This is a genomic window from Rahnella sp. ATs2 (genome assembly GCF_051851855.1).
GTDB lineage: Bacteria > Pseudomonadota > Gammaproteobacteria > Enterobacterales > Enterobacteriaceae > Rahnella > Rahnella variigena.
Window position 1 is genome coordinate 57672 of sequence record NZ_JBLYPL010000001.1, and the last position, 57327, is coordinate 114998.

At 53.4% G+C, this 57327-nt stretch carries 55 protein-coding genes (2 of these 55 running past the window's edge); 26 read left to right on the plus strand and 29 right to left on the minus strand.

The window, feature by feature from the left end:
* Positions 1–429: the 3' portion of a hypothetical protein gene (locus ACJY2G_RS00245; RefSeq protein WP_430319855.1), read on the plus strand. It extends 111 nt beyond the left edge of the window; 429 of the gene's 540 nt are visible here — the last part of the coding sequence; the start codon falls outside the window, past its left edge; its stop codon occupies positions 427–429.
* A gap of 55 nt (positions 430–484) precedes the next feature.
* On the opposite strand, the gene ACJY2G_RS00250 is transcribed toward ACJY2G_RS00245, so the two are convergent.
* Together ACJY2G_RS00250 and ACJY2G_RS00255 are read right to left on the minus strand one after the other, a co-directional pair.
* Positions 485–976 carry a hypothetical protein gene (locus ACJY2G_RS00250; RefSeq protein WP_430319856.1) on the minus strand — a complete coding sequence of 164 codons (492 nt, stop codon included), beginning with the start codon at positions 974–976 and terminating at the stop codon, positions 485–487.
* Positions 977–1031: 55 nt separating this feature from the next.
* Positions 1032–1934 (minus strand): LysR family transcriptional regulator, encoded by a 903-nt coding sequence (locus tag ACJY2G_RS00255; protein WP_430319857.1) that lies wholly within the window; start codon positions 1932–1934, stop codon positions 1032–1034.
* A 120-nt stretch (positions 1935–2054) separates the two neighbouring features.
* Here ACJY2G_RS00255 and ACJY2G_RS00260 point away from each other — a divergent pair, with 120 nt between their 5' ends.
* From ACJY2G_RS00260 to ACJY2G_RS00270, 3 genes are all read left to right on the plus strand, one after another.
* Positions 2055–2795 carry an SDR family oxidoreductase gene (locus tag ACJY2G_RS00260; RefSeq protein WP_430319858.1) on the plus strand — a complete coding sequence of 247 codons (741 nt, stop codon included), beginning with the start codon at positions 2055–2057 and terminating at the stop codon, positions 2793–2795.
* A gap of 116 nt (positions 2796–2911) precedes the next feature.
* Entirely contained in the window at positions 2912–3166 is a 255-nt protein-coding gene (locus ACJY2G_RS00265; protein WP_244220168.1) for an AbrB/MazE/SpoVT family DNA-binding domain-containing protein, read from the plus strand.
* Positions 3166–3510 (plus strand): type II toxin-antitoxin system PemK/MazF family toxin, encoded by a 345-nt coding sequence (locus tag ACJY2G_RS00270; protein WP_129638057.1) that lies wholly within the window; start codon positions 3166–3168, stop codon positions 3508–3510. Before ACJY2G_RS00265 ends, ACJY2G_RS00270 begins: the two co-directional genes overlap by 1 nt.
* A gap of 7 nt (positions 3511–3517) precedes the next feature.
* Here ACJY2G_RS00270 and ACJY2G_RS00275 read toward each other — a convergent pair whose 3' ends face one another.
* Positions 3518–4417, minus strand: coding sequence for a DMT family transporter (locus ACJY2G_RS00275; RefSeq protein ID WP_430319859.1), 900 nt, complete (start codon positions 4415–4417; stop codon positions 3518–3520).
* Between the two features lie 188 nt (positions 4418–4605).
* Between ACJY2G_RS00275 and ACJY2G_RS00280 the strand changes: the two genes are divergently transcribed.
* From ACJY2G_RS00280 to ACJY2G_RS00290, 3 genes are all read left to right on the plus strand, one after another.
* A complete protein-coding gene (locus ACJY2G_RS00280; RefSeq protein WP_430319860.1) occupies positions 4606–5484 on the plus strand; it encodes a helix-turn-helix transcriptional regulator in 879 nt (292 codons plus the stop codon).
* Between the two features lie 85 nt (positions 5485–5569).
* The gene (locus tag ACJY2G_RS00285) at positions 5570–6103 is read left to right on the plus strand and encodes a GNAT family N-acetyltransferase (protein WP_430319861.1); all 534 of its coding nucleotides are present in this window, start codon (positions 5570–5572) and stop codon (positions 6101–6103) included.
* Between the two features lie 34 nt (positions 6104–6137).
* Positions 6138–6761 (plus strand): glutathione S-transferase family protein, encoded by a 624-nt coding sequence (locus ACJY2G_RS00290; RefSeq protein WP_217174874.1) that lies wholly within the window; start codon positions 6138–6140, stop codon positions 6759–6761.
* Between the two features lie 226 nt (positions 6762–6987).
* Here ACJY2G_RS00290 and ACJY2G_RS00295 read toward each other — a convergent pair whose 3' ends face one another.
* On the minus strand, positions 6988–8103 hold the full coding sequence (locus tag ACJY2G_RS00295; protein WP_430319862.1) for an SDR family oxidoreductase: 1116 nt from the start codon (positions 8101–8103) through the stop codon (positions 6988–6990).
* A 453-nt stretch (positions 8104–8556) separates the two neighbouring features.
* Here ACJY2G_RS00295 and ACJY2G_RS00300 point away from each other — a divergent pair, with 453 nt between their 5' ends.
* A complete protein-coding gene (locus ACJY2G_RS00300) occupies positions 8557–9414 on the plus strand; it encodes a PA4780 family RIO1-like protein kinase (RefSeq protein ID WP_120162194.1) in 858 nt (285 codons plus the stop codon).
* A gap of 3 nt (positions 9415–9417) precedes the next feature.
* Here ACJY2G_RS00300 and ACJY2G_RS00305 read toward each other — a convergent pair whose 3' ends face one another.
* A complete protein-coding gene (locus ACJY2G_RS00305; protein WP_430319863.1) occupies positions 9418–10158 on the minus strand; it encodes a molybdate ABC transporter substrate-binding protein in 741 nt (246 codons plus the stop codon).
* 47 nt (positions 10159–10205) lie between these two features.
* On the minus strand, positions 10206–11294 hold the full coding sequence (locus ACJY2G_RS00310) for an ABC transporter substrate-binding protein (RefSeq protein ID WP_430319864.1): 1089 nt from the start codon (positions 11292–11294) through the stop codon (positions 10206–10208).
* Positions 11295–11451: 157 nt separating this feature from the next.
* On the opposite strand from ACJY2G_RS00310, the gene ACJY2G_RS00315 reads away from it, so the two are divergent.
* Positions 11452–12258 carry an inositol monophosphatase family protein gene (locus tag ACJY2G_RS00315; protein WP_430319865.1) on the plus strand — a complete coding sequence of 269 codons (807 nt, stop codon included), beginning with the start codon at positions 11452–11454 and terminating at the stop codon, positions 12256–12258.
* A 77-nt stretch (positions 12259–12335) separates the two neighbouring features.
* Here the strand turns inward: ACJY2G_RS00315 and ACJY2G_RS00320 are convergent, their stop codons facing one another.
* On the minus strand, positions 12336–14432 hold the full coding sequence (locus ACJY2G_RS00320; protein ID WP_120162189.1) for a putative bifunctional diguanylate cyclase/phosphodiesterase: 2097 nt from the start codon (positions 14430–14432) through the stop codon (positions 12336–12338).
* Positions 14433–14698: 266 nt separating this feature from the next.
* Between ACJY2G_RS00320 and ACJY2G_RS00325 the strand changes: the two genes are divergently transcribed.
* The 3 genes from ACJY2G_RS00325 (at position 14699) to ACJY2G_RS00335 (ending at position 19238) form a co-directional block, all read left to right on the plus strand.
* A complete protein-coding gene (locus tag ACJY2G_RS00325; RefSeq protein WP_113876701.1) occupies positions 14699–15367 on the plus strand; it encodes a glutathione S-transferase family protein in 669 nt (222 codons plus the stop codon).
* A gap of 535 nt (positions 15368–15902) precedes the next feature.
* Complete coding sequence (locus ACJY2G_RS00330) at positions 15903–17270, plus strand: NCS2 family permease (protein ID WP_430319866.1); 1368 nt, start codon at positions 15903–15905, stop codon at positions 17268–17270.
* A 318-nt stretch (positions 17271–17588) separates the two neighbouring features.
* A complete protein-coding gene (locus ACJY2G_RS00335; protein ID WP_113876704.1) occupies positions 17589–19238 on the plus strand; it encodes a Na+/H+ antiporter in 1650 nt (549 codons plus the stop codon).
* A 79-nt stretch (positions 19239–19317) separates the two neighbouring features.
* Here ACJY2G_RS00335 and ACJY2G_RS00340 read toward each other — a convergent pair whose 3' ends face one another.
* Positions 19318–20196 carry a LysR family transcriptional regulator gene (locus ACJY2G_RS00340; RefSeq protein ID WP_112291302.1) on the minus strand — a complete coding sequence of 293 codons (879 nt, stop codon included), beginning with the start codon at positions 20194–20196 and terminating at the stop codon, positions 19318–19320.
* Positions 20197–20339: 143 nt separating this feature from the next.
* On the opposite strand from ACJY2G_RS00340, the gene ACJY2G_RS00345 reads away from it, so the two are divergent.
* On the plus strand, positions 20340–20462 hold the full coding sequence (locus tag ACJY2G_RS00345) for a hypothetical protein (RefSeq protein WP_439291021.1): 123 nt from the start codon (positions 20340–20342) through the stop codon (positions 20460–20462).
* Positions 20455–21144 (plus strand): LrgB family protein, encoded by a 690-nt coding sequence (locus ACJY2G_RS00350; RefSeq protein ID WP_113876706.1) that lies wholly within the window; start codon positions 20455–20457, stop codon positions 21142–21144. Before ACJY2G_RS00345 ends, ACJY2G_RS00350 begins: the two co-directional genes overlap by 8 nt.
* 186 nt (positions 21145–21330) lie before the next feature.
* On the opposite strand, the gene ACJY2G_RS00355 is transcribed toward ACJY2G_RS00350, so the two are convergent.
* The 19 genes from ACJY2G_RS00355 to msrP form a co-directional block, all read right to left on the minus strand.
* Positions 21331–22092, minus strand: a complete 762-nt coding sequence (locus ACJY2G_RS00355) for an amino acid ABC transporter ATP-binding protein (protein WP_120162185.1) — start codon at positions 22090–22092, stop codon at positions 21331–21333.
* Between the two features lie 8 nt (positions 22093–22100).
* Positions 22101–23210 (minus strand): amino acid ABC transporter permease, encoded by a 1110-nt coding sequence (locus tag ACJY2G_RS00360; protein ID WP_430319867.1) that lies wholly within the window; start codon positions 23208–23210, stop codon positions 22101–22103.
* 9 nt (positions 23211–23219) lie between these two features.
* On the minus strand, positions 23220–24398 hold the full coding sequence (locus ACJY2G_RS00365; protein WP_120162213.1) for an amino acid ABC transporter permease: 1179 nt from the start codon (positions 24396–24398) through the stop codon (positions 23220–23222).
* Between the two features lie 208 nt (positions 24399–24606).
* Positions 24607–25632, minus strand: a complete 1026-nt coding sequence (locus tag ACJY2G_RS00370; protein WP_112290395.1) for an amino acid ABC transporter substrate-binding protein — start codon at positions 25630–25632, stop codon at positions 24607–24609.
* 372 nt (positions 25633–26004) lie between these two features.
* Complete coding sequence (locus tag ACJY2G_RS00375; protein WP_159282277.1) at positions 26005–26691, minus strand: CTP synthase C-terminal region-related (seleno)protein; 687 nt, start codon at positions 26689–26691, stop codon at positions 26005–26007.
* Between the two features lie 145 nt (positions 26692–26836).
* Positions 26837–27022 (minus strand): hypothetical protein, encoded by a 186-nt coding sequence (locus ACJY2G_RS00380; RefSeq protein WP_430319868.1) that lies wholly within the window; start codon positions 27020–27022, stop codon positions 26837–26839.
* 99 nt (positions 27023–27121) lie between these two features.
* Complete coding sequence (gene lpxP, locus ACJY2G_RS00385; protein ID WP_113876711.1) at positions 27122–28042, minus strand: kdo(2)-lipid IV(A) palmitoleoyltransferase; 921 nt, start codon at positions 28040–28042, stop codon at positions 27122–27124.
* Positions 28043–28459: 417 nt separating this feature from the next.
* Positions 28460–28888 (minus strand): DoxX family protein, encoded by a 429-nt coding sequence (locus tag ACJY2G_RS00390; protein ID WP_112290400.1) that lies wholly within the window; start codon positions 28886–28888, stop codon positions 28460–28462.
* A 221-nt stretch (positions 28889–29109) separates the two neighbouring features.
* On the minus strand, positions 29110–29406 hold the full coding sequence (gene fis / locus ACJY2G_RS00395) for a DNA-binding transcriptional regulator Fis (RefSeq protein WP_004097144.1): 297 nt from the start codon (positions 29404–29406) through the stop codon (positions 29110–29112).
* Between the two features lie 21 nt (positions 29407–29427).
* On the minus strand, positions 29428–30393 hold the full coding sequence (dusB, locus tag ACJY2G_RS00400) for a tRNA dihydrouridine synthase DusB (RefSeq protein ID WP_112290402.1): 966 nt from the start codon (positions 30391–30393) through the stop codon (positions 29428–29430).
* Positions 30394–30781: 388 nt separating this feature from the next.
* A complete protein-coding gene (locus ACJY2G_RS00405) occupies positions 30782–31519 on the minus strand; it encodes a carbonic anhydrase (protein ID WP_208644583.1) in 738 nt (245 codons plus the stop codon).
* Between the two features lie 147 nt (positions 31520–31666).
* Entirely contained in the window at positions 31667–32551 is an 885-nt protein-coding gene (gene prmA / locus ACJY2G_RS00410; protein ID WP_430319869.1) for a 50S ribosomal protein L11 methyltransferase, read from the minus strand.
* Positions 32552–32594: 43 nt separating this feature from the next.
* Entirely contained in the window at positions 32595–34040 is a 1446-nt protein-coding gene (gene panF, locus ACJY2G_RS00415) for a sodium/pantothenate symporter (RefSeq protein ID WP_120162182.1), read from the minus strand.
* Positions 34030–34272: a YhdT family protein gene (locus ACJY2G_RS00420; protein WP_430319870.1), complete on the minus strand. Its 243-nt coding sequence runs from the start codon at positions 34270–34272 to the stop codon at positions 34030–34032. Before ACJY2G_RS00420 ends, panF begins: the two co-directional genes overlap by 11 nt.
* A gap of 74 nt (positions 34273–34346) precedes the next feature.
* Positions 34347–35696, minus strand: coding sequence for an acetyl-CoA carboxylase biotin carboxylase subunit (gene accC / locus ACJY2G_RS00425; RefSeq protein WP_112290409.1), 1350 nt, complete (start codon positions 35694–35696; stop codon positions 34347–34349).
* Positions 35697–35707: 11 nt separating this feature from the next.
* Entirely contained in the window at positions 35708–36172 is a 465-nt protein-coding gene (gene accB, locus ACJY2G_RS00430) for an acetyl-CoA carboxylase biotin carboxyl carrier protein (RefSeq protein WP_013577296.1), read from the minus strand.
* Between the two features lie 32 nt (positions 36173–36204).
* A complete protein-coding gene (gene aroQ / locus ACJY2G_RS00435; protein ID WP_013577295.1) occupies positions 36205–36657 on the minus strand; it encodes a type II 3-dehydroquinate dehydratase in 453 nt (150 codons plus the stop codon).
* A 241-nt stretch (positions 36658–36898) separates the two neighbouring features.
* A complete protein-coding gene (gene msrQ / locus ACJY2G_RS00440) occupies positions 36899–37501 on the minus strand; it encodes a protein-methionine-sulfoxide reductase heme-binding subunit MsrQ (RefSeq protein ID WP_112290411.1) in 603 nt (200 codons plus the stop codon).
* Positions 37502–37520: 19 nt separating this feature from the next.
* Entirely contained in the window at positions 37521–38522 is a 1002-nt protein-coding gene (gene msrP, locus ACJY2G_RS00445; RefSeq protein WP_120162180.1) for a protein-methionine-sulfoxide reductase catalytic subunit MsrP, read from the minus strand.
* Between the two features lie 388 nt (positions 38523–38910).
* Between msrP and csrD the strand changes: the two genes are divergently transcribed.
* The 8 genes from csrD to tldD all read left to right on the plus strand — a co-directional run bounded on the left by csrD (position 38911) and on the right by tldD (position 51595).
* Complete coding sequence (gene csrD / locus ACJY2G_RS00450; RefSeq protein WP_430319871.1) at positions 38911–40845, plus strand: RNase E specificity factor CsrD; 1935 nt, start codon at positions 38911–38913, stop codon at positions 40843–40845.
* Positions 40846–41200: 355 nt separating this feature from the next.
* Entirely contained in the window at positions 41201–42244 is a 1044-nt protein-coding gene (mreB, locus tag ACJY2G_RS00455) for a rod shape-determining protein MreB (RefSeq protein ID WP_013577291.1), read from the plus strand.
* 275 nt (positions 42245–42519) lie between these two features.
* Positions 42520–43527: a rod shape-determining protein MreC gene (gene mreC / locus ACJY2G_RS00460; protein WP_112290416.1), complete on the plus strand. Its 1008-nt coding sequence runs from the start codon at positions 42520–42522 to the stop codon at positions 43525–43527.
* Positions 43524–44012, plus strand: a complete 489-nt coding sequence (gene mreD, locus ACJY2G_RS00465; protein WP_112290418.1) for a rod shape-determining protein MreD — start codon at positions 43524–43526, stop codon at positions 44010–44012. The genes mreC and mreD overlap by 4 nt, the downstream gene beginning before the upstream one ends.
* 7 nt (positions 44013–44019) lie before the next feature.
* Positions 44020–44613 (plus strand): Maf family protein, encoded by a 594-nt coding sequence (locus ACJY2G_RS00470; RefSeq protein WP_112290419.1) that lies wholly within the window; start codon positions 44020–44022, stop codon positions 44611–44613.
* Positions 44603–46072 (plus strand): ribonuclease G, encoded by a 1470-nt coding sequence (gene rng / locus ACJY2G_RS00475; protein WP_112290421.1) that lies wholly within the window; start codon positions 44603–44605, stop codon positions 46070–46072. The genes ACJY2G_RS00470 and rng overlap by 11 nt, the downstream gene beginning before the upstream one ends.
* A 98-nt stretch (positions 46073–46170) precedes the next feature.
* Entirely contained in the window at positions 46171–50007 is a 3837-nt protein-coding gene (gene yhdP, locus ACJY2G_RS00480) for an AsmA2 domain-containing protein YhdP (protein WP_430319872.1), read from the plus strand.
* Between the two features lie 142 nt (positions 50008–50149).
* Positions 50150–51595: a metalloprotease TldD gene (tldD, locus tag ACJY2G_RS00485; protein WP_120162177.1), complete on the plus strand. Its 1446-nt coding sequence runs from the start codon at positions 50150–50152 to the stop codon at positions 51593–51595.
* A 58-nt stretch (positions 51596–51653) separates the two neighbouring features.
* Here tldD and aaeR read toward each other — a convergent pair whose 3' ends face one another.
* Positions 51654–52592: an HTH-type transcriptional activator AaeR gene (gene aaeR / locus ACJY2G_RS00490; protein ID WP_120162176.1), complete on the minus strand. Its 939-nt coding sequence runs from the start codon at positions 52590–52592 to the stop codon at positions 51654–51656.
* A 274-nt stretch (positions 52593–52866) separates the two neighbouring features.
* Between aaeR and aaeX the strand changes: the two genes are divergently transcribed.
* Genes aaeX through aaeB form a run of 3 tightly spaced genes read left to right on the plus strand, consistent with a single transcriptional unit; the run spans position 52867 to position 55982 of the window.
* Entirely contained in the window at positions 52867–53070 is a 204-nt protein-coding gene (gene aaeX, locus ACJY2G_RS00495; protein ID WP_112290425.1) for a p-hydroxybenzoic acid efflux pump operon protein AaeX, read from the plus strand.
* A 7-nt stretch (positions 53071–53077) separates the two neighbouring features.
* Positions 53078–54013 (plus strand): p-hydroxybenzoic acid efflux pump subunit AaeA, encoded by a 936-nt coding sequence (gene aaeA / locus ACJY2G_RS00500; RefSeq protein ID WP_112290427.1) that lies wholly within the window; start codon positions 53078–53080, stop codon positions 54011–54013.
* Positions 54014–54023: 10 nt separating this feature from the next.
* Positions 54024–55982 carry a p-hydroxybenzoic acid efflux pump subunit AaeB gene (gene aaeB, locus ACJY2G_RS00505; protein ID WP_120162174.1) on the plus strand — a complete coding sequence of 653 codons (1959 nt, stop codon included), beginning with the start codon at positions 54024–54026 and terminating at the stop codon, positions 55980–55982.
* A 66-nt stretch (positions 55983–56048) separates the two neighbouring features.
* Here aaeB and ACJY2G_RS00510 read toward each other — a convergent pair whose 3' ends face one another.
* Complete coding sequence (locus tag ACJY2G_RS00510) at positions 56049–56630, minus strand: maltose acetyltransferase domain-containing protein (protein ID WP_430319873.1); 582 nt, start codon at positions 56628–56630, stop codon at positions 56049–56051.
* Between the two features lie 185 nt (positions 56631–56815).
* Here ACJY2G_RS00510 and ACJY2G_RS00515 point away from each other — a divergent pair, with 185 nt between their 5' ends.
* A protein-coding gene (locus tag ACJY2G_RS00515) for an NAD-dependent succinate-semialdehyde dehydrogenase (protein ID WP_120162172.1) crosses the window boundary here: on the plus strand, positions 56816–57327 show its 5' end (the start). 949 nt of this gene lie beyond the right edge of the window; only the first 512 of its 1461 coding nucleotides appear in the window; its start codon is at positions 56816–56818; the stop codon falls past the right edge of the window.

Sequence of the window (57327 nt, forward strand, 5' to 3'; positions counted from 1 at the left end):
ATGGACAGCCTGGGCAGACAAACCACGCTGTGTGACGAAAAAGAGCAACAAAAGCCGAAAGTCACCGCAGAAGATCTGAAGCCTTTTGATCGGGAAACGATATCTACTGCGCTTATTTACTTTAAAAATGAATCGCTGAAATCCTGTATTCAACAGCAAGAATATGAATATATGCTGAGTATGATTGCCTATGCGGGCAGTTTTCCTGAAAGCACACATAGCGGGCAAGATTATCAAACAGTGATCGAATCTTTGATTGTCCTTTCGCCGGGCGCAAATCCCTCTGTGATAAAAACAGAAGGTCGGTTTTTAGCTTTACCAGCACCTTTACAGGAAAAACTTAAACAGACATTCCAGTCGAAAACCTTCGATCTCGAATTCGTGCTCAATTATTACGACACCCACGGGCAGGGAAAAAGTAAATCCTGATCCAGTGCTAACGTATTAACAGCCCCATCCGGGGCTGTTCTTTTCGCTTTAATGCTTACCTGGGTATCTCAAATTTCGTCCCTTTCACCACGATTTCATCAAATTGCAGATGATGCATAAATTCGCGCAAAATAAGCAGCGTGGCGGCGAAATCATTGCCGTCCGGGATGCCTTCGAAATGGGCTGGACGGCCATTAATCACCAGCGCCAGCCGGTCGAAAGTGCGTTCAACGGCGTCGAGGGATAAGGTCATGACTTCGTTTTCTGCTTCACCGGCAATGCGGGCCAGCGCACGGATATCGTTGTCTGTGCTGAACAGTTTGGCGCCCGGCGGAATGTCATGCCGGATACGGATCACTTCGTCCTCGACCACCATAATGGCGGTTTCCATTTCATCCGGTGTCGGCGGAGAATGGCGGAAATACCCGACGGATGTCAGTTGTGAGCCCAGTGTCAGGTGCAAACTTTTCTCTTCGTTATCATCACTACGGACGATAACTTGCGTCTCTTCGCTGCCGATATGCAGCAATACAGCAGGTGTGGTCATCGGCATCTCCCAATCGTTAACGTTATGACGTCAGGCTTTCTGAGCAGAAAAACTATCATGTCAGATGCGGATCGCGCCGCGCAAATTCTTTCACCATCCAGTCGATAAACACCCGCACCCGTGGCGAAAGCTGGCGGTTACGCGGGTAAAGCAGGGAAACCGGTAACGTACCGGCCGGAAAATTAGTCAGGATCTGCACCAGACTTCCCTGCGCGAGATCTTCCAGCAGGCCGTAATGCGGCACCTGAATAATCCCCATTCCGCGCCGTGCCGCTTCTTTCATGCTTTCCGCGCCGTTGACCGACAAACTGGTAGGCAGCAGGATTTCACGTGTTTTGCCTTGGTCCTGAAACACCAATGGCAACAGGCCTCCGGTGGCACTGGAACGAAAACCAATCATCCGGTGACCGGCGAGATCGTCCGGGGTTTCCGGTATGCCAAAACGTTGCAGATAGTCCGGGCTGGCGCAGGTAATTTCCGGCAGCGTACCGAGCGGGCGCGCCACCATATCGCTGTCTTTCAGCTCACCGGCGCGGATCACGCAATCAATCCCTTCGCGCACCAGATCCACCAGCCGGTCGCCTTCGCTCATGTAAAACTCAATGTCGGGATACTGCGCCAGAAAATCCGGCAGTCCCGGCAGCAGAAAATGTCGCGCCATCGAACCGTGAACATCCACCCGCAATAACCCTTTCGGCTGGGCACCGGCAAAGGCCATTTCGGCATCTTCCACATCCGCCAGAATACGCAGACAGCGCTGGTAATAGGCTTCGCCATCCAGCGTCGGGCTGACGTGACGGGTGGTGCGTTGCAAAAGCCGGATGTTCAGCCGCGTTTCCAGCTGCTTTATCGCATCGGTCACCGTCGAGCGCTTGAGGTTTAGCGCTTGCGCGGCCTGCGTAAAACTGCGCAATTCCACCACGCGGGTGAACAGCTGCATGCTGTCGAGTTTATCCATGGTGATTGTTCGCCTTTTCCGGATAGTGTTAACGAATATCAGGGAATTATCCGGCAGCGTCAATCGGCTACGCTTTCTTCATCGACGACGACTCCGAATCACTGAAAAAGGAAACACCTCATGACTTCATCTAAACAGAAAGTCGCGCTGGTCACCGGCGCATCCCGTGGTATTGGCGCGGCGATCGCAGAACGTCTGGCGCAGGACGGTTTTACCGTGATTGTTAACCATTCACGCGGTGCGGCAGAAGCTGACGCGGTGGTCAGTAAAATCGAACAGGCAGGCGGAAAAGCTATCAGCGCGCAGGCGGATGTCAGCGACGCTGCGGCGGTCAGCCGGATGTTTGCCAGCGCGGAACAGGCGTTTGGTGGTATTGATGTGCTGGTGAACAACGCGGGGATCATGACGCTTTCCGCCATTGCCGACACAGACGATGCAGCGTTCGATCGCCTTATCGACATTAACCTGAAAGGCACTTTTAACACGCTGCGTGAAGCGGCGAAACATCTGCACGACGGCGGGCGAATCATCAATTTCTCATCGACCGTGGTTGGGTTATATCAGCCGACGTACGGCGTGTATGCCGCGACCAAAGCGGCTGTCGAAGCGCTGAGCCGCGTGCTCACCAAAGAAATGCGCGGACGCCAGATAACCGTCAACACCGTGGCGCCCGGCCCGACGGCAACGGATTTATTCCTCAACGGCAAATCGGATCAGCTGGTGGAAACCATCGCCAAAACCTCACCGCTTGAGCGCCTTGGCCAGCCGGAAGATATTGCCTCCGTCGTCGCCTTCCTCGCCGGTCCCGATGGCGCATGGGTTAACGGCCAGACGCTGAAGGCGAATGGCGGGATTATTTAACACTCCCGATTAACGCAGAAAGATAAAAAACCGGAATGCAGCTCGCAAAAGCCCGTATCAGGAATACTGCGACGGGCTTTTGGTTGTATACTCTTTGTAGATACAACGGTGGAGAAATGAACATGCGCACCCGGGCCACATTACAGAAATGGGGTAACAGCATCGCGTTAAGGCTGTCAGGAAATTTGAAGTCAATTCCACAATTTGAGGAAGGTGATGTCGTTGATATCGAGATTTCTGAAGAAGGGCTGCAAATTCGAAAAGCCGATAGGCAAAAGGTCACGGAGGCCAGCTTGTTATCGGGGCTGAGCGCGTATAATGCTCATGCTGATGAATTGGCAGAACCGACTGACAAGGAGCTTGATTACTAATGTATTTACCGAAGCGCGGGGATATTTGCTGGCTGGATTTCGAGCCCACCAAAGGAAAGGAAATAGGCAAATATCGACCGGCGCTGATCCTGTCTCATGAAACCTATAATCAGGTGACCGGTCTGGTGATTTGTATGCCGGTGAGCAGCAGCATCCGCGGCGCACCGACAGAGGTGCCGGTCAACAACCTGAGCGCACCTTGCGTCGTTGCCACCACGTTGATCCATACGATGGACTGGCGGCACCGGCAGGCTAAGTTTATCGCTGTTGCCGAAGATGGCGTGTTTAACGATGTGCTTGCCCGGATTATTCCGCTGATTGGCGGTGAGAGCTTACTGGCCTGATATCAAATTACGCCGCCGCCTTCCTGAACACCCCCAGCCAGGCCGGGCGGCAGAACATCACCAGATTGCCCAGCAGGATAAGCGCCAGCCCGATAACTGCATTGGCGTGCCACTGATAACCTTCATAAACGGTGGACACGGTCAGTGCGACCAGCGGGAACAGCAGGGTGCTGTAGGCCGCCTGACTGGCACCGATGCGCCCGACCAGCGTGAAGTAAATGCCGAAGGCCAGCACTGAGCCAAACACCGAAAGATAGACCAGCGAGCCGAGATAGTGCGGTGTCAGGTCGATGGCGAATGACGCGCCTTGTATCAGACTCAGTACGCCCATCACCGCGGTGCCGTAAAACATCGCGTAAGTATTGGTGGAAAGTACGTCCAGCCCGTGGCGCTGATGGCGTGAGCTGATCATGTTGCCGAGTGAGAATCCATAAGTGCCGAGCAGGCTGAGGCCGATGCCTTTAAGCAGTTCCGGCGCGATATGCGCGGCGCTGAGATCATGCCAGAACAGCGTGATAATGCCCGCCAGTCCGAGAATGGAGGCCGGAATTACTGCCGGTGCCAGCTTCTGGCGGAAAAACAGCATGCCGTTGAAGGCATTAAATAACACGGCCATTGAGAAGATCACCGACTCCAGACCGCTGGTGATGTAAGCCGCTGCGTGATAGAAGCAGTAAAAATTGAAGCAAAAAACACAGCAGCCCTGAATCATGCAGAACAGATGATCTTTCAGCGCCAGGCGGCGCAACCGGCGCGTTGCCAGCAAAGCCACCAGCATGATCACAGCGGCCAGCAGGAAACGGTAGAAAATCGACACCGTCACCGGCACGTCGCCTTGTTGCAGATAGATGGCAAACCAGGTGGTGCCCCAGATAATTATCACCAGAATATAAAGCAAAGCGTTCATGGGTTTCTCTCACTCATAAAAGTAATGGCTGAGAGAAGTCTGCCGGAACGGGAGATTGCAGGCTTTCAGCGACCTGCGCTGAGTTGCATATTCTTGCGCATTTTTTGCGGCGGCGGCCTGCAAAATGTGGCTCTGTGACGGTGAAAAACCGTAAACTGAACCTCTTCTTTCCTCCACACGGACATGCCATGACGAAGGTTTATCAGGCTTTTGAAACGCTGCGTCAGCACAAAGCGGTTCTGCATGACAGTGTGGAGCTGGGTTCCGGCATTCAGCTGGCGGCGTGGTCGAACAAAAATGACATCGTGAATCAGGAAAGCGCCGATCACCACACGCTGAGCCTGTACGTTGCCGACGGTTACGAGTGCTATCACAAAACCCGTGGCGGCTGGCGTAACGGCGGCGGGCCGGATCGCTTTTGTCTGATGCCGAAAGGCAGCATGTCGAGCTGGGACGTGCGCGACAATTTGTCGTTTGTACATCTGTACTGCTCCGACGACCATCTGCGGTATCTGGTCGAGCAAACCTGGGATCGCAGCCCGGCGGCAATTGAGCTGGAGGAACGCACGTTCGAAGAAGATCCGCAGATTACGCTGTTGTATCGCCACTTTTTGCTCAGCAGTCAGTGGCAGGAAAACAGCAATCAGCTGATGCTGAGCAGCACCGCCAATCTGCTGCTGGCGCATCTGGTCAAAAATTATACCCATCTGCAATGGGCGCTGCCAACGGTGCGCGGCGGGCTGGCACCGCATATTCTCAATCGCGTGAAAGATTACATTCACACCCATCTGGCTGAGCCTTTATTGCTGCCGGAACTGGCTGCGCTGGCACAACTCAGCGAATTCCATTTTGCACGTATGTTCAGGCAAAGCATGGGGCTGGCGCCGCATCAGTACGTAATGAACGCCCGGCTGATCCACGCAGAAAATCTGCTGAAAACCAGCCAGATGAACATCACGGCTATCGCGCTTGAGTGCGGATTCAGTTCCACCAGTCATTTCAGTAACCGCTTTAAATCCGTCCGCGGCATCACGCCGTCGGCGCTGCGCGGCGGCATTATCGTCTGATTTTCATTCCGCGTTAAAACCCTTCTTCCGGTCTGTCTGATTCCAGTGCTAATTTAATGGAAATTCACTTTATTCAGGGAAAACCATGCTGACCCAGGCACCTGTTATTGAAACCGAACGTCTGATTTTACGCGCCCATCGCGTTGATGATTTTGAACATATTGCCGCGCAGTGGGCCGATCCTGCGGTGGTAAAATATATCGGCGGCACACCGTCGGATCGCGAAGCCAGCTGGAGCCGCCTGCTGCGTTATCCCGGCCACTGGCAGATGCTCGGTTTTGGTTACTGGATTGTGTTCGAAAAAACAAATGGTACAGAAGGCGCGTTTGTCGGCGAAATCGGTCTGGCGGATTATCAGCGTGACATTACTCCCTCGCTCAACGGCATGGCGGAAATGGGCTGGGTAGTTTCTCCGGCGTTTCACGGCAAAGGTTACGCGTTTGAAGCGGCGCAGGCGGTGATCCGCTGGGCTGAAACAAATCTGGATCGTCAGCTATGCTGCATTATTGCGCCGGAGCATCAGGCTTCAATTCGGCTGGCGGAAAAATGTGGTTTCGTGGCGAAAACCGACACCACTTATCACGGCTCTGCCACGCGGATTTTTGTTCGTCCGTCGTGACCGGCCATCTGTGTTCTACCTGACAGGGGAAATCATGCTGAAGATTCTGGGTAAATCACCGTCGATCAATGTACGTAAAGTGTTGTGGACCTGCCATGAGCTGGGGCTGGATTACGAGCAGGAGCAGTTTGGTTCAGGTTTTCAGTCCACGCAGACAGCGGAATTTAAAGCGCTGAATCCGAATGCGATGGTGCCGGTGGTGCTCGACGGCGAGTTCGTGCTGTGGGAATCCAACGTGATTTGCCGGTATCTGGCGGCGCGGGAAGGGCGTGAAGATTTGCTGTCCTCTGACCCGAAACGCCGTGCGCTGACGGAACAGTGGATGGACTGGCAGGCCGGTGAGCTGAATAACGCCTGGCGCTATGCGTTTCCGGCGCTGGCGCGCAACAGTCCGCAACATCAGGATCCGGCGCTGATTGATGCCGGTGTCAGCGAATGGAATCGTCATATGCAGATGCTGGAAGAACAACTTCAGCGCAGCGGCGATTACGTGCTGGGAGATAATTTTACGCTGGCGGATATTCCGCTCGGGCTGGCGGTGAACCGCTGGTCGATGACGCCGATGCCACGTCCGGCGTTACCGGCAGTGACGGCGTATTACGACAGGCTGAATCAGCGCGAAGGTTTCAGGCTTTATGGCCGAAACGGCCTGGTATAATCCCCGTCATCCTTCACGCTGCTTCTGCGTTGGCTGCGTTACTCGGCCCATCCATGGGCCTCGCTCCTGAAGGAGCCGCTGCAAGCAGCGTTCCAGTCTGCTCCCTGCAGATTGGTCACTCACCCCGGTCACTTACTTATGTAAGCTCCCGGGGATTCATTCCGTTGCCGCCTTGATGCAGCGAGAATGATTGAGGGGAGGGTTTAATATTTAACAGACATCGTGTTTATTTAAAATCCACCCGCATCAGTTCGCTGATAGATTGCCCACGGGTAGAGGAAACACATTTATCAATATAACTTTTAAAGGCAGCAGGTTTAGGAATGCCCATATTCAATAAGCGTGAGTTATCAAATTTCACGTTTAATTGGGCAAAGCCGCCGTAAAGTTTAATGGCGCGTAAAATAATTTTGTCATTACACGGGCCAAGCACATCTTTAAATTGCTTACGGATACCGGTGAAGTCCTGATAACTGATCTGCTCATATTCGCTGATAATCCGTGGCGCATTATTTGCTTTCGCCACAGAGGTATCAATTTCATGGAAGGGTGTACACATCTCTTCGCCAGAAGAAATATGATAAAAATTATGGCTGAGTTCGGTCGCCAGACATAATTTTGCCAGCACCATCGCACAATAATCTACCGGGATCACATCCACCTGGTCGTCGAGCGTACAGGTAAATTTCTTCAGTTTTATCGCCATCATAAAGACCCAGAAAATGCTGCTCGAAGGCTGGCAACCGTACTGGGTATGACCGACGATAATCGACGGACGTGCGACGACAAACGGCAGTGACGGACATTCTTCACGCACCAGATTCTCGATGGCGCGCTTGGACGCGGTATATTGCACCAGGTCTTCGTTCTGCTCGTTGTCCGGCATCCCTTCATAGAATACGCTGTCTTTATCAGGCATTGAGGCCATCGCCGTGCCGACATGCACAAATCTTTGCAGCCCTTTGATCTGCGCCATGCGTTTGGCAAACACCAGCGAGCCTTCAACATTGACCCGCCACATGGCCGGATTATTACCGAATGAAGCTATAGCGGCACAGTTAATGACGTGCGTGACATTATCTAAACGCGGGTCATGAATAAAACTTTCCGGCTCAGCTAAGTCACCGGTTAATATTGACTGTTCGCTCAGTGAAGAAAGCTGTTCATCACTGAGTTCAAATTTCTTTAAGTTATCGATAATTCTGGCGAGTCCCGTCGTATTATCGTCAGCCCTGACTAAAAGTAATAGTTTATTTCTGGTGGTTAATTGCTGACGCAAGAAATATTCAACAACAGCTCCGCCAACGAAACCAGTGGCACCGGTAATTAATAGCGTGTTCATAATAGACAACCTGCAACGGGAAATTACCGGCACAGTACCACCAAAATTCTAAACGGAGCGTATACCATTTCATGCCGTTATTAAACCTCAGCTAAACAGCACGAAAAGCTCAAGTCAGAGGAAAAGTTCCGGCGATATGAAAATATAATAACTGGCAGGACTTATTTACAGTAAGAAATAATTATCAGGCGTGAAACAGTCATTTAAGTCAAATTCCCGGCGATGATGATCAGAGGGAAAACATCCACAATGTCCGTGTGCTTTTTTACGCAGAATGACAATAACTTGTGCGCAGAAAGTATCCACTCCATCGCCACTACGTTAAACTGTACTCCTGAAGGCAGTAAGCGATAAGGATCAAGAAAGGATGACGCGAACGGCGTGTCTGGTGTGTAATGAAGGGAATATTGCGCAGGTCATTCCCTCATGCGCTGAAATAAGGTACAAGGCTGCATGAAAATCCCAAATAGAATCCAACCTCTGGTGGATGACGGCCTGATTGATGATGTGGTCCGTCGACTGAAAAGTGGCAAAGAGGCCGACGTGTACACCGTTTTATGCGGTGAAGAGATCCGTTGTGCCAAGGTTTATAAAGAAGCGACACAGCGTAGCTTCAAACAGGCCGTACAGTATCAGGAAGGCCGTAAAGTCCGTAACAGCCGCAACGCGCGTGCGATGCAAAAGGGCACTAAGTTCGGACGCAAACAGCAGGAAGAGTCCTGGCAGACGGCGGAAGTCGATGCGCTGTTCCGCCTGGCGAATGCCGGTGTGCGCGTGCCGCAGCCTTACATTTGTCTCGATGGCGTGTTGCTGATGGAGTTAATCACCGACGCTGACGGTGTGGTCGCACCGCGCCTCAGTGATGTCATCCTTACCGAAGAAGAAGCCGTCGCTGATTTCGAAACCATGATCCGCAATATCGTGCGCATGTTGTGTGCCGGTATCGTGCATGGCGATTTATCAGAGTTTAACGTGCTGATGGATGCCGACGGGCCGGTGATTATCGACCTGCCGCAGGCCGTGGATGCCGCCGCCAATAACCATGCCGAATCGATGTTTGAGCGCGATGTGAATAACATGACCGAGTATTACGGTCAGTTCGCGCCGAAGTTGCTGGAAACGCGCTATGCCAAAGAGATCTGGGCATTGTACGAAGACGGCAAACTGACGCCGGAATCGCCGCTGACCGGCCTGTTTGCCGAAGATACGCATAAAGCCGATGTGGATTCCCTGCTGGATGAAATCATTGCCGCCGAAGATGAGTATTACGATCGTCAGCGGGCAATGAAGGAACGCGATTTAGATCATTAATCTTTATTCCGGCATCACCGAATGCTTTCCGCAAAAACCGGCGTTCTGCAAAATATGCTGGCCGGTTTCTGAAAGAATAAATTCCGCCAGCGGTTTGCCTTTTTCGGTGCAGGTGGCCAGCGCGTAGATGGCGCGGACATTGTAATCGGCCGGCACGTTGAACACTTCCAGCTCGTCATTTTCACGCAGCAGCGTGGCATAACTGGTATAGCCGATAAATAAATCGGCTTGCCCGCTGCAAATCAGCCATTCCGCAGCCAGTTTTCCTTCCGGCACTTTTGCTGAATTTTCACCGCCCACCAGCCGTAAGGCTTTATTGCGCAGGGTTTCTCCAGCGCCCGGATGGCGACGCTCAATATTTTCAAACATCTGCCAGGTATAGTCGCCGGAAGGATCACTTTTTGGCGTGGAAGTCGCCAGCCGGAAACGCGAATCGAGCAGCACTTTCAGCCAGTTAAGTGTGTCCAGTTCCGGCACTTTACGCGCCGTCACGCACAAGCTGTTGCCGCAAAAACTGTCCACTGACAGCGCTTTACCATGCTGCTGTAAGGCCAGCGGGTGAGAAGTATTGGCGGAAGCAAACAGATCGACTTTCTCACCCTGTTCGATGCGTTCACGTAACAGCCCGGCAGGACCGAATTCTGCAATTACTTTGGTGCCTGTTTTTTGCGTAAACGCTTCACACAACGGCTGCCATGCCCGGCGCAGGCTACCTGCGGCCAGCACTTTGATTGAATTTGTCATCAGGTCTCCTTGTCACATTGCCTCAACAATAAACGCCGGGGACGAGGTTATTTCCCCGCGCGCGCCGCCTCTGCCGCGGATTTAAAATCAGTCCGGTAGAAGCGCTGGTAATAAGCGTCTGCCTGTTTTTGCATATCGATATCGGCGAATTTTTGTGGATACAGTTTTTTCGCCATCCACAGTTCACCTATCGCCAGCGCTTCGGGCATCGGGTAGCCCCAGGCTTTGGCGTATTCCGGCATCAGATACACCCGATGATGTTTAACGGCATCAATACTTTGCCATTTCGGATCACTGTTGATCTGCCCGACCACTTCCGGATATCTGTCCTGCACGAAGATCACCTGTGGATCCCAGGCAATCACCTGTTCCATCGCCACTTGTTTAAACCCTTTCACAGTCGCGGCGGCCACGTTCATCGCGCCGGCATGGGACATCATCAGGCCGGTATATTTACCGGAACCGTAAGTGGTCAGGTCGGGATTTGCCATATACGTGCGGATCCGCTGTTCAGGCGGAATACTTTTCAGACGTTCGGCGGTGAGTTTGCGCTCTGAAAAAGTATAGTCGATCAATGCCTGAGCCTGTTTCTGGTGATTAACCACTTCGCCAATCAGCGCGATACCTTTCTTCAGCCCTTCGGTGTACGCCTTATCTTCATCAGGCAGCACCGGATTCATTTTATGTTCTTCGCCTTTCGGATCGTCACGCAGTGAAATCGCGACGACCGCGATGCCGGTCTGGCTGATCTGGTCGATCATTTCCTGCGGCGCATAGTTGGTGACGAAAACCACCTGCGGATGCAGCGCGACCACGCTTTCCAGATTCACACTGGTCAGGTCACCCACTTCCGGCGTTTTCAGAAGCTCTGGTGCAAGACGTGCATAACCGCTGCCCAGTTGTTTCTGCCAGTTATTCAGCACGCCAACAATGTCTTTGGTGGCATCAAGCTGAACCAGCAGATTCAGGGTCTGATGTTGCAGAACGACCACGCGATCCACGTTATCGGGGATCGTGACCTGACGGCCTAACTGGTCAGTTATCTGGCGTGAAGCCAGAGCAGAAGGGGAGGCAAAGCTCAGGGCCAGCCCGAGCAGGGCGAGTGAAGGTAAAAAGCGGGATGATAATGCGCGCACGGATAAATCCTCTGGTTACGTTATGCATAGGATTATATAGCGTTATGCCATAGCTGAATATGACCGGTGACAACTGACCGGTTGTCATTTTTTATTCATCGATTCCGGTGCATTCTATGGAAATGATTTTCTCCTTCAGACTGAATATTCAGGATTTATGATGACCAACACGACGATGTCCTCCCGTCTGGCGATGGCCAGTCAGATCGCGGCGCAGGCGGCTGAACTGGCGCTGGGCTTTTTTAACCGCCGGGACACCATTGAAGTCAGCAGCAAACGCACGCAGGATTTCGTCTCTGAGGCGGATGTGGCGGTCGAGCAGTTTATCCGTCGTCAGCTTGCAGAGCATTTCCCGCAGGATGCCATCATCGGTGAGGAACTGGGCGGCGTGCTGACAGACGCGCCTTGCTGGGTGATCGACCCGATTGACGGTACCTCGAATTTCCTGCGCGGTTCGCCATTGTGGGGCGTGTCGCTCGGCCTGGTGGAGAACAAAAAGCCGGTGATGGGCATTGTGGCGTTGCCGGTATTAAACGACCTGTTTGCAGCAGAATCCGGAAAGGGGATCTTCCTGAACGGAAAGCCATTCCGTCGCGATGACCGTTTTGGCGACGTGCAGATTGTGTCGCTGGGCGACAGCTCGGATGACAAACTGGACGAAGCTTCGGCATTCTATCGTGGGCTTCGCGCCGCAGACTGGTCGGTGCATTGTTATCGCTGTACGACCATCGGCATGGTGTTTGCCGCCAAAGGCATTATCGACGGGCATCTGCAACGCCGCACGACGCTGTGGGACATTGCAGGAGGCGCCGTGCTGTGTCAGGAGGCCGGACTGCACACCTTGGTGAAATTCGCGAAAACGCCGGACGGTACCGACAATTACCGGCATATGGCAGTGGCAGCCGGAACCCCGAATCTGATGTCTGACATCGCGCCGTTATGGCCGGATTTTGAACCACGGTAAGCGGGAACAAAGCGTCGAATTGCGCAACGCTGTGCGATTTTTTCGCACAGCGACCGCGTGATGTACGACGCCCTGGGTTAGTCAGGTTTATGATTGATGGAGAGCTGCGGTTCCCAGTCGGTATCGGGATGCTGGGCAATCTGTTGCGGTGTCATCGGACGTCCCAGCAGATAGCCCTGCAACGTGTCGCAACCCAGCTGCGTCAGGAAATCCTGCTGCTGGGTGGTCTCCACGCCTTCTGCCACCACTTTCAGATTAAGGGTCTGGCCCAGAGCGATAATCGCCGCCACAATGCTGGCGTCTTCGCTGCCGGCGATCAGGTCATTGATAAAGGCCCCGTCGATTTTCAGTTCGCTGGCCGGCAGACGTTTCAGATACAACAGGCTGGAATAGCCGGTGCCGAAATCGTCAATCGAGGCCTTCACACCGTACTGGGTCAGGCGTTCGAGAATTTCTACGCTGACGTCCGGATTGCGCATTGCAGTGGTTTCGGTGACTTCCAGCGTCAGCATTTCCGGTGGGATCTGATGACGTTTAATCGTGTCAATCACCATTTCGACCAGATTCGACTGCTCAAATTGCAGCGTGGACAGATTGACCGCCACCGTCCAGGTGGTGTGTCCTTGCAGATGCCATTCGCGCAGCTGGCGGCAGGCTTCATTCAGCACCCATTCGCCAATCGGAATGATCAGACCGGTTTTCTCTGCCAGTGGCAGGAACACATCCGGGCTCAGCGTTTTGCCGTCACGCTCCCAGCGCAGCAGCGCCTCGAACCCGCTGACCGGCCCGTAAGGCGCGATAAATTTCGGCTGATAGTGCAAACGCAGTTCATGGTGCTCAATAGCCAGACGCAAATCATTGAGCATCTGCAGCTGGTTTTGCGCATTGGCATTCATCGAAGGCTGAAAGAAACTGTGCCCGTTGCGGCCTGAATTTTTGGTGTGATACATCGCAGCGTCAGCATTGAGCATCAGCTCGCGCTCATTTTCGCCGTCGCCCGGATATACCGCGATACCGACACTGGCGGACACCAGCAGTTCGTAGCGGGACACGTAAAACGGACGGGCAATCAGATGCACCAGTTTATCGGCTAACTGAGAAGCGTCTGTCGGTTCAGCGATTTCCACCAGCAGGACAAATTCATCACCGCCGAGACGTGCCAGCGTGTCTGTCGCGCGCAGCTGGGATTTCAGCCGCTCAGTGACAGAAATTAACAGCTGATCGCCGATGTGATGGCCAAAAGCATCATTAACGGCTTTGAACCCGTCGAGATCTATAAACAGCACCGCAAACTGAGATTCTCCCCGCGAGGCTTTCTGAAACGCCTGGCTGAGGCGATCTTCCAGCAACAGGCGGTTCGGCAAACGGGTGAGATTGTCGTGCAGCGCCAGCTGAGTCAGCTCGCGGTTAGCCTGCGCCAGCGACGACGCCAGAATCGACGTGCGCGCCTGCATCCGGCCATCAAGAATAGAAATAATCAGGGTGATCGCCAGAATAGCCAGCGTCACCACAATCACCAGCAGCGCCAGCCAGTTGTTATCCACGCCGCTGAAGGCCGCCATGCTGTGGCTGTCCATCGGGAATTGCGCAGCGGCCATACCGATATAGTGCATACCAACAATCGCCGTGCCCATCACCACGGCGGCACTGATGCGCAACAGACGCACATTCGGCGATTGCTGGCGCAGATGGAACGCCATCCACAGTGCTGCGCCGGAGGCAACAATGGCGACCACGACGGATAATGTGACCCAGCGGAAGTCATAAACAATCGGCGGCATCATCAGCATCGCTGACATTCCGGTGTAATGCATGGCCGCAATGCCGCCACCCATCAGTAACGCGCCCGCCAGCAATCGCCGCAGCGGCAACTCATGCAGGCATACCAGCCAGAGCGCAAACGCCGAGGAAATAATCGCAATCAGCATGGAAAGCAATGTAATGACCGGGTCGTAACCCATTGGCATAGAGGAATTAAAGGCCAGCATGCCGATGAAATGCATGGACCAGATACCGATGCCCATTGCAATGGCACCACCAATTAACCAAAGCCGGGAAGCCCTTCCCTCCGTGGTGGCAACCCGGCCAGCCATATCAAGCGCGGTATAAGAGGCAAGCATTGCAACAATGAACGAAAACATGACAAGCACATTGTTGTAATTACTGGAAAACATGTAAGGCTCCACAAACATAGAGTCGAAAGCGACGGGCTGATTTTTATCCGGCGATAATGGCATTAAGAATTATTAAAGGCGAATGAAGTTACGATAATTTTTTTCGTGTAATTAAGATTAATCCGTAAGTAATTTTAATCAAATAAAAAGATTTTTTCGGTATTAATCCGGATGAAAGAAAGGGTTTTTAAACGAATGTGATACGGCCTTCGAAACCGTTGTCTATAGTTAACAGATAATTAAATACGACAGGGCAGAAGACGTTTATGTTAACAGTTCATCATTTGGATAATTCCCGATCACAGCGAATCTTATGGATGCTCGAAGAACTGAGCGTACCTTACGAAATCAAACAGTATCAACGTGATAAGAAATCCATGCTGGCACCGGAATCGCTGAAAAAGGTGCATCCTCTCGGCAAATCACCTGTACTGGAAGATAACGGCATGATCCTCGCGGAATCCGGCGCCATTATTGAGTATCTGCAGGAAGTGTACGATGAGGCAGGCACGCTGAAACCGACGGCGTTCGCGGAGCGCCAGCAGTATCGCTACTGGATGCATTATGCCGAAGGTTCGCTGATGCCGCTGCTGGTCATGAAGCTGATTTTCAGCCGTTTGGGCAAGCCGCCAATGCCGTGGCTGATCCGCCCGATTGCCGGTGCGATCGGACAGGGTGTGCAGAAAAACTATCTGGATAAACAGATTTATACCCACATGGATTATCTGGAACAACATCTGACCACGCATCCTTATTTCGCGGGTTATCAGTTCAGCGCAGCGGACATTCAGATGAGTTTCCCGGTAGAAGCCATAAACGCCCGCACCGGTCTGGGAAAATACCCACATTTAAATGCATGGCTTTCCAATGTGACAGCCCGACCGGCTTATCAGCGGGCTCTGGAAACCGGTGGCCCTTTGAATATCCTGCGTTAATGGTTTTTAAGTCAGCGGAAAATATAAAGGGAAGCGTTTTGGCTTTTTATCGCCGGAACGTATTCCCTTTTTATATTTCACAGCGGGCTCTTTGCGGGTGTGGAATTTGCCCAATGAACGCCATCAGAAAATAAACCTTAATAAACGTCCTGTTATTTTTATCTCCGGTCTTTTACCTCCCGACGTGACGTATTCGTCCTGATTTGCTGTCTCTCTTTCTCATCGCCGCGAAGCGCGTGCGCAACCGTTACCGCGCAGCAAATCGCCAGACGGACAGATTTGCACCACAACCGCGTTTTTATTGACCAGACAACGGTAAATTGTCGTCATTCGCAGTTGAAAAGGTGAGGTTAAAGGCCGGATAATCGTTTGCGTTAATTTTTGTCCCGCCATACGCGATGCGAGTTAAACGTTTGCCTTGCCGTTCTGACGCCCGTTTCGGCGATTTCAGGCGACAAATAGGGAAGTGAACGTGCAGAAACGGTTTCATAATGACCACGCCGGCTAATCAGCAGAGACATTCAGAGGAATTTTCATGTCGAGTCAACACACTCAGACGGGCAGCGCCGTTGCGCCAAAGGGCCCGTTTGATGCTTTTTTCAAAATCAGTGCGCGTGGCAGTAACGTTCGCCAGGAAGTGATCGCCGGCTTAACGACGTTTCTGGCGATGGTGTATTCGGTCATCGTTGTGCCATCAATGCTCGGCAAAGCGGGTTTCTCGCCAAGCGCCGTGTTTGTCGCGACCTGCCTGGTGGCCGGTTTCGGCTCCCTGCTGATGGGGCTGTGGGCTAATCTGCCGCTGGCTATTGGTTGCGCCATCTCTCTGACTGCCTTTACCGCCTTTAGTCTGGTGCTCGGCCAGCATATCAGCGTGCCCGTTGCTCTCGGCGCGGTATTCCTGATGGGCGTATTGTTCACCATTATCTCGATGACCGGCATCCGGTCGTGGATTTTGCGCAACCTGCCAACGGGCGTTGCGCACGGAACCGGCATCGGTATCGGCCTGTTCCTGTTGCTGATCGCGGCTAACGGCGTGGGTCTGGTGGTGAAAAACCCGCTGGACGGTTTACCTGTCGCGCTCGGTGCCTTTACTTCTTTCCCGGTGATCATGACATTGCTCGGATTGGCGGTGATTTTTGGCCTTGAGAAACTGCGTGTGCCCGGCGGCATTTTGCTGGTGATTATCGCGATTTCCATTATTGGTCTGATTTTCGATCCTGCCGTGAAATATCAGGGTTTGTTCGCGATGCCTTCTCTGGCAGGTGCTGACGGCAAATCGGTGATTTTCGATCTCGACATCATGGGCGCGCTGAAAGCGGCAGTATTACCAAGCGTTCTGGCGCTGGTGATGACCGCGGTGTTTGATGCTACCGGCACCATCCGCGCAGTGGCAGGTCAGGCAAATTTACTGGATGAAAACGGCCAGATCATCAGCGGGGGCAAAGCGCTGACCGCAGACTCCGTGAGCAGCATTTTTGCCTCGCTGGTTGGCGCATCACCGGCAGCAGTTTACATCGAATCGGCAGCCGGTACGGCAGCGGGCGGCAAAACCGGCCTGACCGCGACGGTCGTCGGCGTGCTGTTCCTGCTGATGTTATTCCTGTCTCCGTTGTCTTATCTGGTGCCGGCATACGCTACCGCACCGGCACTGATGTACGTGGGTCTGCTGATGCTCAGCAACGTGACCAAACTGGATTTCACCGATTTCGTGGATGCGATGTCCGGATTGCTGTGCGCGGTGTTCATCGTGCTGACCTGTAACATCGTGACCGGCATCATGCTCGGTTTCAGCTCGCTGGTGATTGGCCGTATTTTCTCCGGCGAATGGCGGAAACTGAATGCAGGCACGGTGGTGATCGCCGTGGCGCTGGTGGTGTTTTATGCGGGCGGCTGGGCGATTTGATGCCAGGCCGAATTACTCCCTCCCCTGCGAAGGGGAGGGTTGGGGTGGGGTATTAATGGCGAATCAGTAGGTTGAAGTATGCTTTTGCATGGAATTTGTCATTAAAACCCCCTCCCGACCTCCCCCTTCGCAGGGGGAGGAGCAAGAAAAACCCTTCATTCCGGCTCCGGAGAAAGGTGAGAAGCAAGAACCTCTCTGAGGTAACCGCACGCACTGATTTAAATCTCATCCCCTTTTGATCTACTATTTCAAGGTTCGCTCCGGACTCACTCACCTGTGTCTGGCTGAAATTCATAAAAACAAGAGTCTAAGGAAAGCATGGAAATATTCTTTACCATTCTGATTTTGATTCTGGTGGTGTCGCTATCCGGTGTCGTCACCAGAATGTTGCCGTTTCAGGTTCCTCTTCCATTAATGCAGATTGCCGTCGGTGCTTTGCTGGCATGGCCCAATTTTGGCCTGCACGTGGACTTCGATCCGGAACTGTTTCTCGTTCTGTTCATCCCGCCATTGCTGTTCGCCGATGGCTGGAAAACCCCGACCCGTGAATTCCTCCACCACGGTCGCGAGATTCTTGGGCTGGCGCTGGTGCTGGTATTACTCACCGTGGTCGGTATCGGTTATCTGATTTATATGATGGTGCCGGATATTCCGCTGGTGGCTGCGTTCGCGCTGGCTGCGGTGCTTTCACCCACCGATGCCGTGGCATTAGGCGGGATTGTCGGCAAGGGCCGTATTCCGAAGTCGATCATGAGCGTGCTGGAAGGTGAAGCGCTGATGAATGACGCGTCCGGTCTGGTGTCGCTGAAATTCGCTATCGCTGTGGCGATGGGTACGATGATCTTTACCGTCGGCGGGGCCAGCGTTGAGTTCCTTAAAGTGGCGATCGGTGGCCTGATGGCCGGTGTGGCGGTGACCTGGTTGTACAGTAAATCGCTGCGTATCATGAGCCGCTGGAGCGGTGATGATCCGGCAACGCAAATCGTCTTCCTGTTGCTGCTGCCTTTTGCCTCTTATCTGATTGCCGAACACATTGGCGTATCGGGCATTCTGGCCGCAGTGGCCGCCGGTATGACCATCAGCCAGTCGGGCATTATCCGTAACGCACCCCTGGCGATGCGTCTGCGTGCCAACAGCGTCTGGGCGATGCTGGAATTTGTGTTCAACGGCATGGTGTTCATCATGCTGGGCCTGCAATTGCCGGGCATCCTTGAGAACTCAATTGATCAGGCGACACACGATCCGTCTATCGTGACGTGGCATCTGTTCGCAGACGTCGGGATTATCTACTTTGCACTGCTGATCCTGCGTTTCGTCTGGCTGTGGGTGATGAAAAATTTCAGCAACCGTTTCCTGAAAAAGAAACCGCTGCTGTTTGGCAGCTACAGTACGCGTGAGCTGTGGGTGGCATCCTTCGCCGGTGTGCGCGGGGCGATTACGCTGGCGGGTGTGCTGTCAATTCCGCTGTTCCTCGCCGATGGTTCGGCGTTCCCGTCGCGCTATCAGCTGGTGTTCCTGGCGACCGGTGTCATTCTGTTCTCGCTGATTGCGGGCGTGATTGCCTTGCCGTTCCTGCTTAAAGGCGTGGTGGTGGCGGATGGTACCGCGTACCGCGAAGAAGAACGCATGGCGAAATCTATCGCGGCGGAAGTGGCGATAGAAAGCCTGCATAAGATGGAGGAACGTCTGGCGGCAGATACTGAAGAAAACATCGACGAGCAGACGCTGAAGGAAATCAGCTCTCGGGTTATCGGGACTCTGCGACGACGCACGGCCAACCGCGATGATATGGAAACCGCGCTGAAGCTGGAAAACCTCGAGCGTCGCTTCCGTCTGACTGCGCTGCGCGCTGAACGTGGTGAGCTGTATCACCTGCGCGCCACGCAGAAAATCAGTAATGAGACGCTGCAAAAACTGCTGCATGATCTCGATTTACTTGAAGCGCTTCTTGTAGAAAAAGAAGTTTAACTTCTGTCAGAAATAAAACCGCGTGCGCTGCAAAGTTCACGCGGTTTTTTTATTTAGCGCCACTTCCCACCACTTCCCGCTATTTCCAGTAATCCCTGCACAGCGTGATCCACGCCTGGGCGCTGTGTGAAAGATAACTGCCCTGATGCCAGATAAGCCCCAGTTGCCACGGCATCAGCGGATCCAGCGGCAGCCACATCAGCGCGTTTTTATCCAGCCGCTGACAGACAGGTTCCGGCAAAATCGCCACGCCCATGCCGGTTTGCACCATCGCGGCTAAGAAATCCCACTGACCGCTGCGTGCGGCAATTTTGGGCGTAAAACCGTGAGCGGAAAACGCATCCATCAGCTGGCGATACAGTGCAAAATCTTCGTTATAAATCAGAATACTTTCATCAGCCAGATCACTGAACCCGATGCGCGTGCGGTTCAGCCAGTGCGGCGTGCGCGGCACCACCACGCACAGCGGATGACTGAACAGCAGTAACGAGGCGATGGAAGGCACGGCGTCGGCGGGCAGGGCGGTGAGCGCCAGATCCAGTTCGCCGGAGATCACCGCCTGTTGCACGGTCAGGCCGCCAAATTCGGAAATAATCAGTTCGATACCCGGATATTGCTGGCGGAAACTGCTAATAAGCGGCGCGATTTGTGTGCCCACCATCGGCGGAATGCCCAGCCGCAGGTGACCGGATTTAAGTGAGTTGATATCTTCGAGTTCGGCTTCCAGCTGGCGGAATTCTTCAAGGATATTCAGCCCGCGCTGATACAGCGCCTGACCGCTGTCAGTCAGCCGCAAACGCCGTCCTTCACGAACAATCAGCGTGCATTCCAGTTCTTCTTCCAGATGACGCAGCATTTTGCTGATCGTCGGTTGCGTGACGAACAGCTTTTCCGCCGCGCGGGTAAAGCTCTGCTGGCGAACCACTTCGACAAAATAGCGTAAGGTACGGACGTCCATGGGCTTATTTTTCCCGGTCAGATCGGCGAGTAACAAAGTATTCCAAACTGGAATCATTTTTATGATTTTAATTCATTTCTTTACCGGTTTCCTGCCAGCGTATACTTCATTTTCACACTTTTCCCTCTTTCGAGGTCGTCCCCATGTTGCTGGCGTTGCGCACTAAAGCGCCGTCCCTGCTGACCCTCGGTGCGACGGCGGTGGTGGTCGATAAAGTTTATCGTCTGGAACAACGTCTGGCGGCAAGGAAGGCGAGCCGTGACTGATCTTCTTATCAGCATTCTGTGTTTTGTCATCACGCTCGGGTTGTATTACGCCAACAAGAAACTTTACCGTCAGAAACGCACGTTGCTGCTGATGCCGCTGGTGTTCACACCGATTGTGCTGGTTGTCTTGCTGGTGGTGACGCACACTTCGTATCAGGATTACATCGGCGAAACGCACTGGTTGTTATGGCTGCTCGGGCCTTCAACCATCGCGTTTGCGGTGCCGGTTTACGAGAATATGGCGGTGATCCGCCGTCACTGGATGTCGCTGAGTGCGGGCGTGCTGACCGCGATTGTGGTGGCCGTCAGCAGCTCCGTCTGGCTGGCGCGGATGCTGACCTTGCCTGAAGAGATTCAGCGCAGTCTGGCGGTGCGTTCCATCACCACGCCGTTCGCGCTGGCAGCCGCGAAGCAAATGGGCGGTCAGCCGGATCTGGTCGCATTGTTTGTGGTGATCACCGGCGTATTCGGCATGGCGGTCGGCGATATGCTGTTTCTGCGTCTGGCAGTGAAAAGCGGACTGGCAAAAGGCGCCGGGTTTGGTGCGGCGTCGCACGGTGCGGGTACGGCGAGAGCCTATGAGCTGGGCGCGGAAGAAGGCGTGGTATCGAGTCTGGTGATGATGCTGGCGGGAGTTGTCACCGTGGTGATTGCGCCGGTGATCGGGGGAGTGATGTGGTGATGATTAATGCTCCCTCCCCTGCGAAGGGGAGGGCTGGGGTGGGGTATGAAGGTCAAAAACTAAATTCAAAGTGTGCTTTAACTTATTGCTTTGTATGTAAAACCCCCTCCCAACCTCCCCCTTCGCAGGGGGAGGAGCAAAAGCCAAATCTTTGATGATTCCCCTTTTTCGAAGGGCGCAGAAAAGTTAATGGATCACCTGTGATAAGAACTCCCTTGTCCTCGCCGACTTCGGATTCGCAAAGAACTCCAGCGGTGGCGCCTGTTCAACGATTTCCCCGCGATCCATAAAGATCACCCGGTCGGCGACGGTTCGCGCAAATCCCATTTCGTGCGTCACGCACAACATGGTCATGCCTTCTTCCGCCAGCGTGATCATGGTATCCAGGACTTCTTTCACCATTTCCGGATCGAGCGCCGATGTCGGTTCATCAAACAGCATGATTTTTGGCTTCATGCACAGCGAACGGGCGATCGCCACACGCTGTTGCTGGCCGCCGGAAAGCTGGCCGGGGAATTTATTGGCATGTTCGGCGATACGCACACGTTTCAGATAATGCATCGCCAGTTCTTCGGCTTCTTTCTTCGGCATCTTGCGTACCCAGCACGGTGCCAGAGTGCAGTTTTGCAACACAGTCAGATGCGGGAACAAATTGAAGTGCTGGAACACCATACCGACTTCAGTGCGTACGCGTTCGATATTGCGCAGATCATCATTCAGTTCAGTGCCGTCCACCACAATGCGCCCTTGCTGGTGCTCTTCCAGATGGTTAATGCAACGAATGGTCGTTGATTTCCCTGAACCGGAAGGGCCGCAAAGGACGATGCGTTCGCGCGGTTTGACGCTCAGATTAATGTCTTTCAATACGTGGAATTGTCCGTACCACTTATTCACGTTTTCCAGCGTGATCATCATATTTTGGTTTTCAGTGACTTGATGGTCGCTCATGGTTTACCTCAGTGTGCGGAACGTCCGGTGTGAAAGCGTCTTTCCAGATGCTGGCTATAACGCGACATGCTAAAACAGAAAATCCAGTAAACGGCGGCGGCGAAGACGTAGCCTTCGGTCGACATGCCCAGCCATTCCGGATCGACGGTGGCTTGCTGTACGCTGCTGAACAGGTCAAACAGGCCGATGATGATCACCAGACTGGTATCTTTGAAAAGCGCGATGATGGTGTTCACCAGACCCGGTATCACCATTTTCAGCGCCTGCGGCAGAATGACTAATCCCTGCGTTTTCCAGTAACCCAGCGCCAGTGATTCGGCGGCTTCAGTCTGGCCTTTCGGCAGCGCCTGTAGCCCGCCGCGCACCACTTCCGCGACGTACGCCGACTGGAACAGCACCACACCCACCAGTGCGCGCACCAGTTTGTCGATGCTCGTCCCTTCGGTCATAAACAGCGGCAGCATCACCGAGGACATAAACAGCACGGTGATCAGCGGCACACCACGCCAGAACTCAATGAAAACCACCGACAGAATACGCACGATGGGCAGACGTGAACGACGTGCCAGCGCAAGCATAATTCCCAGCGGCAATGCCCCGGCGATACCGACAGCGGCGATAATCAGCGTCAGCGTCAGGCCGCCCCACTGGCGGGTCTCGACGCGGCTCAGACCAAAGAATCCGCCATACAACATGAACCAGGTGAAAATCGGGAACAGCACCATCCAGCAGGCGATATAACGTCCGCGGTGTGGCGTGGCTTTGAAAAAGATCGGCGCAAGGGTCAGCAGGCCGATAATCAGTGTGACGTTGATACGCCAGCGCTGATCAAACGGGTATAACCCGTACATAAACTGGCCGAAACGTGCGTGGATAAACACCCAGCAGGCACCGGCTTTGGTGCAGTCAGTTCGCGCCGTGCCGACCCAGTTGGCCTGGAAAATCACCCAGTTCAGCAGCGGAGGGATCACCAGCCACATCAGCCATAAACAAAACAGCGTCAGCAAACTGTTGAACCAGCTGGAGAACAGATTTTTACGCGCCCAGAGCACCGCGGTACCGAGCGGCGTTCCGGGTTTCACGGCTCTGACTCCGGGAGGAAGTGTTGTCATCGTCATGGGTTTCCCTTAACGCTCGACCAGCGCGATACGCCGGTTGTAAATATTCATCAGGAACGAAATCACCAGACTGATGATCAGGTAAACCGACATAGTGATGGCAATGGTTTCAATCGCCTGACCGGTCTGGTTGAGCACCGTACCGGCGAACAGCGACACCATATCCGGATAACCGATAGCGGCCGCCAGAGAGGAGTTTTTCACGATGTTCAGATACTGGCTGGTCAGCGGCGGGATGATCACCCGCATCGCCTGCGGCAAAATCACCTGTCGCAGCGTGACCGGGTTCGGCAGGCCGAGCGAACGGGCGGCTTCGTGCTGGCCGTGCGAAACAGACTGAATGCCGGAGCGGATCACTTCGGCGATAAACGTCGAGGTATACACCGATAACGCCAGCGTTAACGCCGCCAGTTCCGGGATCAAAACCATGCCGCCGCGGAAGTTAAAACCGCGCAGCGCAGGCACATCCCAGTGCAGGGCAGGCCCGAAAATCAGGTGCGCCAGCGCCGGAAACACAACCAGCATCACAATCGCCCATGGCCAGATATGCCAGACGCGTCCGGTATGGATCTGGCGGAAGTGGTTGTAGCGTTGCAGCGCGACGATGCCAAAAATCGCCAGCAGCAGGGCGATAAATCCCGCCAGACTGCCCGGCGCCAGTTCCGGCGACGGCAGATACAGGCCGCGGTTACTGACGAAAGCCAGGTCGAACGCATTCAGGCTCTGACGCGGGCCCGGCAGGTTGCGCAGTACGGCGAAGTACCAGAAGAAGATTTGCAGCAGCGGTGGAATGTTACGGAACGTCTCGATATACACCGTCGAGACTTTACGGATCAGCCAGTTATCGGAAAGGCGTCCTAAACCGATAATGAACCCGAGGATGGAAGCAAAAACGATACACAGCGCGGAAACCAGCAGCGTATTCAGCAGACCGATAACAAATACGCGGGCGTAGGTGTCGCCTTCCTGGTAGTCGATAAGATGCTGAACAATGCCGAAACCGGCACCCTTTTCAAGAAACGCAAATCCCGAGGTGATCCCTCGTGTAGTCAGATTGGTAATGGTGTTGTGGAGCAGGTAACCCAGACAGGCTACCAGCAACACCACCGCGAAAATTTGGTAAATCCAGGCTCGTACCGCTGGGTTGGTCAGCGAGAACGAGACTTTTCCGGTTGGGCGTTGCGACATTTTAACCTCGACCTGCAGGTAAAACAGTGGAAGTGATGCGCCGGGGAACGACCGGTGCATCAGCTTCCTTTCTCAGACTGAACTTTTGTTTATCCAAAGTAACTGGCGTTGCGGCAAGGGAGGGAATCCCGATGAGCTGACACGGGTCAGTGATTCGGGTGACCGAGTGCCGCCAAGGCCGGTGCAACGTCAGGTACGAAGGATAAAATTAGCGGACTGGTGGGGCGTACTGGATGCCGCCTTTATTCCACAATGCGTTCTGACCACGTTTGATTTTCAGCTCGCTGCCCTGACCGACGTTACGTTCGAAGCTTTCGCCGTAGTTGCCGACCTGTTTAACGATTTTAACCACCCAGTCATTAGGCACTTTCAGATCAGCGCCGTAAGTGCCGGTTTTGCCCAGCAGGTTGCTCATGTCAGGCGTGGTCGGGTTTGCCGCCAGCTGATCGACGTTGGCAGACGTCACGCCCATTTCTTCGGCGTTCAGCATCGCGAACAGTGACCAGCGCACGATAGCCAGCCAGTCTTCGTCACCACGTCGAACGACCGGCCCCAGAGGTTCTTTAGAAATGACTTCTGGCAGCACGATGAAGTCATCCGGTTTGCCCAGTTTGATACGCAGTGCGTACAGCTGAGACTGGTCAGAGGCCAGGGTGTCACAACGGCCTGAGTCCAGCGCTTTGGCGCTTTCATCTGAACGGTCGAAGGTGACCGGGGTGTAAGTCATTTTGTTGGCTTTGAAGTAGTCAGCTACGTTCAGCTCGGTATCCGTACCGGCCTGCAGACAGACGGTGGCGCCATCAAGTTCTTTGGCGCTTTTCAGGCCGGCTTTCTGGTGAGTCAGGAAGCCGATACCGTCGTAATAGTTTACGCCGGCGAAAATCATGCCCATGCCCGCATCGCGGGAAGAGGTCCAGGTGGTATTACGTGACAGGATGTCCACTTCGCCAGACTGCAGCGCGGTGAAACGCTCTTTCGCGGTCAGGGGGGTGTATTTCACTTTCTCAGCATCACCAAACACGGCAGCAGCCACTGCGCGGCAGAGGTCAACGTCGATACCGGTGAATTTGCCTTTGGAGTCAGCGTAAGAGAAGCCTGGCAGGCCGTCGCTGATACCGCATTGAACAAATCCTTTCTTTTTAACTGCATCCAGAGTGGTACCTGCGTGAGCCTGACCAGCCAGTGTCACGAAGCTTGCTGCGGCAATCAGCGTTGAGAGCAATATTTTTTTCATTAAGCGTCCTGTGAGACAAAATTGAAAATTATTATTGTGTGAGTGCCTGAGCACCCTGTCTGTTTATGGGGCAACGCCCTCTGCACCTGTCTTTGCAAAGGGAGTGCCAACATCGAAAACACCCCATCAATCAAGTCGCGTAGAGGAATTGCTCAGTAACATTGACGAGGTGTATAAAATTTATTGCCCTGTTTCGGTGCGCGGTCAATGTGGCTGCTTTAAAAGGGAGCGGATTATTTCAATATTGGAGTGCAGATCGCGGTCTTTGAAGGGAAGTGAAATACGGTGTCATATTGGGTAAAAAAATGAGGCAAAACGATGAGTAAATCTCTCAGGCCGGATGGCCTGAGAGATATTCAGAAACAGGCAGGCTCAGAGAGCGGACTTTATCAGTGCAGCCACCAGCGGCGGAAGCTGACCTTTTAGTGCGGCGCGTTCCGGCTGAAATAAGGTCGCGACAAAAAACGGATGTCCGGGCAATTCGATGGCGCGAACTTCGCCGGTGGCATCATGACCCACCATCCGCAACGGCTGTGCCTCAAGCGCCGCCTGAAATTCGGTATTGATGCCGTAACGGCAGTGATAACCCTCTTCGACTTCCAGCCTGCCATAGGCGCGTGCTGGCAGGCTGTCTGGGATAAAGGTGAGGGTGTTTTTAACTTCCACCATTTCGCACGACAGGGCGCTGATCACCAGCCGGCCTTCGGTATCAGTTTCGCCATGCCCTGCATCCTGCCAGTCCATCACGTTACGGGCGTATTCGATGATCGCATGCTGAAAACCGCCGCAGGTTCCGAGGAAAGGCTTGTGGTTTTCGCGGGCAAAACGGATAGCGCTCAGGGCACCTTCGGTGGAGTGATACGGGCTGCCGGGGACACACCAGAAAGCGTCGTAGTTTTGTAAAATCTCAGGGGTAATGGTGTCGGTCGCAAGCCAGTCGGCGTGAATTTCAGTGCTGAAGTGTTGTGCTGCAAGGTCGATAGCAAGGGGGATAGCTTGGTGGGCCGTGATGGCGGAGTGGTAGTCTCCGACCAGCGCCAGACGAACAGAGGTTTTCATCACTTCTCTCCAGGGCAGGTAAAAAGAGAGGTTACAGAAAAGCGATTAATCTGTCGTGAGAATTATTTTCATCAGCCTGTTTGCGCAGATAAAAGCCATTAAAAAACCCACATGGAGTGGGTTTCTGTCAGGTGATGCTTTCACATCATTCGCCCTTGTCGGCATTGCCTTTGATAAGCTTACGTGCGGCGGCAATCTGCTCGTTATCCGGCGCTTTAGGTTTGGCTTTGTTCAGTGCAGTGCTGAGGCCGGAGCGTCCCCAGAGGTCAAAACTCTCTTCCTCTTTGAGATGGTCAAAGATGGAAGGTGTCGCGTCAGGTTTTTTAGCCATGAAAATTACAAATCTCTTATGGATGCTGTTCAATGAAAAAGCCCGACGCATTGCATCGGGCTTCCGTTTTATCACGTCTGGCACTTATCTATAAAGCACTTATCTATAAAGAGAAGGCGTTCCTGCCGGACGGGTTTTAAAGCGGCGGTGCAACCAGAGATACTGATCGGGCGCACGCATAATTTCTTTCTCGATAACGCGATTCATGTAAGCCGCAGCCGCCATTTCGTCATCGATCGGGTAATCCTGCAACTCAGGTTGGATCACCAGCTCATAGCCTTTACCTAAGGCTTTGCGCACCAGTACTACGGTGACCAGCGCCGGTTTCGCCAGACGCGCCAGCATGAAGGTACCGCTGGTGGTGGCAGCCTGGTCGACGGCAAACAGGGGGGCAAAGACGCTGCCGCGCGGGCCGTAGTCCTGATCCGGCGCAAACCAGACCGCTTCGCCTTTTTTCAGAGCGTGAACCATACCGCGTAAATCTTTGCGATCGAGCATTGCCTTGTTGGAGCGCATACGACCCCAGGTCTGCACAAATTCCATCGCTTTATTGTTGTGCGGACGGTACATCGCCATCATTGGCTGACATAAGCCCATCGCACGCCCGCCCAGTTCCAGCGACATGAAATGCACGCCAATCACCAGTACGCCTTTTTTGTTTTCCTGCGCCTTTTTCAGGTTGTGCAGGCCGCTGACGTCAAACCAGCGTTTCACACGGGCATCCGACCAGAACCAGGCCATGCCGGTTTCCAGTAAGCCCATACCGAGGGATTCAAAGTTGCTGACAATGCGGGCTTCAACCTGATCAGAAGGCAGATCCGGGAAGCACAATTGCAGGTTACGGCGCGTTATTGACACGCGGCGTTTCAGGAAACGCATCGACGTTCGGCCAAGCCAGATACCCAGACGGTTTAACACCGGATAAGGCAGCTGAACCAGCAGGAACAGTACACCCAGGCCAAACCAGGTCAGCCAGTAGCGTGGATGTAAAAATGAAGCACGAAAGCGAGGAGAAGTCATAAAAGCCTAATCATCTGCATAAAAATCGGGGTAACGCGTAAGGAGTTGGCTCATTCGCGATACGGATTGTCTGACATAGAGTGGGACAGCATGTGCCGGCAAACGTTTTTGAAAAGACACAAGTTGACGCAATTTTTACTCTAAGAAGACACTTTTAAAAGGCGGGATCGCGAAGCTGAAGGGCTGTCCGTAGGCGTTGAGCGAGCGAATACGACTCTTACACAGAGTATAACATGCTGCTTGATCTAACCGGTGGGGGAAATTGTCCGATAAACGGACTCTTTACCATTTTTTTACGTCTACTTTTGGACAGACAAACGAAAACGCTACGTAAAGAAGAGATTAGCTTTTGGAAAATAAAATGGTTGATATGCGGTATCAGCATGCCTGACGGATCAGACATGCTGAAAAGGAATATCAGCGGTAGAGCGGATTGCTCATAATGGAATAACGCCCGCTACCGTACAGCGCGATCACGATGGCTGCCATGAAGTAATACACGATGTCTTCAATGGCCCAGGCACCCACCGGTGACAATGCAAACGTATGGTGGATACCGACCATCAGCCAGGCCACGACCATCGTCGCTGCAGCAGACAGAGCGGCGAGACGGGTGAAGATCCCCAATATCATCATGATCGGCGCGATGACCTCACCGATAATTACGCCGTAGGCGACAAACGCCGGAATACCATAACCTGCCAGCATCCCCTGTATACCGCCCAGTCCGTCATGCAGCTTATGCCAGCCATGAAAAATCAGCAGACCGTAAGTGATACGCAGCAGTAAAATAGCCAGATCAGGTTTATTCATTGCCGCGGTAAAACGTAGATAAAGTGGCTTCATCAGTGTGACTCCCGGAGACATTTTTATTGTCCGTATAAGGTAGTTCTTTATCGCGGAATGCAGGGGAGAATTATTCTCATTTGGGTTGATCTGGGTTAGGTTTTGCGCAAATTTTGGGCTAAAGGTTTGCTGCGAAAGAATCGGTAAATATAAAAAAACAGAAAACAAAAAGGCGCTCCCCTTGCGGAAAAGCGCCTTTTTAAGACATCGACTGATTAGTATCAGTTCATGCCGTATTTTTTCAATTTCTTACGCAGCGTACCGCGGTTGATACCCATCATCAGGGCCGCACGAGTCTGGTTGCCACGGGTATACTGCATCACCATGTCTAACAGTGGCTGTTCAACTTCAGCCAATACCAACTCATACAGGTCATTCACGTCCTGACCATTCAATTGAGCAAAATAGCCCTTAAGTGCTTGTTTTACCGAGTCACGCAGGGGTTTTTGGGTTACCTGATCCTGAGAATTAACGGTAGAAACGGTCAGTACGTCAGAATTCACGCGTTGTTCGAACATAGTTCTGTCAGCTCTTTTTTGTTACGCAAGATTTTCGAAATATGCTTCCAACGCCTCCAGCTGTTCGCTGGCATCCTCTATGGCGTTGAAGGAGCGCCGAAACTGGTCATTCGGGGCATGCTCCTGGAGATACCAGGAAACATGCTTACGAGCGATACGAAATCCCTTGCCTTGACCGTAAAAGTCGTGCAATTCCCGTACGTGCCCTAGTAACAAGCGCTGCACCTCACCCATAGGCGGTGGAGGTAACAGCTCCCCTGTGTCCAGATAATGCTGGATTTCCCGGAAGATCCAGGGTCTCCCCTGAGCGGCACGTCCTATCATCAGAGCATCAGCTCCGGTGTAGTCGAGCACCGCTCTGGCTTTATGCGGGTCAGTTATGTCGCCATTCGCGATAATCGGAATGGAAACACTCTGCTTAACTGTCCGAATACTGTCGTACTCTGCTTCTCCATTGAAGAGACAGGCACGGGTTCGGCCATGAATAGTCAGGGCCTGAATTCCACAGTCTTCAGCCAATTGGGCAATTTGTACACAGTTACGGTGTTCCGGTGCCCAACCAGTACGAATTTTCAACGTGACTGGCACATCTACCGCATTCACTACGGTAGTGAGGATTTGTTTGACCAAATCCGGATACTGCAATAATGCAGAACCTGCCAGTTTGCGGTTCACTTTCTTGGCCGGGCAGCCCATATTGATATCAATGATTTGCGCACCGCTTTCCACGTTAATTCGTGCAGCAGCCGCCATATCTTCGGGGTCACAACCGGCAATTTGCACGGCGCGGATCCCCGGTTCATCGTTATGTACCATGCGCAAACGTGATTTATCCGTCCGCCACACCTCCGGATTGGAGGAGAGCATTTCAGATACTGCCATTCCAGCCCCCATCGCATGACATAAGGCACGAAATGGTCGGTCAGTGATACCGGCCATCGGGGCCGCAATCAGGCAATTTGTAAGCTGGTGGTGTCCGATGCGCATGAACTAGGAATGACCATACTGATGTCCGCAAGGGCGCGTATATTACGCATTTTCGTTGCGATATGAAAGGCCAAACTTTGAGCAATTGGATAAGAAAATACCTTGCCAATGGTGAAATTCAGCACAATTAGATTTTTTGTCTTGGTTTTACATTGAGTTATGTGACGAAGGTCAAATTGTGCGCTTATGCAAATTCCTAATATCTCTCTGAAACATCCTGATATATCAGTTGAATCTAAGGGCAGATTTGACGTTTTAAGCAGCAATCACCACAAAATTCCGTGACGCAGATCGTCTTTTGGTTAAAAAGTGACTGATTTTCAGAAACTAAGAAAGGCAACAGAAAGAGACGCAGAAGCCCTGTCTGCGTCTCCGGGCTCAGGCTAGATTATTCGTCGACCACCACGCGGCCATGCAGACCCTGCACAGGACGATTATTTGCATGATGCATAACATGCTGGAATTTTTCCAGTTGCGCTTCAGACAGCGTCTGAGGCTGTTTCACGACCAGCCAGCGAACGCCTTCTGTGCAAGGCGGCGTGGTCAGCGATCCGCTGAAGCGGTAATGGGTGAGATCTTTAGGCAGCAGGCCATCAAGACTGACTTTCTCTTTCAGCATGACTGATTCGCCCGCTTTTTCTGGCATCTGTTGCCAGATCTTTTCCAGTTCCGGATTAGCCTTACCGGTCTCGAACATCACCGCAATCACCGCAACTTCACCCTCAGCATCCATATGCACAAAGTGCGCTTCCATCGGGAAGGATTTACCGTTGAGAGTGTTTTCGCTCGGGGAGTGGAAGTGGAACTGCTGAAGGACGAATTTATCCCCGTCCAGCGTGGCAAAATCACCCTGCTGAACATTGACCTGCACGCTATGGCCGTTATTAATGACACTCACCGGCGGTAACTGATAGCTGAGTTTAAGCGGGCGGGGATGCACCGGTAACGCCTCTTTGATATTGATAGGCGACTGTGCTTTGCCCTGTTCGCACAGATGGAAATCCGGGCTGAGTTTAGACCAATTTTGCGGGGCGGCATCGCCGTCATAGGACCAGTGTGGCGCATCTGTCGCAGCCGCAGACACTGAAAATGCAGCAAGTGCAATAAACAGCAATTTTCCTTTCAAAAGATATCCCTTTCGTTCGTTGAGTAATAAATACCATGCGAAGTGTAAGGGTTTGGTGCGGCAGGATAAATATAAGAAAAGGTCAGAAGAGGTTTTTGGGGGGAAACCCGCTCTTTATGCACAAAAAGAAAGAGCGGGTGACAGCTATCAGGCTTTTTTAACGCCGGTAATACGGCACCATTCTTCTTTCTCGGCCACCGCATCCAGTTCAAATTTATCTTTGTACGCATCCGCCACGCTTTGAGCCTGGCTGGCCAGAACGCCGGAAAGCCCCAGATGACCGCCTGCAACCGGCAGCACGCTGATAAGCGGTGCCAGTTCGCGCAGAGGGCCTGCAAGGATATTAGCGACGACCACGTCGGCTGACAGGTTGTCTGGCTGGTCTTTCGGCAGGTACAACGACAGACGCTCTGAAACGCCGTTACGCTCGGCGTTATCACGGCTGGCCTGAATCGCCTGCGGATCGATGTCGATCCCGACCACGTGTTTTGCGCCCAGTTTCAGCGCAGCGATCGCCAGAATGCCCGAACCGCAGCCGAAGTCGATCACCGTTTTATCGGTCAGATCCAGACTGTCGAGCCATTGCAAACACATCGCGGTGGTCGGATGGGTACCGGTACCAAATGCCAGGCCCGGATCGAGCATCACGTTGACAGCATTCGGATCCGGCACATCGCGCCAGCTTGGGCAAATCCACAGACGCTCGCCAAAACGCATCGGGTGGAAGTTATCCATCCATTCGCGTTCCCAGTCTTTGTCTTCCAGTTGTTCGATTTTGTGCACGAAACCTTTGCCCAGCAGCGGTTCGTTTTCCAGCATGGCGACCACTTCTTCCATGTCGGTTTCCGCATCGTACAGGCCGATAGCGTCGGTATCGCCCCACAGCAAGGTTTCGCCAGGCAGGGGTTCGAACACCGGATTATCGTGGGTATCCTGGAAAGTCACGGACACGGCGCCACTCTCGATAAGCGCGTCGCTCAGCGTTTCCGCGTCGTTACCGGTGGTATTAATTTTCAGTTGGATCCAAGGCATAGCCATTCTCTTCTTAACAATCTGTAAAATCAGTGCCGCCCGGTCAGGACGGCTTGAGTACGGTTTCGCGTGGCTGTTTACCAAACTTATTGCCGACATAAAATGCCAGCAGGCTCAGCAACAGCGACGGCACAATCGGATGCAGACCGGCGATGTGCAGGTCGATACTGGCAAGCAGGGTATAACAAACTGCGCCAACAATCATTGAGCTCAGCGCCCCGGCAGCGTTGGCGCGCTCCCAGTACAAACCGAGCACCAGCGGCCACAGGAACACTGCCTCCAGCCCGCCAAACGCCAGCAGGTTCAGCCAGATAATCATTTCCGGCGGACGCCATGCGGCCAGTAATACCAGCAATCCCAGCACAAAGGTCGCCCAGCTCGAGAACCGCTTCAGCTTACGTTCGTTGGTTAACTGCTCCGGTTTAATGCCGAGGTATAAGTCTTTAACGATAGTTGCTGATGACTGTAAAAGCTGTGCGTTGATGGTCGACATAATGGCAGCCATCGGTGCGGCCAGGAAAATCCCGGCGGCGTAAGGTGGCAGCACGGTGATCATCAGCGTCGGGATCACCTGATCGGGAATTTTCAGATCAGGTAAAACCGCACGGCCGAGTGCGCCAGCCAGATGCATACCGAGCATCAGTACGGCGACCACGATGGTGCCCAGCACGATGCCCCGGTGCACGGCTTTGCTGTCTTTATAGGAAATACAACGCACGGCAGTGTGCGGCAGGCCAATCACCCCAAAGCACACTAAAATCCAGAACGAGGCCATGAACGGTAACGACAGGACGTCATCTCCGCCGTGTACGGAAACCAGTTTCGGGTCGATTTGCTGAAGTTTATCAACGGCACTGTGCAGCCCTCCGGCGGCATGGATCACCGCTACCAGCAGCAAAATGGTGCCCAGAAGCATCACCAGACCCTGCATGGCATCATTGAGCACGCTGGCACGAAAGCCACCAAACGCGGTATACAACGCGATGCTGATGCCGAAAATCAGCAGACCAGTGTCGTAAGGGATACCGGCGGCGGTTTCCAGCAAACGCGCACCACCGATGAACTGCACGGTCATCGCACCCAGAAATGCCACCAGCAGACTCAGACTCGCCAGCCAGACCAGCAGGCGGCTCTGGTAGCGCGCAAACAGCATGTCATTCAGGGTAACTGCATTATAACGGCGCGCCAGAATGGCGAATTTTTTGCCCAGTACGCCCAGTGAAAGCCAGACAGCAGGCAGCTGGATCATCGCCAGCAACACCCAGCCAAGGCCAAACTTGTATGCAGCACCGGGACCGCCGATAAACGAACTGGCGCTGATGTAGGTAGCGGTGAGGGTCATGGCCAGTACGAAGCCGCCCATCGAGCGGTTACCGAGGAAATACTCGGTGAGGAAGTTGCCCTGTTCGCGACGCGTGTAGGCATACACAGACAGCCCGAATACCAGCAGCAGATAGGCAATCAGCGGCAACAAGACTTCAGTCTGCATGATGATCCTCCAGCGGAATATCGCGATAAATCACGCGAACCATCAGCCAGCTTAAAAGAACGAATATCAGCGGTACCAGCAGACAGGCCATTTCAAACCAGTGCGGCAGGCCGGTGATGCCCTGTTTATCGTCAGGAATATAGGCGGCAAAACACCATGCCAGCAGATAGGCAATCGTCAGCCCAAACGCCCAGCGGGCTTCGCGGTTGGCTTGTAAGAAACGTTGATCCATTTCCACTTCCCCATAAATGAAAAAAAGGCCGGAATATCCGGCCTTGATAAGATGTACGCGACGGTACGGTCTTATTATTTTTCCTGCAAACCGAGTTTTTTCTCCAGATAGTGGATGTTAGTCCCACCGTGCTGGAAGTTCTCGTCGTCCATAATGCGCATTTGCAGATCAATGTTGGTTTTGATGCCGTCGATGATCAGTTCTGCCAGTGCATTTTTCATGCGGGCAATCGCCACTTCACGGGTTTCGCCGTAAGTGATCAGTTTACCAATCATGGAATCGTAGTACGGAGGCACAGTGTAGCCTGCGTAAATGTGCGATTCCCAACGAACACCGAAGCCGCCAGGTGCGTGGAAACGCGTGATTTTGCCCGGGCTTGGCAGGAAGGTGTTAGGGTCTTCCGCGTTAATACGGCATTCCACCGCATGGCCTTTGACTTTCACTTCGCTTTGTTTGATCGACAGTGGCTGGCCGGACGCAATGCGCAGCTGCTCTTTGATCAAATCCACACCAGTGATCATCTCGGTAACCGGATGCTCAACCTGAATACGGGTGTTCATTTCGATGAAGAAGAACTCACCGTTCTCATACAGGAACTCGAAAGTACCTGCGCCACGGTAGCCGATATCCACACAGGCTTTTGAACAACGTTCGCCGATGAAACGACGCAGTTCTTCAGTGATGCCCGGTGCTGGCGCTTCTTCCACGACTTTCTGGTGACGACGCTGCATAGAGCAGTCACGTTCAGCCAGATAAACCGCATTGCCCTGACCGTCAGCCAGTACCTGAATTTCCACGTGACGTGGGTTTTCCAGGTATTTTTCCATGTAAACCATGTCGTTGTTGAAAGCCGCTTTGGCTTCCGCACGGGTCATGTTGATGGATTGCTCAAGGTCTTTGTCACTGCGCACAACACGCATACCACGACCACCGCCGCCGCCAGAGGCTTTGATGATGACCGGATAGCCGATGCGTTTAGCGAAGGCACGGTTTTGGTCCATGTCGTCGCCCAGCGGGCCGTCAGAGCCAGGTACGCAAGGTACGCCAGCCGCTTTCATCGCGTGGATCGCAGAAACTTTGTCACCCATCAGGCGGATAGTTTCTGCTTTCGGGCCGATGAAGATAAAACCAGAACGCTCAACCTGCTCTGCAAAATCAGCATTCTCGGACAGGAAACCATAGCCAGGGTGAATAGCCACCGCGCCAGTGATTTCTGCCGCCGCGATGATGGCAGGGATGTTCAGATAGCTTTTTACTGAAGGTGCAGGACCGATACAGACGGTTTCGTCTGCCAGCAGCACGTGTTTCAGGTCACGGTCAGCAGTGGAGTGCACAGCAACGGTTTTGATGCCCATTTCTTTACAGGCACGCAAAATACGCAGGGCAATCTCGCCGCGGTTCGCGATAACAATTTTATCTACCATGGTACGCCTCGTTATTCGATGACGACCAGCGGCTCGTCGAATTCAACCGGTTGGCCGCTTTCTACCAGAATTGCTTTAACAACACCGGATTTGTCTGCTTCGATTTGGTTCATCATTTTCATCGCTTCAACGATACACAGGGTATCGCCGGCGTTCACTTTCTGACCCACTTCGATGAAGGCTTTAGCGTCCGGGCTTGGCGTACGGTAGAAGGTACCTACCATCGGTGAGCGAACGATATGACCGCTGATGGCAGCCGGAGCCGCTTCTGCAGGCGCAGCAGCTGGCGCGACCGCAGCAGCCAGACCTGGCTGTTGTTGTACAGGCATAGCGTAAGCCTGTTGCATCATTGGATAAGCCTGCGCAGGTGCAGCACGGCTGATACGTACTGATTCTTCGCCTTCAGAAATTTCCAGTTCAGAAATGCCTGATTCTTCAACCAGTTCGATCAGTTTTTTAATTTTACGAATATCCATGGGTGTGATTCCGTACTCTTTTTGCGTAGAAATTAGTGGGTTTTTGACAAGCGATTAACCGCTGCCTGTAATGCAAAGTGGTAGCCATCTGCGCCAAGTCCGCAAATAACGCCCACTGCGATGTCGGAAAGATAGGAATGATGCCGGAACGCTTCGCGGGCATGTACATTCGACAGATGGATCTCGATAAACGGAATCGACACCCCCAGTAATGCATCGCGCAGCGCCACGCTGGTATGGGTAAAGGCCGCGGGATTGATCAGAATAAAATCGACGTTTCCGCGTGCCTGATGAATGCGTTCAATCAGGACATGTTCTGCGTTGGATTGCAGATGGCTGAGTGCTACATCAGCAGCAGCAGCCTGAACTTCCAAACCTTTAACAATATCGTTGAGCGTGGTGTGTCCGTACGTTTCAGGCTCACGGGTGCCTAACAAATTCAGGTTAGGACCGTTCAGTAGCAAAATGTCAAACTTATGCGCCATTGTGAGCCTATCTCCGGCAATTAGACAAAGATTGTAGAAAATACCCTGATGTCACCGATTTGTCACCTATTTCGCGGCAAATCGACCCGTCTCTTCGGCATGAGGTCGGGCATTATAATGATATCGTGGCAATTCGCAGCTAAATACTGGTCTTATCAGCGAAGATAATCAACCCTCGCCCGGAGAATGTGAGTGTGATTGCCGGAATTATGAGGGGCAGAACACAGAAAAGTTCCACCGCTTATCGCAGCCACTGGCGGAATTTTTTATAACGAAATGCCAACAAGATGACCGCCAGTAATGCGTAAATGACGGGTTGCGGCGATAACACTTTTACCGACCAAAGGTAGTGGATCGGTGCAAGTACCGCGATCAGATAAATGAAATTGTGCAACTTCTGCCATTTTGACCCCAATTTGCGCTGTGCCCACATTGGAGAGGTGCAGGCCAGTGCCAGCAGAAGAACCCAGCAGATGATACCGAGCGTCAGATACGGGCGTGATATCAGTTCACTGCCCAGCAACCGGAGATTACTGATGCCCAGTTCGAGGAAGGAATAGCTGAGAAGATGCAGTGTTCCCCACGCAAAACACCATAGACCCAGCAAACGACGGGTGCGGATCAGCAGCGGCTGTTTTCCGTAACGAGCGACAGGCGTGACCAGCAGTGTGACCAGTAAAAATTTCAGAGTCATCCTACCGGTAAAATGCTGAATATCTTTGGCGGGATCGGCGCTGAACCAGCCCTGATTAATCGAAAGAACAATCCAGAAAAAAGGCAAAATGGCGCAAAGATAGATGATCACCTTCAGCCAGGTAATATTTGCAGGGCTTAAACGACGCATAGGTGAAACTTCTCCTTCCTTAATAGAACTTACGCAAGTCCATACCGTGATACATCGATGCCACCTGTTCGGCATAACCGTTGAACAGTAAGGTTGGCTGACGCTGCACGTCGAGCAATCCGCCTGAACCGATAAAACGCTCCGTCGCCTGCGACCAGCGCGGGTGATCAACTTGCGGGTTCACATTGGCGTAAAATCCGTATTCATTCGAGGCAATCTGGTTCCAGGTGGTCGGCGGCTCATCTTTGGTGAATTTGATGTTCACGATGGATTTAATCCCCTTGAAGCCGTACTTCCACGGAATGGTCAGGCGGATGGGCGCGCCGTTTTGCGGCGGAAGTGCTTTGCCATACACACCGACCGTCATCATCGCCAGCGGGTTCATCGCCTCATCTATACGCAATCCTTCAACGTACGGGTAATTCAGTCCGCCGCCGATAAACCGGTCTTTTTGCCCCGGCATATGTTCAGGGTCATATAAGGTAGTGAATGCGACATAACGCGCATTGCTGGTCGGCTCGGCGAGTTTAAGAATTTCACTGAGCTGGAATCCGACCCACGGCACCACCATTGACCAGGCTTCGACGCAACGCATGCGGTAAATCCGCTGCTCGAGCGGGAAACGCTTCATAATGTCGTCCATATCCAGCGTCATCGGTTTAGCGACTTCACCTTCTATTTTTAACGTCCATGGCGATGTGACCAGTTGCCCGGCATTCGCTGCCGGATCTGCTTTATCCAGTCCGAATTCATAGAAATTGTTATAGCCGGAAACCTTATCTTCCGGTGTCAGCGGCAGATCATTCTGGTATGCAGCAGGTTTGGTGAAATCCAGCGGCTTGCCCGCAGGCGCGGACGGCCGGTCATGGCCTTTAAACCAGGAAAGCAGATCAGCCCGGGCATCTTGCGGGATGGCCAGTGCCGCCGCACTGATACCCAGCGCCTGTAATACTTTGCGCCGGTCATGGAAGATGTCTTCGGGTGTGACATCGGCTTCCGTTAGTTTGCGGGGTTTGTACATAGCATTCTCCGGCATTCTCTTTTTATATGGTTAATTTTTATGGATATAGACAGAGCATGGCGTGAAACCGGGGGTTTTGCGAGATGAACCCTCCAAATACCCGATTTAAAAAAAACGCCTTTGGCTGATTTTTATCCATTTGTATAAGAATTCTGAATTGATTGTTTTTTGTGTTGCTATGCTATCAATGTAAGCAAAGGGTACTTTTCGGCCTGATAAAGGAATGAAATGGCGCCCGATGTGGCAGAAATAACGAAATATGCGATTAATCCTTTTTCGTAAATTTCTCCAGTCCCTCCCTTTTTCTGTTTTATAGTAGCGGCGTTTTACGCAGCAGGCTCAGACAACGGGTTTGTGTTCACCTAACCGTAGCGAGTAAGGCACAGGGATGCGATTTACTACCAGACTATCGGCACTGATTTCGATGTTAGTCGCGCTGGCAATGCTGTTGATGTTGCTGGGCGTCACTTTCAGTTTTCTCTATCTCAATAAACAAAGTACCGGGCAGCATCTTCAGGCGCTGGCGACGGCCTATGATCAGGCGCTTCTGACCCATACCCCCGCGGAAGCCGAACGCTGGATGCCGCCGGCGATGCGCATGCTTGATATCACGGATGTTGAGCTCAAACTCAATAACACCACCGTGTATGAGTATCATGAAAAGCCCAATTTGCGCCGTTCGTGGGACAGCGTAATCCCAGAATTCGAGACGGCAACTTTCCCGCTGATGCAGAACCATGCGATGTCTCTGCAAATGTCCTATATCGATCCGATCAGCACCTATATCCGCTCCCTGCGTTCTACGTTTGCAATTGGTCTCGCCATTCTGGTGATGCTGGGCATGCTGATGCTCAGTTTCCGCTGGTTGCGACAGGAAACCGATGGCGTGGAAAAACTGGAAGACCGCGCAGTGCGCATTTTACGCGGAGAACGCGAGGGTCTGACCGGTGATGTTGGGGAATGGCCCCATTCTGCCAGCAGTGCTATCGATGTCTTGCTGACTGACCTGAACGAAGCCCGTGAACAGCGTAGCCGCGTGGACACCCTGATACGCGCGTATGCGCAGCAGGACGCACAAACCGGGCTGAGTAACCGCCTGTTCTTTGATAACCAGCTCGCCACACAACTGGAAGAAAAGGGCGCGCATGGCGTGGTGATGCTGCTGCGTTTACCTGATTTCGATATGTTGCGCGAGACCCACGGTCAGGCGGTAGTTGAAGAATTACGTTCGGCGATGGTGAATTTATTATCGACGTTTGTTATGCGCCACGTGGATGCTTTACTGGCCCGCTATTTCCACAGTGATTTTGCGGTGCTGCTGCCGCACCGCACCCTGAAAGAAGCGGAGGTGATGGCGGCTCAGCTGGTTAATGCGCTGGGTGTGTTGCCGACGTCTTCGCTGATCGACCGCGACGCACTGATGTACATCGGCATCAGTGCGTATCGTTTCGGGCAGACGCCGGATCAGGTCATGGATATGGTTGAGCAGGCCACCCGCCACGCGGCGTTCCAGGGAAGTAACAGCTGGTTTATCTACGATAAAAACGTGCCGGAAAAGGGCCGTGGAAGCGTGCGCTGGCGGACTTTGCTGGAAAATACCCTGGCGCGCGGCGGCCCGCGTTTATACCAGAAACCGTCATTCTCAAAAGGCGGCAAGCTTGACCACCGGGAAGTGCAGCGTCGCGTCTTTGACGGAGAACAGGAACTGCTGGCCGCAGAATTTATTCCTCTGGTGGTTCAGTTTGGCCTGTCTCAGAGCTTTGACCGGGTCATGTTAAGTCAGATTATTCCGTTACTTAACCGCTGGCCGGATGAAACGTTGGCATTTCACCTGACGGTTGATTCATTATTGCAGCGCTCGTTTGTTCGCTGGCTGCGCGATACGTTGCTTCAGTGCGAAAGAACCCAACGAAATCGAATTTTGATTGAACTTGCAGAGGCAGATCTCTGTCAACATACCGACCGGCTGCGTCCGGCTATCAGACTATTGCAAGGTTTAGGCTGTCGTCTGGCCGTGACGCAGGCAGGTTTGTCGGTCGTCAGCACCTCTTATCTGAAAACTTTCCCGGTGGAGAGAGTCAAGCTTCACCCGGGGTTAGTGCGCGATATTGATAAGAGGGTGGAAAACCAGCTTTTTGTACAAAGTTTGCTCAGTGCATGTGAAGGAACTCAGGCCCTGGTTTTTGCCTCCGGAGTGAGGACAAAAGAGGAGTGGGCCGTCCTGTTGAAAAGTGGGATCCACGGCGGTCAGGGCGATTTCTTTGCTGTGCCGGAGCCTGTTGACCCGGTCGGTAAAAAATATTCACATAACCGCGATGTTTAAGTGACCGTTATGGGATTATTTAACGTAGAATGAGCCAGCTTTTGACCGACTCCCTTGCCTGGCCTCCGGTGCTTATTATCAGGCCGCAGATGAGCGGAAAATTTCGGTAAAAGTGTAAGAATTTATGTGCGGTGTTGCTACTTCGCCTGGGTGCCTGCCCGAGGTAAACCGAGCCTGCGATAAAGAATTATTTCGCAGTGCCATCAGCCTCAAAAAGTAACAACAAGTGAATGGCGACATCGCTGACAATTTTCACGGAAGCAGGACGTTTTTGCGCCTTGTCGCTGCTTCGCGTGGTTGGTAAAGTAGGCGGATTTTATTTTCCGCCCCCAGCTTGCAGGATTATCCTTTCGTTATGTTTAAGAAATTTCGTGGCATGTTTTCCAACGACTTGTCCATCGACCTGGGTACCGCCAATACCCTTATCTATGTAAAAGGACAAGGCATCGTGTTGAATGAGCCATCTGTAGTGGCTATTCGTCAGGATCGTGCTGGTTCACCTAAAAGCGTTGCTGCTGTTGGTCACGACGCTAAACAGATGCTGGGTCGTACTCCTGGCAATATCGCAGCCATTCGTCCAATGAAAGACGGCGTTATCGCTGACTTCTTCGTGACTGAGAAAATGCTGCAACACTTCATCAAGCAAGTTCACAGCAACAGCTTCATGCGCCCAAGTCCGCGCGTGCTGGTGTGTGTGCCAGTGGGTGCAACGCAAGTTGAGCGCCGTGCTATCCGTGAATCTGCACAAGGTGCAGGCGCGCGTGAAGTGTTCCTGATTGAAGAACCGATGGCTGCGGCAATCGGTGCAGGCCTGCCAGTATCTGAAGCGACCGGTTCAATGGTGGTGGATATCGGTGGTGGTACGACGGAAGTTGCGGTGATCTCCCTTAACGGCGTGGTGTATTCCTCTTCTGTACGTATTGGTGGCGACCGTTTCGACGAAGCTATCATTAACTACGTTCGTCGTAACTACGGTTCACTGATTGGTGAAGCGACTGCCGAACGTATTAAGCACAGCATTGGTTCTGCTTATCCTGGCGATGAAGTGCACGAAATCGAAGTTCGCGGCCGTAACCTGGCTGAAGGTGTTCCACGTGGCTTCACGCTGAACTCCAACGAAATCCTGGAAGCCCTGCAGGAACCGCTGACCGGTATCGTCAGCGCGGTGATGGTTGCACTGGAACAGTGTCCGCCAGAACTGGCTTCTGATATTTCCGAGCGCGGCATGGTGCTGACCGGCGGTGGCGCATTACTGCGTAACCTGGATCGTCTGCTGATGGAAGAAACCGGTATTCCGGTTGTCGTCGCAGAAGATCCGCTGACTTGCGTAGCCCGCGGCGGTGGTAAAGCATTAGAAATGATCGACATGCACGGCGGCGACTTATTCAGCGAAGAGTAATCTGAGCGAAGACTTGTGGTTTTGGGCAGGGCTTGTTGTCAGCAAGCCTTGTCGTAGTGAACAAAATCAGTCTGCCCGGGAAGGTGGTTGTCCGTCAGGTAAAACCTGCAACGTGAAGTGTGCAGTGTTCAATGTGGATCCGCGCAAACACTGGCTGAGCGATAAACGCTTTGCCGGTGTTTTGTCTATCCCATGAGATTGCCGCCTTTTCTGTCAGGGGAAGTCTTTACTTCGACTGGCTGAAACCTTCTGTTGCCGAGGAACTCGCATATTTTATGAAGCCAATTTTTAGCAGGGGACCTTCCCTGCAACTGCGACTTTTTTTGGCTATTCTCACGGCCATTGTCCTGATTGTTGCCGACAGTAAAATAGGTACGTTTGTTAAAATTCGCACCTATATGGATACTGCCGTCAGTCCCTTCTATTTTTTGTCCAATGCCCCGCGTGAATTCTTAGATCAGGTCTCTTCTACATTTGCCACTCGTGGTCAGATGGAGCTCGAAAACCGCGCTTTGCGTCAGGAACTGTTGCTGAAAAACAGCGATCTGATGCTGCTTGGCCAATACAAACAAGAAAACGCCCGTCTGCGCGAACTGTTAGGGTCGCCGTTGCGTCAGGACGAGCACAAGATGGTGACGCAGGTTCTGTCTACCAGCAACGATCCGTACAGTGATCAGGTGGTGATCGACAAAGGCAGCAACAATGGCGTGTATATCGGACAACCGGTGATCAGCGACAAAGGTGTTGTCGGTCAGGTTGTTGCCGTTGCCGCTCTGACCAGCCGCGTATTGCTGATTTGCGATGCGTCACACGCATTACCGATTCAGGTGCTGCGTAATGATATCCGCGTGATTGCAGCCGGTAGCGGCTGCGCCGATGACCTGCAACTCGAGCATCTGCCAAGCAATACCGACATTCGTGTCGGCGATGTGCTGGTTACGTCAGGTCTTGGCGGCCGTTTCCCTGAAGGCTATCCGGTGGGTGTGGTGTCCTCTGTCAAAGTGGACAACCAGCGTGCGTATACCGTGATTCAGGCGCGTCCGACCGCCGGTCTGCAACGTCTGCGTTATTTGCTGCTGTTATGGGGTTCGGACCGTAATGGTGAACATCCTTTGCCGCCAGATGAAGTACATCGCGTTGCCAACGAACGTCTGATGCAAATGATGCCGCAGGTCCTGCCACCTCCGGGTGATATGGGGCCTCCTGCACCGGTTCCGCCACCGGCTACCGGTACGGTGACCGCACCTGTCAGCACGCCTGCTGTTCAGGGAGCGACACGATGAACAGTTACCGGAGCCACGGGCGTTGGATTATTTGGCTATCCTTCTTAATAGCCATGCTGTTGCAGGTCATGCCGTGGCCGGAACAAATTTACATGTTCAGGCCGTCATGGCTGATGCTGATCCTGATTTACTGGGTGATGGCGTTACCGCATCGCGTCAACGTGGGTACCGGTTTTATTGTCGGCTTCATCATGGACTTGATCCTGGGATCGACGCTCGGCATCCGGGCGCTGGCATTTGCTATCACCGCCTATCTGGTCGCGTTCAAATTCCAGTTATTCCGTAATCTGGCGCTATGGCAACAGGCGCTGATTGTCATGGTGCTTTCACTGGCCGTGGACGTGATGGTGTTCTGGGGTGAATTCCTGGTCGTTAACGTTTCGTTCCGGCCTGAAGTTTTCTGGAGTAGTGTGGTTGACGGTGTTCTGTGGCCATGGCTGTTCCTGCTGATGCGTAAAATTCGTCGTCAGTTTGCCGTGCAATGAGGATGTTATGACCGCACTTTATCTGGCCTCCGGGTCACCGCGCCGCCGTGAATTACTGACGTTGCTGGAGTTGCCTTTCGAGCGCCTGTCTACGGACGTGGCAGAAGAACGTCAGCCTGGCGAAGCGCCGCAAGATTATGTTTTGCGGCTGGCGAAAGACAAGGCGCAGGCCGGTGTGGCGGTAGCAGCAGAAGATTTGCCGGTGCTGGGCGCAGATACGATTGTGGTACTTGACGGTAATGTGTTGGAAAAGCCACGTGACGAAGCGCAAGCCGCTGTTATGCTTAATGCATTGTCTGGCAGACAGCATCAGGTGATGACCGCGATTGCGTTTGCCGACCGGCAGGATTGTCTCAATACGTTGGTTGTGACAGATGTCACTTTCCGTTCACTATCCTCCGACGACATTGCACACTATATTCTGAGCGGTGAGCCCATGGATAAAGCGGGCGCTTATGGTATTCAGGGAAAGGGCGGTTGTTTCGTCCGTGAAATTCGCGGCAGTTACTATGCAGTTGTGGGTCTTCCTTTGGTGGAAACTCAGGAACTGCTAAATGAATTTTCTGCCTTACGCGAGCTTAGGAGAAAACATGACAGCTGAATTACTGGTCAATGTCACCCCGTCTGAAACCCGCGTGGCCTACATTGACGGTGGCATTCTGCAGGAAATCCATATTGAGCGTGAGACCAAACGCGGGATTGCCGGCAACATTTATAAAGGACGTATCAGCCGGGTTCTGCCGGGTATGCAGGCAGCATTCGTGGATATCGGCCTTGAGAAAGCAGCGTTCTTACACGCTTCAGACATCATGCCTCACACCGAATGTGTGGCGCGTGATGAGCAGAAAAATTTCCATGTGCGTGACATCGCAGAGCTGGTGCATCAGGGCCAGGATCTGATGGTGCAGGTGGTGAAAGACCCGCTGGGCACCAAAGGCGCGCGCCTGACGACTGACATTACGTTGCCTTCCCGCTATCTGGTGTTCATGCCCGGGGCTTCTCACGTTGGGGTTTCCCAGCGTATTGAAAGCGAAGCGGAACGCGACCGTCTGAAACGTATCGTCTCCGAATATTGCGACGAGCACGGTGGTTACATTATTCGTACCGCCGCCGAAGGCGTGGGCGAAGAAGAACTTAAGCAGGATGCCGCCTACTTAAAACGCTTGTGGACTAAGGTGATGGAGCGTAAACGTCGCAACAAAACCAAGTGCAAGTTGTATGGCGAACTGGCGCTGGCGCATCGTGTTTTACGTGATTTTGCCGGCGAAGCGCTGGATCGTATCCGCGTTGACTCCCGTCTGACCTACGAATTGTTGGTGGAATTCACCAGCGAATACATGCCTGAAATGACCAGCAAGCTGGAGCATTACAGCGGCAAGCAACCTATTTTCGATTTGTTCGATGTTGAGAACGAAATCCAGCGTGCGCTGGAGCGCAAGGTGGAACTCAAATCCGGCGGCTACCTGATTATTGATCAGACCGAAGCCATGACCACCGTGGATATCAATACCGGTGCGTTTGTCGGCCATCGCAATCTTGAAGACACTATTTTCAACACCAATACCGAAGCGACACAGGCGATTGCCCGTCAGCTGCGTCTGCGCAATCTCGGCGGCATTATCATCATCGACTTCATTGATATGTCGAATGAAGATCACCGCCGTCGCGTGTTGCACAGCCTCGAGCAGGCGCTGGCAAAAGACCGCGTGAAGACCGGCATTCACGGTTTCTCTGCGCTCGGTCTGGTGGAAATGACCCGTAAGCGTACGCGTGAAAGCGTCGAGCATGTTCTGTGCAGCGACTGTCCGACATGTCATGCACGCGGTACGGTCAAAACCGTTGAAACCGTCTGCTATGAAATTCTGCGTGAGATCGTACGTGTGCATCATGCCTACGATTCCGACCGTTTCCTGGTCTACGCGTCTGCTGCCGTGGGGGAAGCCCTCAAGGGAGAAGAATCCCATGCGCTGGCTGAAGTGGAAATCTTCGTCGGCAAGCAGGTTAAGGTACAGATTGAGCCGCTCTACAGTCAGGAACAGTTCGACGTCGTCATGATGTGATCTGCGGATGACTGGCTTGAAGCATCTGGGTGTTAAAGGTTTCCATTGCCGTCTGTGCGGGTGAAAACCAGCATGGAATGGAAAACAAGGAGAGAGGTTTGAGGCGACTGCCCGGTATTTTATTAACCACCAGCGCAACCCTTGTCGTGATAGTGGCTTTGGTGATCAGCGGCCTGCGTCTTGCATTGCCGCAGCTTAGCCGCTTTCAGGATCAACTGGTCGGGAAAGTAGAGGCGGTCACCGGCGTACCGATTGAACTGTCGCAAATCAGCGCCAGCTGGAAAACCTTTGGCCCGATCATGGAAGTCCGTGGCCTTCAGGTTACATTGCCGGATGCCAAATGGCGGGTTCAGCGCATCACGATGGCGCTGGACGTCTGGCAATCACTGCTGCATTTTCGCTGGCAGTTCCGCGATCTCACTTTCTATAACCTGCAACTGGATTTAAACACCCCGCTCGGTGGCGAGGCCAATAAAGGCAACGGCATCAAGCCCGGTCGTGTCAGCGATATTTTTCTGCGTCAGGTTGACCATTTTGACCTGCGCAACAGCCGCATTACGTTCCCTACGCCTTCCGGTTCGCGTGCCGAATTCGATATTCCCCAACTGACCTGGCTGAACACCCGCAACCGCCATCGCGCCGAAGGGCAGCTCAGCCTCTCGAGCTTTAACGGTCAGCACGGCGTTGTGCAACTGCGTATGGATCTTAACGACTCAAACGGTCTGCTCAATAACGGCAAGATTTATATGCAAGCCGATGATATTGATATGAAACCGTGGTTCAGCCGGTGGCTGCGCAGTAACACAGGTCTGGAAAGCGCTAACTTTAGCCTGGCGGCCTGGCTGACGGTTCACAATGGCGATATTTATGCCGGTGATGCGCTGCTGAAAACGGGTTCCGCGACCTGGAAAACCGGTGACGATGAGCACCGCCTCGATGTTGATAATCTCACCTTGCACGGCAGCCGTCAGGGAAATGGCTGGCAGGTTGGCACGCAGCAACTGAATCTGAAAACGGATGGCGTTGCGTGGCCAAAAGGTCGCCTTGAAGCGCTTTATCTGCCTGAAAATAATGATTTCCTCGGCCCCTCGCAGGGCGAAGAATTGCGTATCCGTGGCGCAAATCTGCAACTCGAACGCTTAGGGCCGGTGATCCCGACCTTCTCATTCCTGACGCCCGCCTTGCTGGAACGCTGGCAGGATTTAAAACCTGCCGGTAACGTCGACAGGCTCGCGCTGGATATCCCGATCAAACAGCCGGATCAGACCCGCTTTGATGCCAGCTGGCACGATGTCAGCTGGCAGCTCTGGAAGATGCTGCCGGGCGTCAGTCATTTCAGCGGCAGCCTCAAAGGCAGCGTGGCGGGTGGCCAGCTGGCGGTTAATCTCAAAGACAGTGTCTTACCTTATGGCGACATGTTCCGTGCGCCGCTGGAGATAGGCGCCGCGACCGGGACCTTTAACTGGACTAACACTCAGGACGGCTGGGCGCTGTCGGGCAAAGATGTGGATGTCCAGGCTAACGCGTTGTGGGCGAAAGGCGACTTCCGTTACCACCAGCCCGTTAAAGGCGAGCCGTGGCTAAATATTCTGGCGGGTATCCGCTTATATGACGCCGGACAGGCGTGGCGCTATTTCCCTGAGCCGCTGATGGGCAAACATCTGGTGGATTATCTGAGCGGTGCCATAAAGGCCGGTCAGGTCGATAACGCCACGCTAACGTTCAACGGCAATCCGCATGATTTCCCGTTCAAAAAGAACGAAGGGCAGTTTGAAGTGTGGGTGCCTTTGCGCCACTCAACTTTCGAATTCCAGCCAGGCTGGCCGGCACTGACTGATCTGGATATTGATCTCGATTTCCTCAACGACGGCCTGTTTATGAAAGCCGCGCACACCAGACTGGGCAATGTTGATGGCAACAATGTGGTCGCCAATATTCCTGATTACCTGAAAGAAAAGCTGTTTATCGATGCCGACCTGCGCGGTCAGGGCAAAGATATCGGCGACTACTTCATGGGTACGCCGCTGCATGATTCGCTGGGTTCGGCGCTACAGGAATTGCAGATTGGCGGCGAAGTGAATGGTCGCTTACATCTGGATATTCCTCTGGATGGTGAGATGGTTCGTGCTTCCGGCGGGGTGACGTTAAACGACAACAGTCTGTTTATTAAACCGCTGGACAGCAAAATCAACCATCTCAGCGGTCAGTTCAGCTATGACAACGGCAACCTGCAAAGTAACCGTCTTACCGGTGAATGGTTCGGCCAGCCGGTAAATGTGATGTTCAGCACACAGGAACTGGCGGATGACTTTAAAGTGCAGGTTGGTCTGGATGCTAACTGGCAGCTGGCAAAAATCCCGGGTCTGCCGGCCGCGGTAGCCAGCAAAATTTCTGGCGGCACTCCGTGGAAAGGCGATGTGAATATCACGCTGCCGCACAAAGGCACGCCAACTTATACCGTCGATGTGAACGCCGACCTGAAAGATGTGAGCAGTCACTTACCCGATCCGCTGAGCAAAAAGGCCGGCCACGCGATGCCGCTGGTGGTCAATGTGAAAGGCGATCTGCACAGTTTTAATCTGGAAGGTGTACTGGCCGGAAAAGACCGCTTCAACAGCCGCTGGCTGCTGGGCAAACAGCTGAAACTGGATCGCGCATCCTGGCAGGCTAACGCGAAGAAAACGCCACCCCTGCCGGCAGACAGCAGCCTGACACTTAATCTGCCGCCGCTGGATGGCGAAAATTGGCTGGGCCTGCTCTCGCCGGATAAAGCGGCACAAAGTACCAGGGGCAACAGCAGCAAAATGGCCGGTTTCAGCTTCCCGCATCAGATAACCCTGACTACGCCAGCACTGACGCTGGGCGGACAGGTGTGGAATGATCTGGCCCTGACTTCGGTGCAGGGGCGTCAGGGAATGGAAATCATCGCCAAAGGCAAAGAAATTGACGGTCAGCTGAATATGAATGACAACGGACCGTGGCTGGCGAACCTGAAATATGTGTATTTCAATCCGCAATGGACCGTGGCTGATGTTACCAGCAGCGGTCAGCCGGGCGGAAATCCGTTCGCGACCAGCAAGATTTCCTTCGCTAACTGGCCTGCGCTGCAACTGCGTTGCCAGGCCTGCTGGTTCCTCGGACAGAACTTCCGCAAAGTGAACGCCGATCTTACCCCGCAGGGCGATCAGCTGATGCTGCGCAACGGCCTGATCGACACCGGCGTAGCGCGCCTCAACGTTCAGGGCGACTGGAAGCAGAACGCACAGGGCGAAAGTACCGGTCTGAAAGGCAAACTGGCGGGTAAAAACATTGAACAGGCGATGTCATTCTTTGGTGTGACCACGCCACTGAAAGGCGCGCCGTTCGACATTAACTTCGACCTGCACTGGAAATCCGTGCCGTGGAAACCGGATATCAGCACGCTCAACGGCACGCTGAAAAACACGCTGGGCAAAGGCGAAATCGCTGACGTCGGCACGGGCCGGGCCGGGCAATTGCTGCGTCTGGTCAGTTTCGACGCCTTGCTGCGTAAACTGCGCCTCGATTTCAGTGATACCTTCGGCCAGGGATTCTATTTCGATTCGATCAAATCCACCGCCTGGATTAAAGACGGCGTACTGCATACCGATGACCTGCTGGTTGATGGTCTGGAAGCGGATATTGCCATTACCGGTCAGGTGAATTTTGTTAATCAGCGCCTCGATCTGGAAGCCGTTATCGCGCCTGAGATCTCAGCCACCGTGGGCGTGGCTACCGCCTTCGTCATCAACCCGGTGGTGGGCGTGGCGGTATTTGCTGCCAGTAAAGTGCTGGCGCCGCTGTGGAATAAAATTTCGCTGATTCGTTATCAGATTAGCGGCACTATCGCAGATCCACACATCAACGAAATTCTGCGTAAACCGGTAGAACATCCAAAAGCCGCTGCCGCTCAGTAATGTCAGCGGCGAAGGTGGCAGGAAACCTCGTTCCGGCTGTGTTAGGCTGTTAATAACCTTGAAACAATGGATTGTCCGGCGGGTCGACGTTTTTATAACGCTCAGCCCGCCGGATTTTCGTCTAAAAAGAGAGTGAACATTTATGAGTCTGGCCTTAGTCAGTGAGCAGTTACTAACTGCTAATAATCTGAGTCATCAGGATTTGTTTTCCGTTTTGGGCCAGTTGTCTGAACGTCGCCTTGATTATGCCGATCTCTTTTTCCAGTCCAGTTTCCACGAAGCCTGGGTTATCGAAGACAGCATCATCAAAGATGGTTCTTACAATATCGATCAGGGCGTCGGCGTCCGTGCGGTAAGCGGTGAAAAAACCGGTTTTGCCTATGCTGACCAGATTACGCTGAATGCCCTGAATCTCAGCGCAACAGCGGCCCGCAGCATTGTCCGCGAGCAGGGCAATGGCAAAGCGCACACGCTGGGCGAAATTGCGTACAAATCTCTTTATTCTCCGCTGGATCCGCTGCAAAGCCTGCCGCGTGAAGCAAAAATCGAACTTCTGCATCGTGTAGACAAAATCGCCCGTGCGGCAGATAAACGCGTGCAGGAAGTCAGTGCCAGTATTACCGGCGTATACGAAACCGTGCTGGTTGCGGCGACAGATGGCACGCTGGCGGCAGATATCCGTCCGCTGGTACGTTTGTCTGTCAGCGTTCTGGTCGAACAGGACGGACGTCGCGAACGCGGCTCAAGCGGCGGCGGCGGTCGAGTCGGTTATGACTACTTCCTCGAAACCGTTAACGGCGAAGTTCGTGCCGAAGCTTTCGCCCGTGACGCTGTGCGCATGGCGCTGCTGAACCTGACCGCGGTAGCCGCTCCGGCTGGCGGAATGCCGGTAGTACTCGGCGCAGGCTGGCCGGGCGTGCTGTTGCACGAAGCGGTCGGTCACGGTCTGGAAGGTGATTTCAACCGTCGCGGCACGTCAGTATTCAGCGGCCAGATGGGCAAACTGGTGGCGTCTGAGCTGTGTACCGTGGTCGATGACGGCACTATGCCGGGTCTGCGCGGTTCACTGGCGATTGACGATGAAGGTGTGCCGGGCCAGTACAACGTGCTGATCGAAAACGGTGTGCTGAAAGGTTACATGCAGGACAAACTGAATGCGCGCCTGATGGGTGTTGCACCGACCGGCAATGGCCGCCGTGAGTCTTATGCGCATCTGCCGATGCCACGGATGACCAATACCTACATGCTGGCCGGGAAATCGACGCCGGAAGATATCATCAGCAGCGTGGAATTTGGTCTGTATGCGCCAAACTTCGGCGGCGGCCAGGTGGATATCACGTCGGGTAAATTTGTGTTCTCGACTTCAGAAGCCTATCTGATCGAAAAAGGCCGGATCACTAAACCGGTGAAAGGCGCGACGCTGATTGGCTCCGGTATTGAAGCCATGCAGCAGATTTCTATGGTCGGTAACGATCTGGCGCTCGATAAAGGCGTCGGCGTGTGCGGTAAAGAAGGCCAGAGTTTGCCGGTCGGGGTCGGTCAGCCAACCCTGAAACTGGATAATCTGACGGTGGGTGGTACTGCTTAAATTTTTTTCCTGCCCTTGTCAAAGGGGAGGTCAGGTGGAGTTTTGTTTAGAGACGAACTCAACTCCACTGCGTCCCCTTTTTCCCCTGCCGGTATCCCTGATACACCTTGCTGACCCGTTTGAAATAATCCGTCAGATAATCAATGCAGACCTGCACTTTCAGCGGCAGCTTGTCCTTTTCGGTATACAGCGCGTAGACCGGTCGCGGATCGGACTGATAGCTTCTGAACAAAATCTCCACTTCGCCTGCGTTAATTTCCTCGATCACCCACATCAGCGGCACATACGCGATCCCGACACCGGCTTTCAGCCAGCGGATCATGGTTTGCGAATCGTTGGTGACGAAGCGCCCTTGCGGTGTAATGCGGGTCGAAATGCCTTCAGGGGCGATCAGCTCAAATTCGCTGTCGGGGCGCACGCTGTATTCCAGCCATGAGAAATTCACCATATCAGCCGGTTTTTCCGGTGTGCCGTGCTGGGCCAGATAACTGCGCGCTGCGCACACCACCATCGGCATTGAGCCTAAGCGGGTGCAGAACAGGCTGGAATCCTGTAACGCGCCGACGCGGATCACCACATCCAGACCATCAGCGATTAAATCGGGAGCGGGAATGCCGGTCACCAGATTGACCGTCAGTCCGGGATATTCGCTGAGCATTTCGGCAGTCATCGCAGCAAGAACATTTTGTGCCATTGTTGATGAACTGCCGATGCGCAAGGTTCCGGTTGGCGTGTTGTTGAAGGCATACAATTGTTCATGCACTTCACGCACATCGTGCAGCATTTTCCGGCAACCCTGATAGTAAAGCTTGCCCGCTTCCGTCAGACCAATACTGCGCGTGCTGCGATTTAATAGTTTGATTTGTAACTCGTTTTCCAGCTTTGAGACAGTCTGGCTGATGGCGGATACGCTCATGTCGAGGCGTCGCGCAGCGGCAGTAAAAGAACCGCTTTCTACCACCTGAGCGAAAATCGACATGCGTTTTAATCGGTCCATTATTAACTCTGGCTTAAAAGTGATTTAGATCACAGAACGTTGATTACTTGATAATAAGCACGCTAATATACCCTTCCGGGCGATAATGCTCAGGTTTCAGTTTTCCTGACATAATGCTTACCTTCGCACACTTCCCTGGCAACTCCACGGCTTCATTGATCTGCTCCCGCTGAATTATTTTCCACCGGGGTCGCGTGCCGTTGCCTAAAATAATGAATAATGCGTGCGCGGGACGATACGTGTTTGTCCGTCGTCATAATGTAAGGAATTTTTGATGAGTTTGCTTCCGGTAATGGTGATTTTCGGATTGTCGTTTCCTCCGGTGTTTTTTGAAATACTGCTGGCGCTGGTGGTGTTTTTCGTGCTGCGGCGTGTACTGCAACCCACCGGTATCTATGACTTTGTCTGGCATCCGGCGTTGTTCAACACAGCTTTGTACTGCTGTCTTTTTTACCTGATTTCCTGCATGTTCGTCTGAGGGCGTTGTGAAAAATTTCTCTATAAAAATAATACGTTATGCAATAACGTTGATTCTGGTCGTGCTGGCTGTCATCGCAATTTTCAAAGCCTGGGCGTTCTATACCGAATCTCCGTGGACCCGCGATGCCAAATTTACCGCTGACGTCGTGTCTATCGCACCCGATGTTACCGGTCTGATTACCGATGTGCCTGTGGTCGATAACCAGCTGGTGAAGAAGGGCCAGGTGTTGTTTAAAATCGACCAGCCGCGCTACCAGCAGGCGCTGGACGAAGCGAGTGCTGACGTCGCGTATTATCAGGCGCTGGCAGCAGAGAAAAAACGTGAAGCCGGACGTCGTGTAAAACTGGGCGTTCAGGCCATGTCGCAGGAAGAAATCGATCAGGCCAATAACGTCCTGCAAACCGCTGAACATCAGCTGGCAAAAGCGCAGGCGGCACGTGATCTGGCGGTGCTGGATCTGGAACGTACCGTGGTGGTTGCACCTGCCGATGGCTGGGTCACTAACCTGACCGTTCATCCGGGTAACTACATCAATCGTGGTTCGACCGCTGTCGCGCTGGTAAAGAAAAACTCCTTCTACATTCTCGCCTATCTGGAAGAAACCAAATTGCCGGGGCTGAACAAAGGCGACCGTGCGGAAATCACCCCGCTGGGCAGTAACCGCATCATGCACGGTACCGTGGACAGCGTGGCCGCGGCGGTCACCAACAGCTCTTCTTCTGCTGCAACGAATGGTCTGGCGACCATCGACAGCAACCTCGAGTGGGTGCGTCTGGCGCAGCGCGTGCCGGTGAAAATCCTGCTCGATGATGAAGACCAGCAACATCCTTATCCGGCAGGGACGACCGCGACCGTGGTTATCACCGGTCAGCATGACCGCAAACAAGATGAAGGTTCTCCTTTCCTTCGTCTCCTGCATCGCCTGAGAGAGTTTGGCTAAGGCCGGAAAGATGAATAGCGTACTTATCCCGCGCGTGCGTTTTGCCTGCAAGCTGACGTTCGCGATCCTCGGCGCGCTGGTTCTCGGGTTCTATCTGCAACTCGAGACACCGCGCTGGTCGGCCATGACCGCCGCCATTGTGACCTCCGGCCCGGCGCTGGTGGCGGGTGGTGAACCCTTTGCCGGTGCTATCCGTCACCGTGGTTTCCTGCGTGTTATTGGTACATTTATCGGCTGTATCGCGGCGCTGGTGATTGTTATCGCCACTGCCCGCGCGCCGGTCGTGATGCTGCTTCTGTGCTGTATCTGGGCGGGTGTCTGCACCTGGTGGTCTTCACTGGTGCGCATCGAGAATTCCTACGCACTTGGGCTGGCGGGTTATACCGCGCTGATTATTGTGGTGACCTCAGCCAGTGCGCCGTTACAGACACCGCAGTTCGCCGTCGAGCGTTGCAGTGAAATCGTTATCGGGATTTGCTGCGCCATCGTGGCTGACCTGCTGTTTTCTCCCCGTTCCATCAAAAAAGATATCGATCGTGCCGTCAGTCAGCTGATGTTGGATCAGTTTGCGCTGATGCGGATTTGCGTGAATAACGGCACGAAGGAAGACATCGATAAGTCCTGGAACAATCTGGTGAAAAGCACCACGGCGCTGAACGGCATGCGCGGCAGCCTGATGATGGAATCCTCGCGCTGGCAGCGCTGCAACCAGCGTCTGAAAGCGCTGCACAGCACCTCGCTGAGTATGATCACCCAGGCCTGCGAAACCTATCTGATTATGCAAGACACGCCGGAAAGGCTGTCGCCTGAGCTTAAAGCGCTGTTTGCCGAACCGGCAGAAACCGTTGCCGATGTTCACCGCCGCCTGAAACAGCTGCGCCAGATTATTACCGGCATGCACAGCGATAATGTGCTGGTGACGCTCAGTGCCTGGACCGGCGCCGGCACGCGTGCGCTGTTACTGATGAAAGGCGTCCAGACCAACAGCAGCATCAGCAGTATTGAAAGCGGTGTGTTGGAAGGTGAAGTGGTGGTTCGTCCGGTATCGGCTGAGCGGCATCATGCGCTGATCAACGGCCTGCGTACGTTTACCGCGACGGCGATTGGTTGTCTGATGTGGCTATGGACCGGCTGGACGTCAGCCAGCGGCTGCGTGATTATTATCGCCGTGGTGACCTCGCTGGCGATGCGTACCCCGAACCCGAAAGGCATGGCGATGGACTTTATTGTCGGCATGTTGCTGGCGATCCCGGTCGGCTCGATGATGTTTATGTTGATCATGCCTTCGACGCAGCAAAGTTTGTTCCTGCTGTGTCTGATGCTGGGGATTTTCACCTTCTTTATCGGTATCGAAGTGACCAAGCGCCGTCTCGGCATGCTCGGTTTGCTGGCGGGCACCATCAACATTCTGGTGCTCAGTAACCCGATGAAATTCAACGTGACCTCTTTTCTCGACAACGCGCTGGGGCAGGCGATCGGTACGGTGATTGCGATGGCGGTGTTGCTGATTATTCGCGATAAGTCCCGCGATAAAACCGGGCGCACGTTGCTGAACCGCTTTATGAGCAGTGCGGTATCGGCGCTGACCACCAAAGCGTACCGTCGTCGTGAAAACCACCTGCCGGCGCTTTACCATCAGCTCAATCAGTTGCTGGTGATGTTCCCGAATGACATCGGTAAATACCGTCTGGCGCTGATGCTGATTATCGCTCATCAGCGCATGAAACTTGCCGAAGTGCCGGTAAATGATGAGCTGTCGGCGTTCCACAAAAAAATCCGTAACACCGCCGATCACGTGGTTTCGGCGTCAGGCGAAGGTAAGCGGACTTACTATTATCAGCGTCTGCTACAAGAGCTGGGTGAGTATCAGCAAAAGCTGGTCGATTACGACGCGCCCCTGAAAGTGACCGAGCCGGTGCGACGTCTGACCGAGATGCTCCATCGTTATCAGCATTCGTTTGTGGCGTAACAGCCCGTAAAAAACAAAGGCCGGTGTTTAAACGCACCGGCCTTTTTTATCACCAAAATCCGGGCATCATTTCATGAATGTTTCGCGGTCAGCGGCAGTGATCGGGCGTATTACCCGGCACGGTACGCCAGCCGCCACCACATCGGCAGGAATGGATTTTGTCACTACACTTCCCGCACCAATCACGCTGTTACGCCCGATGGTCACACCCGGATTTACCATCACACCCATGCCCAGCCAGACGTTATCTTCGATGACGATCGGCAGGGAGAATTGCTGTCCGGTGGCGCGGATTTCCGGATCAATCGGATGACCGGCTGTCGCCAGGGTGACGTTCGGCGCAATCATCACGTTATCGCCGATGGTGACGGTTGCGTCATCCACCACCGTGAGATTGAAATTGGCGTAAAAGTTGTTGCCGATATGAATATGCGTGCCATACGCGACACGCAGCGGCGGCTCAATCCAGCCGTTTTCACCCAGGCTGGCCATCATGTCTTTCAGCATCCGCTGGCGTTTTTCTTCTTCTGAAGGACGGGTCAGGTTGTAGTCGTACACCCGCTCTTTTCCGGCGCGGCGTTCCTCCGGCAATCCTTCGCCCATGTCTGTATACAGTTCACCGATATTCATTTTTTCGCGCGTCGACATGCCTTATTCCTTTGTAAAAATGGGGTGGAGTTCCTCGCAGTTTACTGAGGGATGCGGAAACTGTGAACGTATGACAATTCACTTTGCGATCTGTGTCTCTCAGTGCTGTCTGACAGACGCTTCTGCTCAAGCCGCTATACTTACCTGATAGTTCGCTTAAAACGGCATAAATCAGGAGGATCCTCATGTCAGCCCAACCTCATAAACTTTCCACGCATCCATTGTTTAAGACCGGCTATTTTGTCGGCGGAAAATGGCTCGAAGCCAAAGAGACCTTCGATGTGCTGGATCCGGCGACCGGCGATGTGGTCGCCAAAGTCTCTAAGTCAGGAAAAGCCGAAACAGAAGCCGCCGTCAAAGCCGCCAGCGACGCTTTCCCGGCCTGGCGCAAAACTACAGCCAAAGAACGCTCCGAAATTTTGCACCGCTGGTATGAACTGATGCTGGAAAACAAACAGTTTCTCGGCGAGCTGATGGTGGCCGAACAAGGCAAGCCACTGAAAGAAGCGCTGGGCGAAGTCGATTACGCCGCCAGTTATCTGCAATGGTTCAGCGAAGAAGCCAAACGCGCCAACGGGGAAATCATTCCTCCGGCTAAATCCGGTTCACGCATTCTGGCGACACGTGAACCGGTGGGCGTGGTGGCGGCGATCACGCCGTGGAATTTCCCGCTGGCGATGCTGACCCGCAAACTTGG

Excerpts from the sequence above, each read along its gene's own strand:
- ACJY2G_RS00250 (WP_430319856.1), bottom strand. The coding sequence starts at position 976 with ATGACCACACCTGCTGTATTGCTGCATATCGGCAGCGAAGAGACGCAA.
- ACJY2G_RS00255 (WP_430319857.1), bottom strand. The coding sequence starts at position 1,934 with ATGGATAAACTCGACAGCATGCAGCTGTTCACCCGCGTGGTGGAATTG.
- ACJY2G_RS00260 (WP_430319858.1), top strand. The coding sequence starts at position 2,055 with ATGACTTCATCTAAACAGAAAGTCGCGCTGGTCACCGGCGCATCCCGT.
- ACJY2G_RS00265 (WP_244220168.1), top strand. The coding sequence starts at position 2,912 with ATGAACATGCGCACCCGGGCCACATTACAGAAATGGGGTAACAGCATC.
- ACJY2G_RS00270 (WP_129638057.1), top strand. The coding sequence starts at position 3,166 with ATGTATTTACCGAAGCGCGGGGATATTTGCTGGCTGGATTTCGAGCCC.
- ACJY2G_RS00275 (WP_430319859.1), bottom strand. The coding sequence starts at position 4,417 with ATGAACGCTTTGCTTTATATTCTGGTGATAATTATCTGGGGCACCACC.
- ACJY2G_RS00280 (WP_430319860.1), top strand. The coding sequence starts at position 4,606 with ATGACGAAGGTTTATCAGGCTTTTGAAACGCTGCGTCAGCACAAAGCG.
- ACJY2G_RS00285 (WP_430319861.1), top strand. The coding sequence starts at position 5,570 with ATGCTGACCCAGGCACCTGTTATTGAAACCGAACGTCTGATTTTACGC.
- ACJY2G_RS00290 (WP_217174874.1), top strand. The coding sequence starts at position 6,138 with ATGCTGAAGATTCTGGGTAAATCACCGTCGATCAATGTACGTAAAGTG.
- ACJY2G_RS00295 (WP_430319862.1), bottom strand. The coding sequence starts at position 8,103 with ATGAACACGCTATTAATTACCGGTGCCACTGGTTTCGTTGGCGGAGCT.
- ACJY2G_RS00300 (WP_120162194.1), top strand. The coding sequence starts at position 8,557 with ATGAAAATCCCAAATAGAATCCAACCTCTGGTGGATGACGGCCTGATT.
- ACJY2G_RS00305 (WP_430319863.1), bottom strand. The coding sequence starts at position 10,158 with ATGACAAATTCAATCAAAGTGCTGGCCGCAGGTAGCCTGCGCCGGGCA.
- ACJY2G_RS00315 (WP_430319865.1), top strand. The coding sequence starts at position 11,452 with ATGATGACCAACACGACGATGTCCTCCCGTCTGGCGATGGCCAGTCAG.
- ACJY2G_RS00320 (WP_120162189.1), bottom strand. The coding sequence starts at position 14,432 with ATGTTTTCCAGTAATTACAACAATGTGCTTGTCATGTTTTCGTTCATT.
- ACJY2G_RS00325 (WP_113876701.1), top strand. The coding sequence starts at position 14,699 with ATGTTAACAGTTCATCATTTGGATAATTCCCGATCACAGCGAATCTTA.
- ACJY2G_RS00330 (WP_430319866.1), top strand. The coding sequence starts at position 15,903 with ATGTCGAGTCAACACACTCAGACGGGCAGCGCCGTTGCGCCAAAGGGC.
- ACJY2G_RS00335 (WP_113876704.1), top strand. The coding sequence starts at position 17,589 with ATGGAAATATTCTTTACCATTCTGATTTTGATTCTGGTGGTGTCGCTA.
- ACJY2G_RS00340 (WP_112291302.1), bottom strand. The coding sequence starts at position 20,196 with ATGGACGTCCGTACCTTACGCTATTTTGTCGAAGTGGTTCGCCAGCAG.
- ACJY2G_RS00345 (WP_439291021.1), top strand. The coding sequence starts at position 20,340 with ATGTTGCTGGCGTTGCGCACTAAAGCGCCGTCCCTGCTGACCCTCGGT.
- ACJY2G_RS00355 (WP_120162185.1), bottom strand. The coding sequence starts at position 22,092 with ATGAGCGACCATCAAGTCACTGAAAACCAAAATATGATGATCACGCTG.
- ACJY2G_RS00360 (WP_430319867.1), bottom strand. The coding sequence starts at position 23,210 with ATGACGATGACAACACTTCCTCCCGGAGTCAGAGCCGTGAAACCCGGA.
- ACJY2G_RS00365 (WP_120162213.1), bottom strand. The coding sequence starts at position 24,398 with ATGTCGCAACGCCCAACCGGAAAAGTCTCGTTCTCGCTGACCAACCCA.
- ACJY2G_RS00370 (WP_112290395.1), bottom strand. The coding sequence starts at position 25,632 with ATGAAAAAAATATTGCTCTCAACGCTGATTGCCGCAGCAAGCTTCGTG.
- ACJY2G_RS00375 (WP_159282277.1), bottom strand. The coding sequence starts at position 26,691 with ATGAAAACCTCTGTTCGTCTGGCGCTGGTCGGAGACTACCACTCCGCC.
- ACJY2G_RS00380 (WP_430319868.1), bottom strand. The coding sequence starts at position 27,022 with ATGGCTAAAAAACCTGACGCGACACCTTCCATCTTTGACCATCTCAAA.
- lpxP (WP_113876711.1), bottom strand. The coding sequence starts at position 28,042 with ATGACTTCTCCTCGCTTTCGTGCTTCATTTTTACATCCACGCTACTGG.
- ACJY2G_RS00390 (WP_112290400.1), bottom strand. The coding sequence starts at position 28,888 with ATGAAGCCACTTTATCTACGTTTTACCGCGGCAATGAATAAACCTGAT.
- fis (WP_004097144.1), bottom strand. The coding sequence starts at position 29,406 with ATGTTCGAACAACGCGTGAATTCTGACGTACTGACCGTTTCTACCGTT.
- dusB (WP_112290402.1), bottom strand. The coding sequence starts at position 30,393 with ATGCGCATCGGACACCACCAGCTTACAAATTGCCTGATTGCGGCCCCG.
- prmA (WP_430319869.1), bottom strand. The coding sequence starts at position 32,551 with ATGCCTTGGATCCAACTGAAAATTAATACCACCGGTAACGACGCGGAA.
- panF (WP_120162182.1), bottom strand. The coding sequence starts at position 34,040 with ATGCAGACTGAAGTCTTGTTGCCGCTGATTGCCTATCTGCTGCTGGTA.
- ACJY2G_RS00420 (WP_430319870.1), bottom strand. The coding sequence starts at position 34,272 with ATGGATCAACGTTTCTTACAAGCCAACCGCGAAGCCCGCTGGGCGTTT.
- accC (WP_112290409.1), bottom strand. The coding sequence starts at position 35,696 with ATGGTAGATAAAATTGTTATCGCGAACCGCGGCGAGATTGCCCTGCGT.
- accB (WP_013577296.1), bottom strand. The coding sequence starts at position 36,172 with ATGGATATTCGTAAAATTAAAAAACTGATCGAACTGGTTGAAGAATCA.
- aroQ (WP_013577295.1), bottom strand. The coding sequence starts at position 36,657 with ATGGCGCATAAGTTTGACATTTTGCTACTGAACGGTCCTAACCTGAAT.
- msrQ (WP_112290411.1), bottom strand. The coding sequence starts at position 37,501 with ATGCGTCGTTTAAGCCCTGCAAATATTACCTGGCTGAAGGTGATCATC.
- msrP (WP_120162180.1), bottom strand. The coding sequence starts at position 38,522 with ATGTACAAACCCCGCAAACTAACGGAAGCCGATGTCACACCCGAAGAC.
- csrD (WP_430319871.1), top strand. The coding sequence starts at position 38,911 with ATGCGATTTACTACCAGACTATCGGCACTGATTTCGATGTTAGTCGCG.
- mreB (WP_013577291.1), top strand. The coding sequence starts at position 41,201 with ATGTTTAAGAAATTTCGTGGCATGTTTTCCAACGACTTGTCCATCGAC.
- mreC (WP_112290416.1), top strand. The coding sequence starts at position 42,520 with ATGAAGCCAATTTTTAGCAGGGGACCTTCCCTGCAACTGCGACTTTTT.
- mreD (WP_112290418.1), top strand. The coding sequence starts at position 43,524 with ATGAACAGTTACCGGAGCCACGGGCGTTGGATTATTTGGCTATCCTTC.
- ACJY2G_RS00470 (WP_112290419.1), top strand. The coding sequence starts at position 44,020 with ATGACCGCACTTTATCTGGCCTCCGGGTCACCGCGCCGCCGTGAATTA.
- rng (WP_112290421.1), top strand. The coding sequence starts at position 44,603 with ATGACAGCTGAATTACTGGTCAATGTCACCCCGTCTGAAACCCGCGTG.
- tldD (WP_120162177.1), top strand. The coding sequence starts at position 50,150 with ATGAGTCTGGCCTTAGTCAGTGAGCAGTTACTAACTGCTAATAATCTG.
- aaeR (WP_120162176.1), bottom strand. The coding sequence starts at position 52,592 with ATGGACCGATTAAAACGCATGTCGATTTTCGCTCAGGTGGTAGAAAGC.
- aaeX (WP_112290425.1), top strand. The coding sequence starts at position 52,867 with ATGAGTTTGCTTCCGGTAATGGTGATTTTCGGATTGTCGTTTCCTCCG.
- aaeB (WP_120162174.1), top strand. The coding sequence starts at position 54,024 with ATGAATAGCGTACTTATCCCGCGCGTGCGTTTTGCCTGCAAGCTGACG.
- ACJY2G_RS00510 (WP_430319873.1), bottom strand. The coding sequence starts at position 56,630 with ATGTCGACGCGCGAAAAAATGAATATCGGTGAACTGTATACAGACATG.